This window comes from Lacrimispora indolis DSM 755, assembly GCF_000526995.1.
In the GTDB taxonomy this organism is placed as follows: domain Bacteria; phylum Bacillota; class Clostridia; order Lachnospirales; family Lachnospiraceae; genus Lacrimispora; species Lacrimispora indolis.
This window is the reverse complement of the sequence record NZ_AZUI01000001.1, coordinates 2,593,965-2,651,635: the sequence shown is the minus strand read 5'-3', so window position 1 is coordinate 2,651,635 and position 57,671 is coordinate 2,593,965. Positions and strand designations below refer to the sequence as shown.

Sequence of the window (57,671 nt, the reverse complement as noted above, 5' to 3'; positions counted from 1 at the left end):
TGGAGGCTAACATATGAAAACCAAATTAACTAATTCAATACTTAGGGGACATGTAGGCTACGGTGCTGGCCCTGGCACTACCGAAATCCATGAATATGAGTGCCCTTGCGGAAAAGGCAGAATCTTAGAAGAACACAATAATATTCCTGGTTTCGAAGAACATGTTGTTAATATCCGTTGTAATGAATGTTGTAATAAGTATGAACTTAACACCGAGTTTGGTGTCCGCAGCTGGAAATTAGAGGAGAAAAACCGAACCTTAGGTTGATTTCAGTTTACCTGATTTATGACAAAAAACAACTTTATGTCAGACATAAACTCTCTCTCCATTATTAAATTGGAAGTTTATTATTTTGTCAGCACTTTTATTTGATATGTTTTTTTCCCACATTTCGGACATTTCATATAGCGGTTTCTTCCCATATGTGGGGCAAACACAACCTGCTTTAAAGTGGGCACATATCGCTCATGGCAATGTTGACATTCATAATATCCTGTATCACGCTCCAGTTTTACGGAAAAATAGATGGCTGGTAGGAAGAGGACAACAGCCAACCCAATTAAAATAGCACGAATGACGGGCGATACGTTGCCGAAACCCGCCATGAAAACCAAAACCAAAAACGGTATTGTTCCCATATACCCAATAACCCATTCCAGCTTCAAAAGATCTCTATTTTTGGTCTCCTCCATTTCTTTGAGAGCCAGTAAATTTGATTCTGCATTTTTTCTGTAATCTTCCATAAGATTTAACTTTTCCCCGCTGAGCAGCTCGTTAACACTTATTCCAAGAAGCTCACATAGTTCTGGCATCAATCCGGTATCCGGCATACTTTTTCCAGTCTCCCATTTTGATATCGCTCTGTCTGTAATTCCTAATTTCTCGGCAAGTTGAGCCTGTGTCAGATTTTTCTCCTTTCGGCAAGAAGCAATAAATTTTCCGATTTTAATCTGATCCATAGGGAAATCCTCCTTTCTTGCCCTTAGACTACCAAATCACAATAAGATATTCAACGAACCAGCGGTTGAGTTAGCCAAAACAGCTGCATTCTACCTCTGTTTGAGTTCCGGATATCCCATTGATTAAATGAAATTTAGTTTATTTGGCTTCCTATATGTTTATCTAATCTCCATTGCGGCGCTTTTCCATCATCTCCCCAGTATTCATCTATTGCCATAATTTTCTCCTGTTCCATTTTAAAAAAAGAAACAACATGAAAAGACATTTCATCTGACCAGACATGAACAGCTGTAATAATCATGTTTCCTGCCTGTTCAATTCGCTCAACTTCGCCATTCCAATCCCCCGGATACTCGCAGTTGGCTCTTAAAAACTCTGAAACATTGAAATGTTCGTTTGTGCAGTGCCATCGAACATAAGCGTCTTCATGAAAGAATGTCCTTAATTTTTCAGGATTTTGTTCAGCAATATACTTCCAATACTCAGTGATCAGTCTCTGCACCTCCATTATTTTTCTCCTTAAATTCTTTTTAATACAATACTACAATAAAGCTCACTAACTATCAATATTAAGTTTTCAGCGTATTACTTTTCTACCACAAACTCTTCACTGATCCATCAAATTACCGGCAGGATTCCCGATCGTGCCGGACGCTCCTCCCGCAGATGATATTCTCTCCATACATTGCGGCAGGCCTAAGTCAGTGATTTGTCTGAGGCAGCAGTGGACATTAAACAGGCCAAAGACCTATTGGGTCATATGGATATCAAAACCACCCTTGACCTCCATATCCATTTTGGATTTGATGATGTTAAAGCAGACAATCTGGAAACCTATTATTATGCAGTCAAAATACATTCAAAGGAAAAAGTGATGCCCCTGAAACACGCATAAACACGGCATTTTGTAAGAATAAATTAAATTATTACGATTTAACAGATAATCTTGTAAGATCCCTCATTTTCTGATATGCTTATAGGCGTAAAAACCATCAGAGGAAAGGGAATCAGTATGAATCAGTATAACAATCAAATCAGATCAAACCGCAGGAACACTCGCTCCGGCAGCAGGCATGACGCCGGAAGAAACGGTTTTCTAACGGTCCTTCTGTTTTATGTGCTTCCTTTCATCGTTGTCAATGGCCTGATCTTCTTTTTGGTAACAGCCAAACCAAAGGGAGAGGTTGCCATCAGTGAAAGCAGCGATTATATTTCCACGATCATGGAGCTTAAAATCAAATCCCTGCTTCCAGTAAAAAGCATGGAAGTGGCCATAGACGGTGCTCCCGTTGAAATAAAGAAATCGGGCCTTAAAACCTATACCGCAGTCCTTACGAGCAACGGCGTACTTGAGGTAAAGCTGATATCCTTTAACAAGATGAAAACTGTTTTACATGAGCAGGTGGATGTATTAGATGACACACCCCCGGCTGTTAAGGAGAAGGTCTCTGAGGACGGAATTCTTACCTTCCGTTTGGAGGACAGCCAGTCAGGCGTGGACTTTTCTTCCATTTACGGCTCTGATGAGGAAAACCCGGAAATCCTTCCTCTGTCCATTGACCGGAGTACAGGACGTGTGACCTTTGAGCTTAAAAAAGACAATTTAATCATCACGGCAAAAGACATGATTGGCAATGAGATGCATGTAACCTTTGACCCTCAAGGGGAAAACATTGAAGATGAGGAAATACAAGACGGCGGAACTGAGGCTGATACCGAATCTTAAGTTCAGCCCCATGACTTATCAAACAGTATGAGATGCGTCAAGAGCCTGCCCCTTTTGGGGCAGGCTCTTTTTCTTTTTCATTTCGGTGTAAATGTTTTTTTATCTTCTGAATAGTCTCCTCGCTTATAATATGCTCCATTTGGCAGGACTCCTGATCTATTTTAATTTCCAGCCAATGGCCTTTTTACGGCAGCCAATGAACCCGGCATAAATGCCAGCCTGGTTTATCAGCTTTTCATGTGTGCCCTGCTGTACAATATGACCGTCAGCCAGAACCAGAATCTGATCAGCATTTCTCACAGTTTTCAAACGATGTGCGATCATAATGACAGTCTTATTTTTCGTCAGTTCTGCAATGGCTCCCATCAGCAGGCTTTCATTTTCCGGATCAACACTGGAAGTGGCCTCATCTAAAATGATGATGGGAGCATCCTTTAAAATGGCCCTGGCAATGGAGATCCTCTGCTTTTCACCGCCTGAAAGGGTTGCGCCGCCTTCCCCTATCACGGTATTGTATCCATCCGGCAAGCTCATAATGAAATCATGGCAGCAGGCTCTTTTGGCGGCAAGCACCACTTCCTTATGAGAAGCGTCCGGCCTGCCGAATTTAATGTTATTTTCGATCGTATCGGCAAACAAATAGACCTTTTGGAATACCTGACTGATATTTTCCAACAGGCTGTCCAAAGTGTAATCCTTGACATCAATACCGCCGATGGTGATTTTTCCTTCATCCACATCCCAGAACCGGGCAATCAGATTACAAAGAGTACTCTTTCCTCCGCCGGATGGACCCACAATAGCAGTCGTGGTTTTTTCGGGAATGGACAGGTTTACATGTTCCAGGATCTTGTGGTCCCCATAAGAAAAGGACACGTCTTCAAAGAGTATGTGAAAATTCTCAGGCTTCTGTGGTTTCCCCCATTCATCCATGACGGGAGTCTTGTCTATTTCCTCCGTCTTATCAATGGAAACATCTACCAGACGAAGAAGAGAGGAAGTATTTCCGGCGGATTGAAGCTGTCCGAAAAGCATGAACGAGGCAACTGCCATTAACAGGCAGACCGGTAAACTCATAGAACCGTTTAAGTAAAATATCAATGCCTCCCCCATGACTGCAACACTGGTTCCATAAAGAATGACCTGCTGCAGAACCGTATACGGAACGAACAAATGCTCCAGCTTTAAGTTCTTGTTTTTGCTTTCCTCAATGGCCTGCCTCATTCTGCTGTTGGAGTCCTTTCCCAGGTTAAAAGACTTCACCATCAGCATTCCCTGTACATACTCCAGAACATTGGAAACAAGGGTTTCCTGTGCGGCCTGCCTTTCCGGAAATATTTTTTCTGACTTTCTCTGCAAACTGCTGATACACCAGGTAAACAGTATGATCCCGCAAAGAATTGTCAGTCCGATCCGCCAGTCGATGCAGAGCATAACGACCGTGATGACCGCCCCGTGAATATACCCGCCTAAAATATTTGTCAGGACCATGGAGGCATTGTTTTCAATATCGCCCATTGTGGTGGTAACGACAGAAGTGAGATTGCCAAGATTGTGGTCGTTAAAATAACCCATTGGCATATATTTGATACGGCCGCCAATGTGAATGCGTTTTTCCCCGCACATAAAATAGCTGATTTTCACCTTATAAAAATCTGTAATGTAGCTGCAAAAGATTTTCAGGATCATACCGGCAAATACAATTCCAAATATCTGCCAGATCCCTGCCGTTTCAAACCCGTTAATCATGCCGGAAAAAACCAGTGCAAGAGCTGCAAAAGCCATCATATCAAAGATGGAGTGAAGTACCGAAAACAAGATAGCTGTTTTCATAGTTCCCTGCATTTTACCGGAGAACCCATATATTTTTCTTAATGTGCTTATCATTTTCTATACCCCCTCACGCAGCATCCTTAGTATCCATGTGGGCCTTCCACATCCCCTGATACAAGGGACAGGAATGAAGCAGCTCCTCATGAGTGCCTTCCCCTTCAATTTGTCCGTTCTTCACCACAACGATTTTATCCGCATCGGTGATGGTAGAAAGCCGGTGCGCGATCATCAGAACTGTTTTCCCGGCAATCACCTTTGCCATGGACTCCTGGATCAATGCCTCATTCTCGGCATCAATATAGGCAGTGGCTTCATCCAGAATAACGATAGGGGCATCCTTTAAGACAGCCCTAGCAATGGCAATTCTCTGACGCTCACCACCGGATAAATGCCCTCCGGCACCGCCTGCAACGGTCTGAAATCCGTTTTCCAACTTCAGAATAAAATCATAACAGCCGCAATCCCTTGCCGCCTGGTAAACCTCTTCATCTGTCGAAGAAGGTCTGCCCAGGCGGATATTCTCAAGAACCGTTTCATCAAATAAGTAGTTATCCTGCGAAATATAAGCGATCTGATCCATCAACTGCTCCAGAGGGATTTTCCGGATGTCCATGCCATCAATCGTAACCGATCCTCCGGTCACATCCCAGAAACCGGAAATCAGCTTTGTAAGGGTGGATTTTCCGCCTCCGCTGGGTCCTACAAATGCCGTGACGGTTCTTTCCGGAATGGACAAGTTCACCTCTTTGATCAGCGGAGTTCCTTCTTCATAGGAAAAGCAGACATTTTCCATTGAGATATTGGACGAATGGATCAAAACAGGCTGTGTGGGCCGTTCCAGCTCTTTTTCATCCAGAACAGAGCAGATTTCGCCTACAACGGATTTCATCTGGGCTATGCTGTCGGTAAAATTCATTGCATTGAGAACAGGGGTAATAATACCCAGGGATAAAACAATGCAGGTGACAAAAACCGAAACGCTTAAATCTCCATTGCGGTACAGAATGCAGCCGACGGGAAGAACGCTGATCAATACGCTGGGCCATATGGTAAACAGCATGGATTTATAAAGCTGAACGCTTTTCATCCAGTTCACTGCATAAGAGGCATGATCCTCCACTGCATCCGAATATTTCTCATAGGAAGCTGCGGACTGATGAAAGGCTTTGATGACCTCGATTCCTCCGATATATTCCACCACTGTATTGGCCATTTTCCGGGCACGCATCATAAGTCCCCGGAATTTTTCTTCATAGCCCTTTGCCATCATTTTGTAACAGACCATGCCTGCGGGCAGTGTCACCAGGGAAGCGAGGGCCATTCTCCAGTCTTGGAACAGTAAATAAACAAAAATACATACAGGAATACAAAGGTTTGCCGTCAACTCCGGAATCAGATGAGCAAGGGTGGTTTCCATCCCCTCCACCCTGTCAACCAAAATGTTTTTCAGCTGCCCGGAAGGAGTGTTGATCATATATCCCATGGGAACCCTGGTAAGCTTGTCCGCCAGCTGAAGGCGGATTTGGGCCAGGGTTTCAAAGGTCGCGGTATGGGATACAAAGGTGGAAAGATTGGAAAAGCAGACCTTTGCCAGAAAACCGGCACCGGCAGCCCCGCACCACTCCATATAGGCAGAAACGGAAGTTTCACCCTTCATCAACAGCACCACGATTTTTGAAACAGCAAAAAACGGTGCGAGTCCTGTAAAAACACCCAGGATCGCTAAAATGACTGAAAGAACATATTTATTCTTGCAGGGAGCTGCAAGTTCCATCAGCCTGGACATTGGATTTTGTTTTTTATCCATTGTATATTCGCTCCTTTTCTATAAAAAATAAAGGTCAGTTAACTGTATCTAACCAACCTTTATTATAGCTGTTCCATGTTTTCCTGCCACTCTGATCAGGCTGCCGGTCCCCCCGTTTAGACAAGAAATTTCATTCTACTGAACAGGCTTTACATTGCTCACATCAAAGAACTGGGGAACACTGGAAAAAGTATATCCTGCGATTTTGGCAGTGCGGTACACTACCAGCTCCTTTGAATAGGAAATAGGCAGATCAATCACATTGTCGTTGGAAATGTTCAGAGCCGTCCTGATTGCTTCCTGTACTGCATCCGGTTCCGCGGTTGTGGAGAACTGATTGACTGCCGCGGAATATTCTTCAAAGCTGTCCAATGCCTGCAAAGAAACGGCATGAGGATCCGCGCCAAGGGATTCCTGAAGGTATTTGTGAGGTTCCGTGTAGGAGCCTTCCGTATTCCAGGTGGTAATATCATAGTTTCCGGCAACGCCTTCTGTCCACCATGTCATCTGATCCTGGCCGGTAGTTTCCACATTAATGCCGACTTTAGCCAGCTGAGTCTTTATGGCCAGAGCCATTTCCTGTGCAAGGGATAGATCTGTCCAATAGGTATAGCGAAGTCTCAGGGTTTCCCCGTCCTTTTCCCTGAAGCCGGTACTCTCATTCCTCATCCAGCCCGCTTCATCCAGCAAGGCATTGGCCTTTTCCAAATCAGTTTCTCTTGCAATGTTATATTCAATGTCAGTATAAGGCGCGCCTTTGCTGAATAAAGCTGCTGCCGGAGTTTCATAGCCATAGGTAAGTCCCTGGGTGATCTCCTGCTTGTTCACCCCATAGGCGATCGCTTCCCGGACCCTCTTATCGCTGAGCATGGGGCCGGAGGCGTTCAGCACCAGATTCCGGGTTAAGGTACTGCCTTCATTGATCTCACCGGAAATCCCATCCAGAGTCATTGCCTGATTATAATCATCATAAGTAATCAGATCCGCACCATAGATTAAGTCCACTTCGCCTGTTTGCAGGGCCTGGAGACGGGAAGAGGCCTCCGGGATATATTTGACAACAATCTCATCATAAAACGGAGCTTCTCCCCAATAATTCTCATTCCTTACAAAACGGGTGCAGTCGCCGGAAATCATCTCAGCCCGCACATAAGGGCCTGTCCCCACCACATCCTGAAAGGTCTGGAAGTTGCCTGCTTCAAAGACCTTGGGAGACATCATGCCTGCAACATTCTGGAAGCAGAAATCGTTGATGTAGGAAAAGCAGGGAGCTTCATAATGAACTGCAACGGTATATTCATCAACTACTTCCACGCTTTGAATATTATAGATGCCCTTGATGCCGCTGAAATTGGTATTAGACTTATTGAATTCCAGAATCGCCTTTACACTTTCAGCATGAAAAGCGGTTCCATCCGTAAAGGCAACGCCCCTGCGCAGCTTAAAGGTGAGGACCGTGTTGGTCTCATCCCAGCTCCATTCCTCAGCCAGTCCAGGAACGATCTCTCCGTTCTCATACTCTGCCAGGGTTTCATATACAAGTCCGCAGGCGATGTTATTCTCCTTGTTCATGGTCAGAGTAGTCAGGCTGTCCAGTTCTTTTGCAGTGCAGATCGTAAGTATCTTGCTGCCGGATTCAGAACCTTTGTCAAGAGCATTGGCATGTTGGCCGCAGCCCCCCAGGCAAAGTGCCAGAATAGCGCCGCCAAGAGCTGTTTTTAAAATTTTTTTACAGGTATTTATCATGTTATCCTAATCCTTTCTGCTTTGAAATATGTTTAATCAGATGACCCTGTTCTACAATCCTTCCCTCCCCCATAATCACGATTCTGTCAGAAATCCTCATAGCATCTTTCCGGCTGTGAGTAATGAAAATGCAGGAACAGAGGTGCAGCTTTGCAGAGTTTTCCACTAAGGTAAGCACGGCATCGGCTGAAATCAGGTCAAGACCGCTTGTCACCTCGTCCATGATTAAATAATCAGGCTCAACAGCAATGGCGCGAAGCAGTGACAGGCGGCGCTGTTCTCCCCCTGAAAGCCGGCGCACAGGAGTGTGAAGCAGTTTGTGATCCATATGAACCGCTGCCATCAGATCATAGATCCGCTGCTTCCGCTCTTTCCGGTTATAGTCAGTCAAATTAATCAACCCCTCCTCAACATTGGAAAATGCTGATCTTGCCGGATTCAAGGTGCCGGAGGAATCCTGGAATACTGCCTGTATCTTTTTGCGGTGCCTTTTCCATTCCCCGTAATTCCAATTTAAAATATTTTCTCCGTCTATCAGGATCCTGCCGGCAGATGGCTTTTCCAGGCCCACCAGCAGCCTTGCCAGGGTGCTTTTACCGGAACCGCTTTCTCCTTCTATAGCCAGATTTTCACCTTTTTTAAGCCGCAGGTCAATATTTGACAGGGCATGGAAGTCTCCCTGGGTTTTGCTGTGATAAATCTGGCTGACATTTTGTATTACGATTTCTCCCATTTCCATTCCCCCTGGCTTTCCCTTGAACTCAGACTGGAAAACTCCTTCATCCAGCCTGTCTTTGGCACTGATAATAATTGCTCCATTCTGCCCTGTTCCATTACTTTTCCGCCCCCCATCACATATACCCTGCTGCAAAGCCTGGAAAGGGCCTCCACATCATGGGACACAAGCAGGATCCCCTTATCCTTCATCTGTACTCTCATCACCTCCAGCAGCAGATCCCTGTTTTCTTCATCAAGAGCCCCAGTGGGTTCGTCTGCGAGAATATAGTCCGGTGACATTCCAAGCAGAATGGCGGCGGCCACTCTTTGAAGCATTCCTCCTGAAAGCTCTGACGGATAGGCGTTCAAAACCCGTTCTGTGTCTTTTAAGTTCACCAAGGCCAGCTTTTTCCTTGCAAGATCAGCCGCTGCCCATCTGTTCATGTGCAGCCGTTTCTGAAAGGTCTCCTGTATTTGATATCCGATTTTCAGACGGCTGTCAAATGCGGTCATGGGGGTCTGTGGTATAAAGCCAATTTTTTTCCCCCGCAGATCACGATGCTGTTTACGGGAAAGGAGGGATAAATCCCCATCATCTAAAAGGATCTGCCCGTTGCTGATCTGGCAATTTCCATGAAGCATCCCAAATACGGTCCGCAGCAATGTGGTCTTTCCTGAACCGCTATGGCCTGTCAGCCCGGTAATTGTGGCGGAAGGTATTTCCATGGACACCTGATCCAGAAGAAGGCGGCCTGACTTTTCCTTTACACTTAACTGGTTGATTTTAAGCATCATGTCACCTCCTTTTTTGTCAGCCGTCTGCCTAAAATATTAAAGCAGAGGGTCGACAGAATAACCACGCCCATGGGATACAAAATCATGGCCGGACGAAGGATCAACGCCCCTCTTGCATCCAGGATCATGCTGCCCCAATCCACAGCATTGTCACCCAAGCCTAATCCGATGAAGGAGAATCCCGTAATTGCCAGAATCATATCCGCACAAGACAGACACAGGAAACGTACCATCTCTGAGGCCAGGTTAGGGAAAATATGAACAGCTAAGATTCTGAGCCTGGAAGCTCCGGAGGCAACGGCACACATGACATAGGCTTTTCCCATTTCCATGTCCGTACGGGTGCGGACCAGCTTTATGTAGCGCAGCACGTAGGAGACCGTTAAGGCAAACAGGGTAGTTTTGGCGCCGCTTCCCCAGGCCCCTATAAAAACGATCAGGTATGCAATTGGAGGAATGGCTGTAACCCCATTGATCAGCCCGTCAGTTAAAGCATTTTCCCTTATCACCGCCCGGCTGGTTGCCATACCCATGACAGTCCCAGCCGCAAAGACAATCACAGAGCCGCCTAATACAATGCCCAGCGTCGTCCAGCCTCCATATAGGATCCGGGAGTAAATGCACCGGCCTAATTGATCGGTTCCAAAGGGATACCCGGCGCATGGTGCCTGAAATCTTACAAGAAGATTGGATTCCATGGGATTATTTGGCGCAAGGAGAAAGCCGGTGAAAAAGAATGCGATCACAAGCACAGGTAAAATAAAAGAGATGTACTCAGCAGTTTTTTTTATTCCCATTTAAGCCACCTCCCTTTTCCCATGAATGACCAACTGGATCAGATCCGCTGAAATATTGCAAAGAGCAATTGCCATGGCCAGAAATAATACTTCTGCATGGATCATGGGCGTATCACGGTCCAGCACGTGGTTCACAATCAAATAACCAAAGCCAGGAATCGAAAAAATTTGTTCAATAATCGTCGCATTAGCCAGGGCCAGCCCAATGCTTTGAAGAAAATTAGGAATTAAACCAACTGCTGCACGGGGAAGGAAATGAAAAAACAGAAGCCGGCTTTCCGACAAGCCGCGGCAGCGGGCATAAAACCCATAATCCTCATTGCTTTCATGCTCTAACGCATCCATGAGCATAGGAGTATAAAAAGACGCTCCAAATACGCCAATACAGATTGCAGGAGATAGATAGCTGAGAAAGCTTGTGTTGCCCGCCACAGAAATCAATGATTTTTGGACTGCAAAATAATCCAGGTAAACGGTTGCCAAATAAAAGGACGGAACCGATACTCCTAAAATACAGATCACCCTTAAAGCAGTCTTCGGAGCCTTCCAGGGCAGTAAAAAGGCAATGCAGCTTACGGCTGCAATGAGAATAACCTGAAATATGGATGCTAAAAAAACAATTTCCAGTGTTTTGGGAAAGGCCGTTGCAATATCCGTCCATACATCATGACCGTTTGCCAGAGAAGTTCCCAGGTCAAAATGAAGCAAATTCATTACCCAGCGCCCATATTGAACCAACAAAGGCCTATCAAAACCTAACAGGACCCGTATTGTCTCAATTTGTTCCTGAGTGGGACTTCCTATCATTCGTTTTGCATAAGCAGCCGCCGGATCCACAGGGGACAGCCGCATCAGAAGAAACGAAAGCAGCGTCACAAAAAACAAAGTAAAAATCAGCTCAAATAGTTTTCTTAGTATGTATTTTCTCATATACTGACCACTCCCGAATTTTAGTTAGGTACAGCTAACTTATTATCAAAAAGAAAGAGCGCTGCGAGGCGCTCTCCTATCATCTGCACACACAGACGAGAGTATATAATATTCTGGGTTTTGGTGCTACTCTGAAAAGACCAATCCCCCTCTATTTGGACAACTTCTTTCTGAATTCAGACGGCAGCTCTCCAACTTCCTTTTTAAATACCTCGGAAAACTTACTGGGATTATCATAGCCCATTTTCATGGAAATCTCTGTGATGCTGTCCGTTGTTTCCCGAAGCAAAATGGTGGCTGCCTGAATGCGGTAGGATTTCATATAAGAATAAATGGAGGAGCCGTATACGCCTTTAAAGCACACCTTCATCGAGGTAAGAGGAATATCAAATTTTTTTGATATTTCCTGCAAGGTGTAGTGCTTTTGCAAGTCAGCGGTCATGTATGCCTGTATCTGCTTCACCACCTGCACCTGATTCCTGGAAAAATACCGCCGTTCTTCCGGGTACTCGTCAACCTGGACGTCATTAAGAAACATGAGTAATTCCAATACTTTCACCTTCAAATAATGAGCGATCATTTTGGGAGTGACCCTGTACAGCTCTGAAAAAATATGATCAACATTGCTTTGCCCCCGGAGAACATAGCAGGTATCTTTCCGGCAAAGGCGCTTCTCGATCTGACGCAGGTCGATATGCAGTCCGCCCAGCACATGTTCGACCTGCTCCATTGTAACCACTGCCTGATTCAAATCAATTGTTATGGAAATACCATGATAGTGGGACAAGGGAAAGGACGTAGACACGGTTTCGTTTGTCAGCCGGTTGATCGCAAGATCCCCTGCTCCCACATATTGGCAGTCTCCATTACTGAAAACACACTCAAACCGTCCTTCCCTGCAGTGATTGATTTCAAGCACATCCGGATGTGGGAGCTTGTTTTTATTTTGTCCATCCCCCATGTGAAAATCATTATAAAACAATTCAATACCGGGCAGTATTTCGTATCGTGTAATCACTCCCTCTCCGGTTTCGTTTTGCATCTTATATATGGAACAGCCGTCTTCGCTTGCCGTTTTTTGTACTTCCGGATCAAAGAAATCCGTAATCTTCTTATGATTCATCATGGGATATCACCTTTGTTCTATTTTAATTAGGTATGACTAACCAATGACAGCATATCATTTTTCAGGCTTCCCGTCCATTGCAACCTAAAACTTTTCACTGTCGGGTATAAAAAGAATAAAAATAAAGCCCAATGGAACAGCATTGCCACGCCGATCCCATTGGGCTATTTTTTCAATCATATCCTTCTGGTAGATTCTCCCTCTACCAGTTCCGCCTTAAATACCATTTTCTGATGACTGGCCTTATTTTTGATCACATCAAACAAAATCTTAATGGTTGCCCTTGCCATCTCCTCTACCGGCTGGCGGATGGTTGTGATGGAAGGATTATAATAGCGGGCAATATCAAGCCCGTCATACCCGGCCACACAATAGTCCTCAGGGATCCTGCCTCCATGTTCAAAGATGGCCTTGCAGGCGCCGATGGCAATGCTGTCTGAAATGGCGTACACAGCCGTAAATTCCCGGTTTTCTCTTAAAACCCGGTTCATCATCCGGTACCCGTTGTCCATGGTATAGCATTCCTCGCATTCATCTGAAAAAACCATCAGGGGGGGGGAAGGGGTGATGCCGTTGTCTGCAAGAGCCTTTTTATATCCTTCCAGACGGAGGCGGCCGATGCTCTCGTCGTCAGAGGCAGCGGTCAGGATCAGGATCTTTTTATGACCTAGTTTACATAAGTAATCCGTCATTTTATAGCTTTCCCCGTAGTCATCTACGGATACGCAGGAAAAATCAGGAGATTCCCCTAAGTACTCCGCTATTCCGATGGTACTTAAGACATAAGGAACGGTCAGCTGTTCCAGTTCCTCTTTGCTGTGGGAAAAATATCCCCCAAGGAATACGATCCCCCTTGGCTTTTTTTCCTTGATCAGCTCCAAAGCCACGTCTACCTCATCCTCCTGCTCATCCACACGCTGCAGGATAAATGAGTATTTCTTTTTCTGGATCTCCTCCTCAAAGACGCGGATCATCTTGCTGAAAAAGGGATTGCCGATTCCTTTGATCAACACCGCAATGGCTCTGGAATCGGTACGCTTTAGATTCCGGGCACTATTGTTGGGAATATAGTTGTTTTCCTTAATTACCTGCATGATCATATCTTTTGTCTCCGGATTGATATCCGGATGGTTGTTAATGGCCCGGGACACGGTGCTGACACCCACCCCGCATAATCTGGCTATATCCTTAATGTTTATGGAGCCCATCAGAAATACTCATCCCCTTTCGTCATGCCCTGCCGTAAAGCCTGGCTGTTTTTCTGCATTTTTCTAAAAGCTCTTCTGTAATTTCCCCGGAAACCATACGCCATCTCCAGTTTTTTCCCAGGGTGGAGGGCTCATTGATCCTGGCCTCCACGCCAAGTCCCAGATAATCCTGGACCGGAATCACAGCCAGTCTGGCAACGCTTGCCAATGCAAGGCGGATAAAATCCCAGTGGATCTCTTCCCTGGGCGTCTTTCCGTTATTCATGTAGTCAATGGAAAACTGCCGGTCCTTAAGTGATAAGTCTTCATACCACCCTCTGATGGTATTGTTGTCATGGGTCCCCGTATATACCACGCAGTTTGGCGTGTAATTGTGAGGCAGATAATCACTTTCCTCTCTGGAATCAAAGGCGAATTCCAGCACCTTCATTCCTGGAAATCCCGTATCCTTTACCAGCTTTAAAACCGACGGAGTCAAAAATCCAAGATCTTCTGCTATGATATCCAGTTTTCCGAACTTTTCCCCCATTCGTCTGAAAATATCGATTCCAGGCCCTTTTTCCCAAACCCCATGGATAGCGTTCTCGCTTCCTGCAGGAATGGAATAATACTCATCAAAGCCGCGGAAATGATCCACTCTCACCACATCATAAAGGCGGAAGCTGTATTCCATGCGCTTCATCCACCATTCATACCCGGTTTCCCCATGGTATGCCCAACGGTAAAGGGGATTTCCCCACAGCTGTCCTGTGGTGGAAAATCCGTCCGGCGGACAGCCGGCCACGGCAACAGGCTCACAGTTTTCATTAAACTGAAACAGCTCCGGATGGAACCAGGAATCCGCACTGTCAAATGCAACATAGATTGGAATATCTCCGATGATCCGGATCCCCTGCTCCCTGGCATAGGACTTTAACCGGCTCCATTGCTCCTCAAACTTCATCTGAAGGAAGCCATAAAATCCGATCTCATCTGAAAGCCGGCTTTCATACCGGGAAACTGCCTCAGCCCTTCTAAGGCGGATGTCCTCATCCCAATGGATCCAGCTCTTCCCTTTAAAATGATCCTTAACCGCCATGTAAAAGCAGTACCCGGCCGTTTCCTCTCCAAGAAGCTTTCCCGGCTCCTCCGGCTTATGCCCCTGGTCCTTCCACCGCTCATAAGCCTTTCTCAACAGGGGAAAACGGTTATCGTATATTTTTCCGTAATCAATATCCCTGGGATCATTTCCAAAATCCATTGCCTCACATTCTTCTGTAGTGAGCAGTCCCTCTTTGACCAGCTCATCCAGATCAATAAAATAAGGATTTCCCGCAAATGCGGAGAATGACTGGTAAGGAGAATCCCCATAGCCGGTGGGGCCTAAGGGAAGTATCTGCCAGTACTGCTGCCCTGCTTTTTTTAATAAATCAATAAATTCATATGCCTCTTTTGAAAATGCCCCGATTCCGTACTTTGACGGAAGGCTTGCAACCGGAAGCAACATACCACATTCCCGCATAATCAGTCTCCTTTATCTAGTTTCCAGGGCGTGTTTGAAAATTCATTGCCATTTTTCAAACACACCCTAGCCCTTTACCGCGCCTGCGGCCACGCCCTTTATGATGTATTTCTGACAGCTCAAATAAAAAACAATAATAGGAAAGATGGCCAGAACCAGCATTGCCATCATGGCCCCCATATCAATGGAGCCGTATCCGCCCTTTAAATTCTGAATAACCATTGGTATTGTACCTTTTTCCTGGGGAAGAATCAAGCTTGGAAGTAAATAATCATTCCAAATCCACATGGCATTTAAGATGGCAACGGTCACCGCCGTAGGCCTTAACATAGGAAATACCACATGAAAATAAGTCTGAATGGGAGAACAGCCGTCAATCATCGCCGCCTCTTCGATCTCAAGTGGAATAGCCTTTACAAAACCGCAGAATAAAAACACCGCCTGACCGGCTCCAAAACCTAAGTAAAGAAGCACCAGGCCGTATATGGAGTTTAAGTATAAGTCATTGGCTGTCTTTGACATGGTAAACATGACCATCTGAAAGGGCACGATCATTGCAAATACGAATACATAATACAAGATACCGGTAAATGCAGATTTCACCCTGATCAGATACCAGGCCGTCATGGATGTGAACAGGATGATCACTGCCACGGAAGCTACCGTAATGAACAGGGACCTGCCAAAGGCCGGGAAAAGCCCTGTTTTCCGGATGCCTTCCACATAGTTGGCAAGCCCTACATAAGTGCCTGCTTTTGGAAACTGAAACGGCGCATCACTGATAAACAGCTTGCTCTTAAAGGAGTTCATGAAAACCAGGACAACGGGAAATAAAAACGCCAGGGACAGGACCGACAAAGCAGCCGTAAGGAGCGTTCCCGTGGTTTTTCCTACCTCCATTTGCTGGACTTCCGTATTTTTTCCCTTTCTGCTCATCAGTTCTCCACCTCCTTACGCCGTGTTAATGAAAGCTGGGTCAGGGAAATGACCGCAACCATAAGAAAGAACACCGTAGCCTTTGCCTGGCCTACCCCTTCCCAGCCAACTCTGCCGTAAAAGGTGTTGTAAATATCAAGGGCCAGCATGCTGGTCTGCCTTCCAGGTCCTCCAGCCGTCAATGCCAGGTTCTGGTCAAACAGCTTAAAGGAATTTGTCAGGGTCAGAAACAGGCAGATGGTAAAGGACGGCATGACCATTGGGATCATGATACGCTTTAAAATCTGGGATCTGGTGGCTCCGTCAATTCTTGCAGCTTCAATCAGCTCTCCGGGAACATTTTGAAGTCCTGCAATGTAGATGATCATCATATATCCGATCAGCTGCCAGTTCATTAAGATCACCAGACCCCAAAAGCCGTACTCGGCGCTGAAGGAAAGTGTGACTCCAAACTTGGCAAGGATTCCATTTAACAGAAGCTGCCAGATATAACCAAGGACAATGCCGCCGATTAAGTTTGGCATAAAAAACACAGTCCTAAACAGGTTGGTCCCCTTGATTCCTCTTGTGAGCACATAGGCCAGCAGAAATCCCAGGGTATTAATGGTAACAACGGACACAACCGTGAACTTCACGGTAAATATCAGGGCATTGATAAAATTCCTGTCCAAAAATATTTTTTTATAATTTGAAATCCCCACCCAGGACGCATCCTTTACCGTAGTGAATTCTGTAAAGGACAAATAAATGCCCATGACAAACGGGTACAGAAATGCAATGGTAAACGCGGCCAGTGTCGGAAGAACAAATATTGGAAAGTACCGTTTCATTGACTTTTGCATAGCAGCTCTCCTTCTATAACGCTTTCTCTGTTTTGGCAAAAACCTCCCATAAGCCGGAGCCCAAGGTGTTTTCCAGGGCGTGTTTGAAAAATGGGTGAGACATCTCCCTCGCGCTCACCCATTTCCCCTTAAACCTATTTTGATTCTCTTATTTTGTCATGGCTTTTTCGTTTGCCCAATCAGCCTTCATCTCATCCACAACGGCCTTCCACTCCTTGCCGCCCTGAGCGTACTGAAGGAGGGATGCTCCGAAGTTATCCTTAAAGGTCTGGCTTGGGAAGGACGTAAAGTTCCAGGATACGGAATATAAGTCCTTGTCATTCATATACCGGTCAATTTCCTTTGCCAGAGGATCGGTTGGCTTTTCATCTGCTGCAAAGGTGTCAAAGGGAGCGATAAAGCCCAGCTTGTTTGTTACATAATCTTTTCCTGTGTCAGAAGTAAAGAGCCACTCCAGGAAGTCAAGAGATGCCTTCTGGTCCTCTTCCTTTGCCTGGCTGTTGATGGAGAAGAAATTCTCCGTTCCAATGCAAAGTCCCTGCTTTTCCTCGCCGCTGACGCCGGTATAAATAGGAAGGAATTTCACATCCTCTTCCTTAACAGTGTTTCCGTCAACGCCTGACACCTGTCCCCAGCCCCAGTTTCCGTTCTGAACCATGGCAACTTTGCCAAGAGCGAATTCTGCCATGGAATCCTCAACGGTTTTTGCACCTACCATCTTGGGATCTGTACAGGAGTTGTTGATGTATAAGTCAAAAACGTTCTTATAGTTGTCAGCATACTTAAAGCCAAGGGCATCCTTGTCGGATACGTTGTCATCCTTATATTCATAATAAACCGGAAGATTTGCTAAATGGGTCTGCCATCTCCAGTCCTCCCCGGGAGCAAAGGAAGTGGAAGCAAACACGCCTTCGATTCCAAGGTCAGCCTTTCTTGCCTGCATATCCTCTGCAACTGCCTTAAGCGCAGCGAAATTATTCACCTCATCCATGGATTTTGCCTTTGCACCGTCAAGAGCAAAATATTTCTTCATAATGGCGTCATTATAGATGATGCCATAGCCTTCCACTACATAAGGAATACCGTAAACACCGTCTCCGTCCTTTACAGCCATATCTTTATCAACCAGATGTCCATAGATTGTCGTGTCCTTTAAATCCTTGCAGTATTTTGCCCAGGCCTTATAGCCGATCGGTCCGTTGATCTGGAACAGTGTGGGCGGCTCCTTTTTAGCTACCTCTGATTTTAAGGTCTGCTCATAGGTACCTGCTGCCGCTGTCTGCACCTTCATGGGCACGCCGGTCTCCTCCGTATACTTTCCTGCAAGCTCCACCCATGTATCAGCCACTTCCGGCTTAAAATTCAAATAATAAATCTGTCCCTTGGCTTCTGCCGTATCACCGGCTTTTGCCGTGGTGGTTTCCTCTGCCTGGGTATTCTGCTCCGCCCCTGTGGTTTCCGCGGCCTTGTTAGAAGAACAGCCCGCAAGTGTTCCTGCTGCCATTGCCGCAGCCATGGTAAGTACTGCCAGTTTCTTAAGTTTCATAATATCCTCCTTCCGTGCATACGCACATTCCGGTTGATGGATTTTCCACACAACCCCCAATTTTTTCCTCCATGCCTTTCATACAGGAGCTTGTTTTCCCCGCTTGATTCCGGGTTTTATCTTTCCTGGTCACTGGATTATATCGTTTCGGTAACCATACCGGTAACGTTTCCAATAACCTTATGGCTATAAGATATCACAATGCACAAATAAATGCAATAGATTTGATTAAACTTTCATTTTTCGTCAATACATCAAATTTTCATTTCGTTTTTTGTGCATTATGCATAATATTTTTCGCCTCATCAGGCTTTTCCCATAACTTTTCAACCTTTCAATCCAGTTTTTCCCAATGTCAGATTTTCGTAAATAAAACCTAGGAAATTTGACCTTGAATGTTAAGAGAAAAGAAATACTAATTCCTGCTTTTTCCTGTAGAATATAAAATATGAAAAGGAGGAAATATTTATGAGAAAAATGAATAAACCACTGGCGGCCATTCTCGTTGCCGCAGCCGTACTTTCCATGACCGCATGTGCCCAGACAGGGACAGCTTCCCTTCCCGGGGCCAATGTGACCACTGTCAGCAGCAAGGACACCAATACCATACAGGTGTCCAGTACAGAAGGGATAAAAGTGGTTCCCGATATGGCACAGGTCAATTTTGCAGTGCTCACTCAGGCAGAGGACCCGAAATCCTGCCAGGAGAAAAACAGCGCAGATACAAACAATGTGATATCCTTTTTAAAGAATACCGGCATTGATGAAAAATCTATCCAGACTTCCAGCTACGGCCTAGAGCCAATGTATGACTGGAACAATACCGGCCAGCAGATCACCGGATACCAGATGCGCACAAGCATCACCTTATCCGACCTTCCTTTAGACCAGGTGGGCGGCCTGCTCTCTTCCAGCATTGAGGCAGGCATTAACTCCATTGACAGCGTAAACTATCTTTCCAGCAAATACGATGAAACCTACAGGGAAGCCCTTAAAAAGGCCGTAGAAGCAGCCGAAGTCAAGGCAGAGGCTATTGCAGCAGCCAGCGGCGTTACCCTGGATGGAATCGCTCATATTGAGGAGGTAAATTCCTACCCCAATATCAGGTACTCCTCCACCGTTGCAAAGGAAGATGCAGCTGCAGGAGCCAAATCCGTGGTTGTAGAACCTGGCCAGATCGGCGTAGAAGCCCAGGTGTCGGTGACCTATCGGGTAAAATAAGTAACAAATAAAATAAGTAACGTATAAAAAGTGAGCTTTGAATGGTCTTAATAACCATTTCAAAGCTCACTTTTTATGTTGTTCATATGTTAAATTACAAAGGCCGCTGCAGACTCATCTTCAGCAGCCCTGCCCTTGGAGCTTTTCTTTTATATCAGGAAGGACGCTCCTCCACTTGAACCTCCATCCGGCTGCGGGGAATCTCAATTCCAGCCGCTTCAAATTCCAGCTTTATCTTTTCAAGAATTTCCCACCTGGCCGGCCAGTAATCATCCAGGAAAGCCCAGCCCCTGCCTCCGATGGTAACGGCGTTTTCCGTTAAGTCACTGACAAAAACATCTATGGGCTCCTCTTGAATGATTCCTCTCTGGCTATGAAAAATGCCTTCCATAATATCCTTTGCCTTCTTTAAATCCGAGTGATACCCGATCCCAACCAGAACATCCAGCCGTCTCTTATCCATGGCGGTCACGTTTGTCAGGGGGGAATTGGAAAGAGTCCCGTTAGGAATGACAACCTGCTTATTGTCGGCGGTATTCAAAACCGTGTACACAAGCCCGATGGTGCGGACCGTACCTTCTCCATCCTTTGATACGATGTAATCCCCCACCCGGAAGGGCTTCATTAGAAGGATCAGCACCCCGCCTGCAAAATTGGCCAGGCTTCCCTGGACTGCCAGGCCCACAGCAATACTGGCAGACCCAAGCAAGGCCACGATGGAAGCTGAATTCACCCCGATCTGACCTGCAATAGTAAAAGCCAGCAGACAGTACATGGCTGCATTTAAAACGGACAGAAGGAATTTTCTTAAGCTGACCTCCATATCCACCCTTTTAAAGGAACGGTTCAGCATACGATTAATGATCTTAATAATCCTGGAACCTATGAAAAAAATCACCAGGGCGATCAAAAGCTTTATCCCGAATGCGATCATTCCGGGGGCCCAGCCCTTTAAGGTTTCCAAAACGGCATTGGGCTTTAGCTGGTCTAAGTTTTCCTGTACCTCCTGTTGGAGATCCGCCAGAGACTCTCCCGGCAGTACACCGGAAACCATATGAAATATCATTTAAAAACCTCCTGACCATATTTCATTTTTAATACTAATTTTTACCTCCGGCCTTTGCTTTTTCAGTATATGCAGGCTTCTTGGCCTTTTTCCCAGCCAAAGCCGGCTTCTTTTCTTCAGGTGTACAGGTAAAGACCATAACGCTTAAGGGGGCCACGGTTATTTCTATGGAATCCGGCCTTTCGTCGGCCTCTTTTTTCTTAGAGGTTTTCACTCTGGGATTTACCTTGCCCTGCCCTCCGAAGGCCTTGTCATCACTGTTTAAGATTTCCTTATACTTTCCTTCAAAGGGTACCCCTACCGGGTATCTCTCATGAAGCACGGTATCAAAATTACAGAGGATGAGAAGGGTTTCTTCCTTTTTCTTTGTCTTTCTTAAAAAGCCTGCAATGCTGTCCTTTGAATCCGTACACTCCACCCACTCAAAACCATCCGGGTCATAATCCATCTGATACAGGGCCGGCTGGCTCTTATAAAGATGGTTTAAGGCCTTTACATAGTCTTTTGTCAGCTTATGAAGAGGAGATGCAAGAATCTCCCAGTCAAGGCCTTTATTTTCATTCCATTCATTGACCTGGGCAAAATCCTGCCCCATGAACAGAAGCTTTTTACCAGGATGTCCCATCATAAAGCCATAGGCTGTCCTTAAATTCGCCGCCTTTGCTTCCATAGTATCCCCCGGCATTTTACCCACCATGGAACCTTTTCCATGAACCACCTCGTCGTGGGAGAATACAAGGATGAAGTCCTCACTGTAAGCATAAAGTATGCTGAAGGTCATCTCTCCATAGTGGTGCTTCCTGAAGTAAGGATCCCACTGCATGTAACCGGTAAAGTCGTTCATCCAGCCCATGTTCCATTTATAATCAAAGCCCAGCCCTTCATTTTTAACATCAGCCGTGATCCTGGGCCATGCCGTAGATTCTTCTGCGATCAGGACCGCTCCATCTTTTCTTCCCTTGAATATGGAATTCAAATGCTTTAAAAACTCAACGGCTTCCAGGTTCTCATGGCCGCCGTAAATATTGGGGATCCATTCTCCCGGATTCTTGCCGTAATCTAAGTACAGCATGGAAGCCACCGCATCCATGCGGATTCCGTCGGCATGGTATTTCTCCGCCCAAAAAAGGGCATTGGCAATGAGAAAGTTGCTGACTCCCGGCCTGCCGTAATTGTAGATTAAGGTTCCCCAGTGAGGATGGGCCCCCTGCCTTGGGTCCTTGTGCTCATAAACGCAGGTGCCGTCAAAGCTGGCCAGCCCAAAGCTGTCCCTGGGAAAATGAGCCGGAACCCAGTCTAAAATCACGCCAATATCCTGCCTGTGCATATAATCCATGAAATACATAAAATCATCAGGCGTCCCGTAACGGCTGGTAGGCGCATAATATCCGGTCACCTGATACCCCCAGGAAGCGTCCAGGGGATGCTCCATAACAGGAAGCAGCTCCACATGGGTGTAGCCCATGTCCTTCACGTATTCCGCCAACTTTTCCGCGATCTCACGGTAATTATAGAATTCAGAACCAGCAACCGGGACTCCGTTTTCATCAAGCTTTGCTTCCTTCCGAAGCCAGGAACCTAAGTGAACCTCATAAATAGACATGGGTTTTTGCTTGGAATCAGATACAGCCCTCTTTTTCATCCATTCCCGGTCCTCCCAGGAATACTGGTTAATATCCCAGATAATGGAAGCGGTTTCAGGGCGCAGCTGGCAGTAATTGGCATAGGGATCGCTTTTGAGCTGGGGCTTCCCGTTTTGATGCTTCAGCTCATACTTATAAATCATTCCTGTCTTTAAGCCGGGAATGAACAATTCAAAAATACCGGAATCCCCCAGCCTCCTCATCTGGTGACGCCTGCCATCCCACAGGTTAAAATCCCCTACCACGCTGACACGCATGGCACACGGTGCCCACACAGAAAAGTATACCCCTTCCGCTCCGCCTGCAGTCATGGGGTGCGCCCCCATTTTTTCATAGATGCTATAGTGAATTCCGGATTCAAACTTTTTAATATCTTCTGACTTGTAGAAAGGTCCGTAGGAATAGGGATCCAGACACTCTTCTAATGTCCCATTGTCGTAAGTGACCAGCAAGGTATAAGCTGCTGAAGTTTTCCGCGGTATGAGAGCCGCAAAAAAACCGGCTTCATCCGCAAGCTCCATGGGATATTCCTTTCCGCTTTCCTTAAAACGGACGATCACTGATTCTGCCGTAGGAATAAATGCCTGGATAAGCAGACCCTCTTCTGTTAAATGGGGTCCCAGAATTTCGTGGGGATTGGCCGCTTCTGAATATACAATTTCCTCAATGCCGGCCCAATCCATTAAATCATACAATTTTTCATCCATACATAGCCCTCCTGATCCCTTTTTATAGAAATATTTTATCACTCAGGCATGTAATTTTCAATACTTTACCAGGAATTGAAGGTCATTTGGACCTGGCGTAAGCCAGCATCAAATCAACCATTCTTCCATAGCTGTTGACTCCGTCTGACTGACTGTTCAGCTTTAAATACGTATCATTCATCTTACTGGAAACCTCGGCAGTCTTTCCCTCGTATTTTCCCCAAAATTCATTGTTATACCTTAAATCTTCCCAGGCCTTTTCACTGAGCTGCCCGCAGATTTCCCAATAAGTCTCCTGGTCTGTCTTTGCCAGGGCATTGGTGGCATAGACCCAGCCGGTGAGATATCCGCTGTAGCGGAATCCATCATCATCAGAGCCGATACATGCCAGATATCCTATGAAGTTGGCCTCATCCTCCCTCATGAATCCCCTTAGATGGGAAAGCTCGTGACAGACGGTATGGGGAATGTTGTAATCCGGCATGGACCGGTTATAAGTGGCCTCCACCGTAAAAGGGGAATACTGGCCGCAAAGCTGCTGGACTGAAAAGAAGTAAGACCATACAAGAGGCTTTGGCGGCGGGTAATAACCTGCCAGCTCCGGGTAAACCTCACCCAGCCTTTTCATGGCCTTTACGCTTTCCCTTCCCAGGCTTTTTTTATCTGTTTCTCTTGTGACGCCTTCCCCGCACATCCGGTTAACGTCGGCAGTCAGCTGGAGACAGAGATTTTTCAGCTCCTCCAGAGAGGATTTTCTTACCTCTAACCCTGAATAGCTGGAAAAGGGCTTCCTGTAATAGTTGATTCCGCAGTTAAGGGTGAACAGCAGGAAAAGGCCGGTAACAAGAAACACGGCTCTTATGAGGATCCGCTTTCCCTCCCTGCGGTGGATAAAGACATAATAAACGGCGTACAGGATGAGTAAGTAGGTGGCAGCCTCCACAAGGGCAAAGGGGAACACCCCTGATATCCTTCCCATGCTTCCCACCATGATACGGTAAACCTGCCTGGCATACCAGTCCCCGAATCCCGGAACCTTTCTTGCCAGTATCTGAAGCAGTATTGAAACTGCAAACATTAACGCGGACGCTGCAATAAGCCTCCCATCCCTATTCCGGCTTCTCCCCATGATCCGGTTCCCCCTGGTGTAAGTTTTTTATATGGATTTTATAATATCATGATTTTGTGGACAATCCGTAGAGTATTTGTGAATATTTTCTTACCATTTTGTAAAACCCCTTGCGTTATAAATCAATCTCATTTAAACTTTGTAAAGGAACCATCAGGAAGGAAAAGAAGTGAAATCATATGAAGAGAGACGATAACATGCCAAATGAACGGGAATCGTTCAGCTGGCGAGAAGAAATCATCAGCTGGATCAAGATCATCATCACTGCCGCTGTCATTGCATTTTTGCTTAACAACTTCATCATTGCAAACAGCAGGGTGCCCAGCGGATCCATGGAACAGACCATTATGACAGGGGACCGGGTTATCGGCTCCAGGCTGTCCTATTATTTTGGAGATCCAAAGCGGGGAGATATAGTCATCTTCCATTTCCCCGATGATCCCACCGGAAAGACCTATTACGTCAAGCGTGTCATCGGCCTTCCAGGCGATATCGTCGATATCCGGGACGGAAAGGTCTACTTAAATAATTCCGAAACGCCTCTTGAAGAATCCTATCTCCCGGAGCCAATGGAACCGGAGCCTGACGCCAGCTACGAAGTGCCGGAAAACTGTTACTTCATGCTTGGGGACAATCGGAATTTTTCCGCAGACGCAAGAAGATGGAAGAATAAATACGTAGAAAAAGACAAGATCATCGCAAAAGTCCTGTTCCGGTATTTCCCTTCCATTAAAAAAATTGAATAAGAAAAAACGCAGGCCAAAAATATTTCCTTTGCCTGCGTTTTTCTATGTCCTTTTACCACTGGTAATATTTTACCAAAGCCTGAGTTCCCTCATCCCCAAGGCCGGAAGCAGCCATGGTCTCATACATGGAAAGCACATGATCAAGCACGCCAAGGCTGATGCCGGCGGCTTCTGCTTCTTCGGCGGCAAGCTTCATGTCCTTGATAAAATGCTTGATGAAAAATCCGGGAGCAAAATTCCCGGAAAGGATCCTGGGAGCCATTGCATTTAACTGGGCGCTTCCAGCCGCGCCGGTGGCAATGGAATCCACCATAACCCCTACGTCAAGCCCGTTGGCCTTTGCATAAACCATTGCCTCACATACACCGGAAATGGCTCCTGCAATGGCTATCTGGTTGCACATCTTGGTATGCTGGCCGTTGCCTGCCTTTCCTTCGTACCGGATGACCTTTCCCATTGCCTCAAAGACGGGAAGGCACCGGTCAAAGGTCTCTCTGCCGCCTCCCACCAGTATGGTAAGGGTTCCTTCTCTTGCCCCCGTATCTCCTCCTGTCACAGGGGCATCCAGTGCTGTCAGCCCTGCCTTCCTGGCGTCCTCATAGATCCGCACCGCAAGCTTGGGGCTGGTGGTTGTCATGTCTATCAGGCAGGTTCCCTTGTCTGCGTTTGCGATGATTCCCTTTTCTCCGAAATACACCTCTTCCACATCCTGTGGATATCCAACGATGGTGATGACCGCATCCCGGCCCTTGGAGCAGGCCCTGACATCCTCGCACCATATGGCACCTTCAGAAATGATATCCTCTGCCTTGCTCCTGGTTCTGGTGTAGACAGCCACCTCATAGCCGGCCTTCATCAAATTGCGTACCATGGATTTTCCCATAATCCCAATTCCGATAAATCCGATTTTCTTCATCTGTCTTCCCCCTTCTGCAATTTTTAGTTTCTCTTTTCGATGTCCATGACCATATCCACCCTGCGCTGGTGTCTTCCGCCTTCGTATTTGGCATCCAGCCACTCTTCCGTGATCATCTTTGCCATTTCCGAACCAATGACACGGGCACCAAAGCAGAGAACATTGGAGTCATTGTGCATTCTGGAAAGCTTTGCCGTGTAAGGCTCGCTGCAAACACAGGCACGGACTCCCCGGACCTTATTGCAGGCAAGAGAGATCCCCACTCCTGTTCCGCAGATGGCGATTCCCAAATCAGCCTCTCCGTCCGCAACGGCGCGCCCTACCTTCTCCCCGTACTCCGGATAATCACAGCTTTCCGTGGAATTGGTTCCAAAGTCGATCACCTCATAGCCCTTGCTCTCTACAAATTTCTTGATGTCATTCTTCATTTCTATGGCCGTATGGTCATTTCCCATTGCAATTTTCATCGTTATTCTCCTGTTATTCTGTCGTTGCCGGCTGAACATGCAGATATGTCAACCGGGCTGTTGTCTGAGTAAAATATATCCGGCATTTACCTTATCATAAATGCCGGATTTTATCAAGTTTCCAAACCTCCGTCACCTTTTCCGGCCTCCTGCCTGCCGTAAAAAGCCAGTATCCTGTCCATTCTGGAGGCCATGTTTGCAAGGAGCAAGTCTGCAGTGGTAAGAGCCGCCATGGCTTCCACCACCACCACCGCCCGCGGAACGACGATGGGGTCATGGCGTCCCTTGATCCGGATCTCTGTTTCCTCTCCCCGGCGGGTCACGGTCTTCTGGGGCTGGGCAACAGAAGGCGTTGGTTTAAATGCAGCCCGGAGGACTACTTCGGAACCGTCGCTGATCCCTCCAAGGATCCCTCCCGCGTGATTGGTTGCCTTTTCCACTCTCTTATTAAACCCATTGCAAAAACCATCGTTGTTCTGGGAGCCAAGGGCGCGGGCGGCTGCAAAACCATCTCCTATCTCAAAGCCCTTGACAGCTCCGATGGACATGACAGCCTTTGCAAGAGCCGCATCATATTTTTCAAACACAGGATCCCCGATCCCGGCAGGAACGCCGTCAATGACGCATTCCACCACACCGCCTACTGAATCCAGTTTTCCCATCATCTCTTCCAAGTATGCCTCTGCAAGAGCTGCGGTTTCCCTATCCGGCATGAAAAGGCGGTTTTTATCCCGTTCCTCCATATTAAAATGCTCCGGCTTTGCCTCATAAGGTCCCACAGATCTGGTGTAAGCGTTCACAGTGATTCCCAGGCTCTTTAAAAAGCAGGCGGCAACAGCGCCGGCTGCCACCCTTCCTATGGTCTCCCTTCCGGAAGAACGGCCGCCTCCCCGGTAATCCCTGATCCCATATTTTTCATCAAAGGTAAAATCTGCATGGCCGGGGCGGTAAACCTCCATCAAGTTTCCGTAATCCCTGGAACGCTGGTCCGTGTTCCATATGACCATGGAAATGGGAGTCCCTGTTGTCATTCCTTCAAAAACCCCGGACAGGATCTCTGCCTGATCGGCCTCCTGGCGCTTTGTGGTAAATTTGCTCTGGCCCGGCTTTCTGCGGTCCAAATACTCCTGGATATCCGCCTCCTCCAGTTTAAGTCCCGCCGGACAGCCGTCTACCACAACCCCAATGGCTTTTCCGTGGGATTCCCCCCAGGTTGTTACCTTCCATATTGTCCCCAGTGTTGATCCTGCCATGTATGTTTCTTCCTTTCTTTCCTCTCCCTTGCCCGTGCCTTCCGGGCAGAGCCCGTCCCGCTTTATGGGGCGCAAAGATATACCTGCAAGGTATTTTATTTTCCGACTTTTACGATTACGCAGCTGTTAGGCTCGTTGACCTTGATTTCCTTGCCGTTCATGATCAAAAGTCCCTTCTCATATTCAACCGTGAAAAATGTAATGCTGCCTGTCTCATGGTTGATGGAAGCGATATGCTTATCATCCGGGAACACACAGACATCCTTGGGATAACTGCCGCTTATGGGAAGACAGCATACGACCTCTAAAAGCCCGGTGTCCTTGTCCCGCATGTAAACCGAAACAGAATTGTCTCCGGCATTGCCGCAGAATACGTACTTTTCATCATTGGAGAGGCGCAGGGAACATGCCGCCGTAAGCTGGCTGTGCTTGGATCCTACGGTGGAAATCGTCTGGATCTTCTCAATCTTCGGCTGGCGCTCCCCTGTTTCATAGGTGAACACATCGATCACGTTCTTTAACTCGGAAATAAGGTAGAAAAACTTTCCGTCGGAACTGAAACGGAAGCACTTGGGAGCGGACTCCAGTTCGCAGTGCAGGGCATCCACCAGGATCATTTCCTCGTCATGTTCATTAAAACGGTAGATTTTGATCTGGTCGATTCCAAGATCAGCCACCATGATAAATTTTCCGTCAGGAGTTCTCCTGGAACAGCTCACATGGGGACGGAAGTTTCTCTCCGCCACGCTGCCAAGACCCTTGTGGAACACCGCGGTCACGATCTCTCCTACAGAGCCATCCTTATTTAAACGCAGCACCGTGGATTTTCCATCGTGGTATCCTGATACGAAAATATACTTATCCTCCGCATCGGTGGACAGATGGCAGCCTCTCATCCCCTTTATATTGGCTGAATTAAGCCTTGTGATGGCTCCGTTCTCATGAATGCGGAAGGACACGACTCCTTCATCTGCGATGGAGTAAAGCGTCTTCCCGTCATTGGATGCGATCACATAAGAAGAATTGTCAACCTCCACCTCACATCTTGGAACAAAACGGCCCTTTTCCACATCAACATCGTATACGGTAATCCCCTTAGCCTGTCCGTTGTAGGAATAAGAACCTACATAAGCCATATACTTGCCTTTCATTATACATTTCCTCCTGATATCTTCCTTGGCGTGATTCCCTTCCTGAGGGCAAACCCGTGGGCAGCCTGGGTTCAGAAAATCAGCCGTTCGACGAGCCGTTAAGCGAATCGAACTTCCTGGTATAACCTAAAACTATCATATCATAAATTTCCCCGTTTGTTAAGGAAAAACTTCCTTAAAAACTATTGACATACAATGAAAAAACAGTATAATGTATCTTGCTGCGTGTTTATCATTACTAAACTTTTTAGTTATATTTATCGTCAGTTAGTATAGGTAAACTTTCGGCTTATTATAACAAAAAGGAGGAGCATATGGATATCGGTGCAAAACTAAAAGAGCTTCGGGTCTTAAAGGGGCTTACTCAGGAAGAGCTGGCTGACCGCGCAGAGCTGTCAAAGGGGTTCATCTCCCAGCTGGAAAGGGACTTGACCTCCCCCTCCATTGCTACCCTTTTGGATATTTTGCAATGCCTTGGAACCTCTGTCGGCGAGTTCTTTAATGAAAGCCCGGAGGAACAGATCGTTTTCGGAAAATCCGATTACTTTGAAAAACACGATTCAGAACTTAAGAATGACATCAAATGGATCATTCCCAATGCACAGAAAAACATGATGGAGCCGATTCTTCTCACCCTGGAAGCCGGCGGAGAGACCTATCCTGATAATCCTCATGAAGGTGAGGAATTCGGCTACGTGTTACAGGGTAATATTTCCATTCATATAGGTAACAAAACATATAAAGCCAGAAAAGGGGAATCCTTTTACTTTGTATCAGACAAAAAACATTACTTAAGCAGCAAGGCCGGCGCTACTCTTATCTGGGTCAGCTCCCCGCCAAGCTTTTGACAGGAGGATAAAGGGTCATGGGTCAGCCATTAATTGATTTACGGAATATCACAAAAAGCTTTGACGGTACCATGGTACTGGATGATTTAAACCTCTCCGTTAAGGAGAACGCATTTGTTACCCTGCTAGGACCCAGCGGCTGCGGCAAAACCACAACCCTTCGGATTATCGGCGGCTTTGAAAGCCCTGACCAGGGGAAGGTGATCTTTGAGGGACAGGACATCACCAACCTGCCTCCCAACAAACGGCAATTAAACACGGTATTCCAGAAATACGCCCTGTTTAACCACATGTCCATTTCGGAAAACATCGCCTTTGGCCTGAAAATCAAAAATAAACCAAAAGCCTATATACAGGATAAGATCAAATACGCCTTAAAGCTGGTTAACTTAGACGGCTTTGAAAACCGCACGGTAAGCTCCTTAAGCGGAGGCCAGCAGCAGCGGATCGCCATTGCCAGGGCAATCGTAAACGAACCAAGAGTTCTTCTCCTTGACGAGCCTTTGGGAGCGCTGGACTTAAAGCTTCGCCAGGATATGCAGTATGAGCTGATCCGTTTGAAAAATGAGCTGGGCATCACCTTTATCTACGTGACCCATGACCAGGAAGAAGCCCTGACCATGTCCGACACTATCGTCGTCATGAACCAGGGTTATATCCAGCAGATGGGGTCCCCGGAAAACATCTACAATGAACCGGAAAATGCCTTTGTGGCCGATTTCATCGGGGAAAGCAACATTATGCCCGGAATCATGGTCAGGGATGAGCTGGTGGAGATCTTTAACGCCAAATTTGTCTGCGTTGACAAAGGCTTTGGAACCAACGCTCCGGTTGACGTTGTCATCCGCCCGGAGGATATTGATCTGGTATCTCCCGAGGCAGGCTCCCTGACAGGGATTGTGACCCATCTGATTTTCAAGGGCGTCCACTATGAAATGGAAGTGACTACGCCTAACGGTTTTGAATGGCTGGTACACAGCACGGATATGTTCCCGGTCGGACAGGAAGTGGGCATTCATGTGGACCCGTTCGATATCCAGATCATGAACAAACCGGCTTCTGAGGATGAGGAGGCTGTGGGAATCAATGAGTAAAAAATTATTATCCGGCCCATATATCATGTGGATGATCGGCTTTATCCTGATCCCGCTGGCGCTGATTGTATTTTACGGGCTTACGGACCGGTCCGGGGCCTTTACCCTGGGAAATGTCCTTTCCGTCACAACGGCGGAACATGCAAAGGCCCTTTGGCTCTCACTTGGACTTTCCTTTATCAGCACGGTCCTCTGCCTGATCCTCGCTTATCCTCTGGCCATGATCCTGCGCTCCAGGGGAATGGGCCAGGGAAGCTTTATCGTTTTTATCTTCATCCTTCCCATGTGGATGAATTTTCTTCTCCGGACCCTGGCATGGCAGACCTTACTGGAAAAAAACGGCGTCATTAACGGCATTTTAAACGCCCTTCACCTGCCTAACCAGAATCTGATCAATACACCGGGAGCCATTATCCTCGGCATGGTTTACAACTTTTTGCCGTTTATGGTCCTTCCCATTTACAATGTACTGATGAAAATTGACGACAACGTGATAAACGCTGCCAGGGACTTAGGGGCCAACACCATCCAGGTTCTGTTCCGTATCCTGTTTCCATTAAGCGTTCCCGGCATTGTGAGCGGGATCACCATGGTGTTCGTGCCGGCTCTTACCACCTTTGTCATCTCCAACCTTTTGGGAGGCAGCAAGATCCTCCTGATCGGAAATGTCATTGAACAGGAGTTTACCAAGGGAAGCAACTGGAATTTAGGCTCAGGCCTTTCCCTTGTTCTCATGGTTTTCATTCTGATCAGCATGGCACTGATTGCCAAATACGATAAAAACGGGGAGGGAACGGCATTCTGATGAACAGGAAAAGCTTTATCAAACGCTTTATCCAGGATTTTTACCTGGTTATCATTATGGTATTTTTATATGCCCCCATTGCCACCATGGCAGTGCTCTCCTTTAACAGTTCCAAATCCCGTACCCAATGGGGCAGCTTTACCACCAGATGGTATGGGGAGCTGTTCTCAAGCAGCACCATTATGGCAGCCCTTTACAATACCCTGCTGATCGCATTCCTTTCCTCTTTGATTGCGGTCATCATCGGCACTGCGGCAGCCATTGCCATTAACAGCATGAACCGGATCCCCAGGTCTGTTCTCATGGGCATTACCAACATCCCCATGCTGAATGCGGATATTGTTACCGGAATCTCTCTCATGCTGGCGTTTATCGCCTTTCGGTTTTCCCTGGGATTTCAGACCATTTTGATTTCACATATAACCTTTAATATTCCTTATGTCATTTTAAGCGTCATGCCCAAGCTAAAGCAAACGGATAAAAGTACTTACGAAGCCGCCATGGACTTGGGAGCCACATCGGTCTCCGCATTTTTTAAAGTGGTGTTCCCGGATATCCTTCCCGGCGTGCTTTCCGGTTTTCTCCTTGCTTTCACCATGTCCTTGGATGACTTTATCATCACCCACTTTACCAGGGGAGCCGGCATCAATACCCTTTCAACCTTAATTTACAGCGAAGTGCGCCGGGGGATACGCCCCTCCATGTACGCCCTGTCAACCATCATCTTTATCACGGTGCTTGTGCTGCTTCTCATCACCAACTTTGCACCAAAGCGTAAAAAACAATAGGAGAACACTCACATGAAAAAAAAATTATCTAAAATCATGGCGGTCAGCGCCCTGTCCCTCCTTTCCATCTCCCTTTTAAGCGGCTGCGGAAAATCCGCTCCAAAGGCAGGAGGCAGCGGAGAGGTTTACGTGTACAACTGGGGCGAATACATTGACGAGTCCGTTATCGAGCAGTTTGAACAAGAAACCGGAATCAAGGTCGTTTACGACATGTTTGAAACCAATGAAGAGATGTATCCTGTCATTGAGGCGGGGGGCGTAAAATATGACGCCGTATGCCCTTCCGATTACATGATCCAGAAAATGATTGAAAACAATCTTCTCTCTGAAATCAATTTTGACAATGTTCCTAATGTAAAGGAAATCGATCCCAGATACCAGGAAATGTCAAAGAGCTTTGATCCGGAAAACAAATATTCCGTGCCATATTGCTGGGGAACCGTAGGGATCCTTTATAACACCAGCATGGTAGACCCTAAAGACGCTCCCACCAAATGGTCTGACTTATGGGATGAGAAGTTTAAGGATAATATCCTCATGCAGGACAGCGTCCGTGATGCCTTTATGGTGGCATTAAAATCCCTTGGCTATTCGGCCAACACCACCAACGAGGCTGAGATCAATGAAGCAAAAGAACTGCTTATCAAGCAAAAACCTCTTGTTCAGGCCTATGTCATTGATCAGGTCCGGGATAAGATGATCGGCGGCGAGGCCGCAGTGGGCGTCATTTACTCCGGAGAAATGCTTTACATCCAGAATGAAGTAAAGGACCTTGGCCTTGACTATTCCCTGGAATACGTGATCCCGGAAGAAGGAACCAACCTCTGGCTGGATTCCTGGGTCATTCCTGCCAATGCGCCCAACAAGGAAAATGCGGAAAAATGGATCAACTTCCTCTGCCGTCCTGACATTGCTAAAAAGAATTTTGAATACATCACCTATCCAACTCCCAACAAAGGGGCTTTTGATTTACTTGATCCGGAGCTGCAGAATAACAAGGCAGTTTTCCCTGACGAGGATAATTTAAAGAACAGCGAAGTGTACCAGTATCTGGGAGATGAGGTGGATTCTCTTTATAATGAGGCATGGAAAGAGGTAAAATCCAACTAACAGACAGTTAAAAGGAGAAGATCCGGTGTGTGTTCATATAGGCGCGCAAAACGGATCATGGGATTCCATGAAGCAGACAGCAGATTATGCTGTCTGCTTTTATAATAACATGCTTTTATAATAACATGCTTTTACAAGTGCAAATTTTTCCATTGACCACACTGGTCGGTTATGCTACAATGCAATTAATCGACCAGTGTGGTCAATTTTACACTGAAAGGATGTGGTTTTGTTGTACGAAAATTTTATCGGCTTAAAAGAAGAAAAGCGGGATGCCATCATCAACGCTGCCTTTACGGAGTTTGCAGAAAACGGCTATGATCTGGCATCCACCAACACCATTGTAAAGGCGGCTGCCATTTCAAAAGGAGCACTGTTCCACTATTTTCCCAGTAAAAAGGAACTGTTCCTGTTCCTCTGCAGCTATGCCTTTGAGCTGGTCAGCCGAGAGTTTTACCAGCAGATCGGCCATTGCCAGGGCGATCTCATCATCCGGTACCGCCGGGCCGCCATGCTAAAGGGGCAGGTATACCAGCGCTATCCCCGGCTGTTCGAATTCATCAAACGGCTGACAAAAGAAAAATCACCTGATATTGCCTCTGAGCTTTCAGAGGAGCTTAAGCGTGTGACGGCATACGGCTATGAGATGCTGCTGGGTAATTTAGACCAGTCCCTTTTCCGCCCGGATATCCCCTTTGAGAAGGCCAGGGACCTGATCATATGGGCGTTGGAGAATTACGGTAACCGCTCCATGGAACTGGTCGGTGACAAACGGGTGGAGGAAATCGACATGGATGCCCTTAATGCCGACTTTGATCAATACCTTGAGGTTCTGCGTAAATGCTTTTATAAACAGTGAGGAGGAAAAAATAATGTCTGCAATTGATATTCATGATCTAAGGAAAAGCTTTGGAAAATCCATGGCCTTAGACGGGGTTGATCTCCTGGTCCCAAACGGCTCGGTCTACGGTTTTATCGGGCCAAACGGCGCTGGTAAATCCACCACCATCCGCATTCTGCTGGGGCTTCTTAAAAAGGACGGCGGAGAGGTAAAGCTGCTGGGCGGCGATCCCTGGAAGGACACGGTTGAGCTGCACAAGCGTCTGGCCTATGTTCCCAGCGATGTACAGCTTTGGGACAACATGACCGGCGGCGAAATCATCGACTTTCTCGGAAAGCTGCGGGGAAATTATTCCAGGGAACGACGGGCCCGGCTGATCCAGCGCTTTGACCTGGACCCCACCAAGAAATGCAAGACCTACTCCAAGGGCAACCGGCAGAAGGTAATGCTGATCTCCGCCTTTGTTTCGGATGTGGAACTGCTCATCCTTGACGAACCGACCACCGGTCTTGATCCGCTGATGGAAACCGTGTTCCAGCAGTGCGTAAAAGAGGCCAGAGACCAGGGGAAGACGGTATTTCTCTCCAGCCATATCTTATCTGAGGTGGAGGCAGTTTGCGACCGGATCGGCGTCATCCGCGGGGGAAGGATCATCCAGCAGGGCACCATGTCGGACTTGAAAGCGCTTATTGAGGGCTGCCAGCCGCCCACCCTGGAAACCCTGTTTATGAACTACTACAAAAAGGAGACAAAAGGGAGGGTATGAAGATGAAGAGATATTTACACGGCACGGATGCTCTGATGAGGCTGTATCTGCGGCAAAACCGCATTTTCACGCTGGTCTGGCTGCTGCTGCCGGGACTTTGGGTTGCCATCAACACCATATCATCGCTGGTGCTCTTCCCCACACAGGAGGCTCTTGTCAGGATGGGTGTCACCCTCATCGATCCCCTTACCCAGGCCATACACGGCCCGCTGCTGGTTGTTTCGGTGGCAGGTTTTGTCACCTGGCGCACCAAAGTGTTCATGGTGATATTAAGCGGAATCTTCAGCGCCATCCACATGATACGCCATACCCGGCTGGCCGAAGAGCAGGGAAAGGAGGAACTGCTGAGAGCCAACGTGACCGGCTGCCTGGCGCCCCTGACTGCGGCACTGCTCACAATGATGCTGGTCAACGGAGGCGCTGCCCTGCTGACGGCTCTGGCAATGACGGCGCTTGGTCTTTCTCTGACCGGCTCCCTGGCCCATTGCCTGGGCTTCTTCGCCGCAGCCTGCGTACTTGGCATCCTGACAGGCGTTGCGGCTCAATTCTTTGTGGGAGCTTCGGCGGCACGGGGAGCTGCCTTTGGCAGCCTGGGAATACTGTTTGCCCTGCACACCCTCTGGAATGCGGCGGGAGCAGCTCATCCTGCGGGGTATCTCAACCCCCTTGACTGGCCGCTGCTGATCCGCCCATTTGCCGGGGAGCGCTTTATGGTGCTGCTGATCCCCCTGGCAGCGGGCGCCGCACTGACGGCACTGTCCCTATGGCTGATGTTAAGGCGGGATGTGGGCGCCGGATTATTCCCCCAGCGGAAAGGACGTGCTTTTGCAAAGCCCGGATTCCGTTCCCTCTTTGCACTTGCCTGGCGCACCCAGAGAGGCTTGTTCCTCTCATGGTTTTTGTTCTATGCCGTATTTTCCTTTGCCTTAGGCTGCGTCAGCTACTTAATGACAGACGCCGTCAGCTCAGCGGAAGCGCTTGCCGGGCTCATTGAACGCCTGGGCGGGATGGACCGGGCTTTTATGTCCCTGATGCTGTATATTTTCAGCATGATCATCTCCGTTTATGTGCTGCTGTCGGCAGGGCTTTTGCGTCGGGAAGAGGTGGACAGAGGGGAAACCCTGCTTGCCCTGCCCGTCCGCCGGGAACGGCTGGCATTAAGCCATCTGGTCTATATCTTCGGCGGCTCGGCAGCCATTGCACTGGTGTCCGGCTTCTGCGTGGGCCTGGGAACGGTAGCAGGAACAGGAGATCAGGGCGCTCTTGCCCGGCTGTTCTTAGATATGGCAGAGAAAATCCCTGGAATCTGGGTCTTTGGCGGCATTGCCCTGCTGTTGTTCGGAGCTCTGCCCAAATGGATGAACGGGCTTAACTACGGCCTGCTGATATTGTTCATTCTCATAGAAATTTTGTGGGAACAGCAGAATATCAGCAATATGCTGTATGGGATTTCTCCTTTCTCCTGGATAACGCCCCTTAAGGCCAGCCAGCCGGCTGCAGCACCCATCGTCCTGTGCGCCGTCACGGCGGTTCTGACCTTGGCGGGGATTGCACTGTTTAAGCGCAGGGATGCGGCATTGCACTGAATACGAATTACTGACAGGCGCCGGAAGCCAGATCCGGCGCTTTTTGCTACTGTTTTTACCGCCTGGGAACAGCTCTGGGAAACCGGATATTTCAGCGGCACTTTCAGTTCCAAAAAATATATTTTTACTGTTGACTGGTGAGCCAAAGTGCGATATTTTAAAATTGACCAAACGACCCTTGTGGATAGCTTCATTAAGGTCTGCGGCAGAGATTTGATCAAATCCCAGGAGGCAAAGCCTCCTATGAGATGATGAAGGAGCGTCAAATGAAAACCATTGTTACAGACCGATTGATTATAAGAAAATTTGAACAAAGTGATTGGCAGGATATGTATGAATATTTGTCAGACAAAGAAACCGTTGCATTTGAACCATATGATATTTATTCAGAAGCTCAGGCCAAAGAAGAAGCAGCCAGAAGGTCAGATGATGAATCGTTTTATGCCGTCTGCTTAAAAGGAAGTGAAAAGTTAATAGGGAACCTGTATCTGGGCAAAGAGGATTATAATACATGGGAATTAGGATATGTGTTTAACAGGAAATACCAGGGCCGGGGTTATGCAACCGAGGGAGCAAAGGCTTTGCTTGGCCATGCCTTTACGCATTTAGGGGCAAGACGTATCATAGCCATGTGCAATCCAAAGAATGATCATTCCTGGAAGCTGCTTGAGCGGTTACATATGAGGCGGGAAGGCCTGCTTTTGCAAAATATCTATTTTAAAACCGACAGCAATGGTGATCCTGTATGGCTGGATACTTTCGAATACGCTATATTGAGACCGGAATGGAGTCAATGGTATAGGGAAGTCACCCAGTGACTTCCCTTAAAAAATCCGTGATCAGTCTTATCCCAAACATATCTATAGTCAAAGTCCCCGCCAACTACTTCATGCTTTTCTCATTTCAAGTGGGAGACTTGCTTGATTCAGTTAAAAGTTGGTGATCAGAACTTCAACCGTGACCGCATTCCGCTCTTTAAACTGATAGCTGCAATTAGAATAAGTATTATCAATATAATGGACTTTATACCCCTTGCTCCACTCAATCAAAAGATCATTGGACAGTCCCTTATGATACAGGACATTGGACAAGGCAAACCGGGTCCCCTGTTCATGAAGCCGGTCCAAAAGCCCCAGAAGGGCCTTCTCCTCTCTTTCCTTCCAGTCCTTGAATCCTCTGTTCCCATCGTTGTAATTTCCTGTGGAAATCAAGTAGGGAGGGTCGCAGTAAACTAAGTCATCCTGCCCCAATCCCGTAAAATCCAGTTCCATAAAGTCCAGATTGGAAAACTCAATGTTCTTTTCATGAAGGGCAAGGCAGAACTCCGTTAAATTCTTCTCAATGCTGCCGTTAAAGGAGCTTCTGTTCCTTCCAAAGGGGGAGTTGAACTCATGGCTGTTATTAAAGCGTATCTGATGGTTAAAGGCATAACAGGCCAGTACAAACAGCTCCATTAGATCCTTTGTCTTATTATAATCCGACCGCAAGGCATAATAACCTTCCTGGTTCTGCTGGGTCAGTTCATACTTTAAGATCAGTCCCTGGATCTTCTCCAAAATTTCCCCTATCTCCATGGAACGGAACATCTGGTACATCTGGGTCAGATAGGTGATCTGGTCATTGCAGACGATCTGCTCTGCATTCACATTGATCCCTACGTTAAAGCCTCCTGCAAATACATCCACAAAGGTTCGGATATCCTGGGGAAACGCCTTAAAAATAGGCTCCAGGATCTTGAATTTCCCCCCTGTATAGTTTAAAGGACTCTTTATGTACATGGCGGCACCTGCTTTTCCATATAGAAAAGAAGCTCCCGAAGCCGTTCCGTTTCCTTCACCTTCCGGCTTTTATATCTGCGGTACGGGATCTCATAGATCTGGAAGGTCTCTGGTTTTCCGTGCTTTTTCATAGCTTCCTCGATCTCACTTACCGTCATAAGCCCGTCCGTGCTGTAGCTTAATATGATATGCTTAAACCGGGCATTTTCAAGAAGCTTTTCAAAGGCAGGAACCGCTTTATTCTTCATGCAGAACTCTGATTTCTGTCCCTCATCGGGCCTCTGTCCCGTGACTCCCCGAACCTCCGGATAATCATATCTGGCGGCGGTTTCAAGAACGTGATAATTGGAAAGATACTGACGGGCATTATAGGGAGGGTCAATGTAAAGGATGTCCCCTTCTATCTGTGTTAAAAGGTCCGCTCCGTTTTCATTGAAACAGCGGTTCTGCTTTCCGTTATGGGTCACAGGCAGGCGGTACAGCTCATACCGTTTGTAGCTGCGCCTTTCCCAGGTTTTGTGGAATGCTCCGTAAGTCCCTGAGGTGTTGGAAACAAAAGGGATCCCCTCCACAATACAGGCAACCAGGTAATAATACTCGTCCTCGCTTAAAAGCCCGGCAGCCTTCCAGTCTTCCACAGTGCATCTGGCATAGTCAATGCGCAGGGCATTTTCATCGTTTAAATACATGCGGCCGCCCAGGGGAGCATAGGTGTTCTGGAAAAAACGCCGCTCCCCCGGCAGCTCTTCTAAATCTTTTTTTTCTCTGCCATTAAAAAATTCCACCGGATCCCTGATCCCTGTTTCTTCCTGCAAACGGGTAAACTCCGGCATGGCATCATTCTCAACGGTAGCCCTTTGCAGCACATAGGAAAAGTACAGCAGGTCATTGGAACAGACCTTGTACCACTGTTTAAAATGTCTGGCAACCGCAGCGGTTCCAGAAAATATATCACAAAAGCTTTCCGCTCCCGGCGCCTTTTCATCAATCACTTGCCTGATCTGGTCCAGCAGCAATGTCTTGCTCCCAATAAATCTCATTCTTTTCTTGCTCCCATTTCATTTTAGCCTGCCTACCATTATAATGTAAAATCACAAAAAATACAAGAAAAGTTGAGCTTCCTAAATTCCTTCGGCCTCAGAACCGGCATTTTTCCGTTTCCGCCGTCTTTTTAAGCGGTACATCCGTTCATCCGCTATGTTTAAAGCGGCTTCCGGTGACAGTCCCATCTCCTTTGCAACATAAACCACTCCGTAGCTGATGGACATTGGGTAGACCCTGCCGCCTGCTGCCAGCTTCTTATCAATAAGGCCCATCTTCTCCTCCGCCGCCTGCTCCCCGCAGTCCCGGAACAAGGCCACAAATTCATCGCCTCCGAACCGGCAGGTAAAGTCAGTATCCCCGGCAGATTCTTTCAGGGCTTTTGAAACAAACTTTATATATTCATCTCCGTACAAATGGCCGAACCGGTCGTTGATATTTTTCAGCCCATCCATATCGATCATACAAAGAGAAAAGGGAATGCCTTTCTGGATAAAGGTGTCAATGGTCCGCAGTCCGCTGCGCCGGTTATCCAGTCCGGTCAGCTCGTCTTTATAGGCCATAACCTCTAAAAAGGCTTCATTTTCCTTCTGATACGTGACATCAGTCATGAGATGAACCGCTGCCCGCTTCTCTCCCCATAGAAGGGAATAGGACTTTACCTGAAAGGTCTTATTGCGGGAGCATTTGAATTCATACCGCAGTTCCTGAGAAAGGCCGGTATGGGACTTTAAACGGGCCATTAAGGGGCAGTCTCCTTCCCCGCAGGTATATTGTCCTGTACCTGGATCATAGAAATGTTTTCTGGCCGATTCATTGGTATACAATATGTCCCCTGTCTCTTCTTCTATGACAACGACCCATTCTTTTAAACTGTCCATGATGGATATCAGCAGAGCATTAAACCTTTTGTTCTTTTCCACCTGTTCCTTCAGCCTGTTTTCCCTTTTCTCCAGCTGGACTACCATTTCATTAAACGCCCGGGAAAAGTCTCCCATAAAGTTCACCCGCTGCTTATAATCTCCCTTGATCACCTGATCGGTCTGCCAGGCCAGATGCTTTAAGGCAGCATGAAGCTGCTTTAATTGCCCCGCCTGAAAATTATACCGGGAAGGCATGGGAACGTTTAAGTTTCCTTCCGCCAGATTTTTAAGAAACTCATTGGATTCCATGAGACAATGAGAAAGAAAGGAAACAGTCTGGTCCAGATCTGAAAACACCTGGTCTCTTTCTTCCAGCTCCCCGGTAACCGGTCTATTTAAAATGATATTGCGGATCTGCTCCAGAAGAACAGAAGCATCTTTCTCTGTCATCCACTACACCTTCGCCTGATCATCGATCCTGGCCTCAAATCTGCATACACGTGAACCGCTGGCCCAGCAATCTACTTCTTTTACCACATATTCCTTTCCCGTATATTCCTTTAACACTCCGGCAAGGAATCCTTCGTCATAATTGCAGACATGGCCGCCTGTTATGGGGAGTCCGGAACAATCCAAGTCCTCCCCAACGGTCAGAATTACTTCTCCTGTACCGGGATCGAACTTTTCAATTCTTAAAATGCCTATTTTATGTACCTCCAGGCTTTGCTGCAGAGAGGCAATAAAATCATTGAGCGGAAGGGTTATGTCAAGCATGTGCAAGGTAAATTCTCTTCCCGAAAGCTCTCCAGCATTCCGGAATAAGTCTCTTGTCATTTCATCGCCAAATCTCCGGATCAGCTCACTTTTTAAGGAATACTGAAACAGCCGGTACATCATGACGGGCATCTCTTCCCCCAGGTTTTTCCTCCCTTCAGCGATATTCCCTATTGTGTCCCAGGTAAAATCCGTCTCTTCTCCTGTATGAAAAATATTGAACATATGCCTCCTCCTGTATCTTCATCTGCACAACCAGATCCATTCAATCAGGATCAGTTACGTGTACATTCATAATTTAAGCATATTTTGCCTGAATATTACCAATTTTCAGCCTTTTTTTCATTTAACTACCCGATTATGAGGGATACATTTTAAGCAATATGGGCTATCTGCCAAATGATTAAAGTCAACCATAATATATTATAATAAAGATTCCGACAAATTTCAACATAAAATGGTTACAGAAATTTTCTGTTACCGTTGAAAAAAAGTCACCGAAATAATATAAGGAGAAGCCATCTTGAAAATTCATACCGTTCCATGGTAAAATAAGAGAATATCCTAATGAAAGCAGGAAAGAGGGTGATGATACGAAGATACAGGAATCTGCCGAAAATTATCTGGAAACAATTCTCATGCTTAAGAACCGCAACGGCTATGTGCGCTCCATAGATATTGCGGAAGAATTGGATTTTTCCAAACCAAGCGTCAGCGTGGCAATGAAAAATCTCAGGGAAAACGGATACATCGGCATCGACGAAAACGGTCACATCTCTTTGCAGGAAAAAGGGCTGGAAATCGCAGAAAGGATGTACGAACGCCACACCTTGCTTTCAGAGTGGCTGATGGCCCTTGGGGTGACCCCTGAAACTGCATTGGAGGATGCCTGCCGGATCGAGCATGTAATAAGCGCAGAAAGCTTTGCAGCCATTAAAGCTCATGTAAACGACAGCAAAGAATCATAAAAACGAAAACAGGGAGGCAGGCTGACCAATGAGGACAGCCTGCCTCCTAACACATCATGGGCCCCCGGCGGGCAGCCCTTCTTTCAATTACTCAGGGATTTGAGCCGTTTCCAAATCCCCGTCTTCCTTCATCCGCACCCACACGGCCATCTCTCCCGGCGTTCGGTTCGCCCAGGAATAATAAGGAATCCATTTTAATTTCTTTTTTTCAAAGGCAGGAGCTTCATAGGGCCGGTATAAGGTTTCTTCCCCCCAGCCGGCTGTTCTTATTTTTTCTCCTTCACCGGTCAGGGTGACCACTCCCTTAAGCAGGCCGTTTTCAAATTCTTCTGTAAATGCCGTATCCTCTTTTAAACAGATCTGGTGCAGGCCGCTGCCATTGTCCGCCTCTTCCAGACAGTAGATGAGGGGGCCTCTGGAAAGGGCTGTTTTTCCAATGTCCTCTCTCACCTTTGGATTGGCCTGGTTCATCACCGCCTCCATTTTAAACTTACAAACGATCTGATCCCCTTTTTTCCATTTCCTGAACATATATACATAACCTTTTACCGGATCGTTTAAGACTTGTTCCCCGTTTATGGAAATCTCATATTCCCTGCACCAGTCAGGAATCCGCACAGCATAGGAAAACTCTGCTTCTTCCTGGGTAAAATCAATTTTTACTGTTCCATCCCAGGGATAATCAGTCTCCACATGAAACTCCACCGTCTGCCTCTTAAGGACAGTGGAAATATCTCCTCCGATGTATAAATTCATAAAGAGGCAGTCCTCTGCTTCCGTGTATGCATAGCCTCCGATGGAAGACAGCAGCCTGGCTAAATTAGGCGGACAGCAGGCGCAGCCAAACCATTTCTGGCGCTCTGCTTTCACATGCCTTTTGTTCTGGTCCTTTTCTGAGGCTTCAGGCACCACTTCCAGAGGATTGACATAGAAAAACCTGGTTCCGTCCAGGGACATGCCGCTGATGGCGCCGTTGTATAATGCCCGTTCCATAACATTGATGTATTTGCTGTCCTTTGACAATTCAAACATCTTTCTGGCAAAGAAGATCAGGCCGATGGCCGCGCAGGTCTCGGCATAAACCGTATCATTGGGAAGGTCATAGTCAAAAGTAAAGGCTTCTCCGTAATGGGAAGAGCCAATGGACCCTGTTATGTACATCTGCCTTTGGGTAATATTGTCCCAAAGACTTTCACAGGCTTTTTTCAGGCTTTCATCTTCTGTCTCTTTCGCCACAGCCGCCATGCCGCTGTAGAGATAGACCGCCCGGACCGCATGGCCTTCCGCCTTCTCCTGCTGCCTTACCTCCTTGCCTGCCTGATAATACTGGTATCCGAAACAGCTGTCCTTCCAATAGAACTGATTCTGGTTTCTTATGGTCTCCTCTTCAAAAAAGAGAGGAGCTCTTCCCCGTTCATCTATAAAATATTTTGCCAGTGCCAGGTGCTTTTCCTCTTTTGTTACCTCATACAGCCGTACCAGAGCCATCTCAATCACCTCATGGCCAGGATAGCCGTGTAATTTGCCTGGCCCTGATCCGAAGATCCGGTCAACACGGTCAACATAACGGACAGCGGCATCCAAGAGCTTCCGTTTTCCGGTGGCCTGGAAGTATACGACGGCAGCTTCTATCATATGTCCCAGACAATATAATTCATGATGATCCTTTAAATTTGTAAAACGTTTCTCAAGCCCGGTAATGATGTAATAGGTATTTAAATAGCCATCAGGCTGCTGGGCGGCACAGATATCGTCAATGGCCTCATCCGCCGTGCTCTCCAGCTCCTTGTCAGGATGCCACATAAGGCAGTATCCCACGGCTTCCAGCCACTTATAGGCATCACTGTCCTGAAATACCATTCCCATGAATTTCCCGGGAATCTTGCCGGAGGCCACTTTAAAGTTCTGCATGCAGCCGCTTGGCTCCGCCCCTTTGATCCGGTCATTTAAAGCCTCCCACTGGTACGGGATCACATGGTTTTGCACCAGGTCCAGATATTCACTGAAAAATCTGTCCTTAATCTTAATCTGTTTCATTGATAATAGTCTCATTCTGACATACTCCATTTCTTATAATCCGTTTCAATTTTCGCCTTTGTATTCTTTCTTAGTCCTTCAAGCCTGACAGCATAACGCCTTTTACAAAGGCATCCTGGGTAAAGAGGAACACGATCAGCACAGGCAGGACCGCTATGGTGGAAGATGCCATGAGAACCGGCCAGTCGGTGGAATACATTCCTTTCATGCTTGCCAGTCCCAGAGGCAGTGTATATTTCTTCGCATTATTAATGTAGATCAGGGGTGTAAAATAATCATTCCAGGTATTCATAAAGCAGAAAATCACCAGGGTGGCTATGGTGGACTTTGCCATTGGGAGCAGTATCTGTATGAATATCTGGAAGGGATTGCAGCCATCGATCTTAGCCGCTTCATCCAGTTCCCTGGGCACTGTAATAAAAAACTGCCTCATTAAAAAGGTTCCAAAAGCCGATACCATGGGCGGGATCATCAGGGACCATAAAGTATTCACCAGCCCATAGGTGGACATCTGAAGGAAATTGGTTATGACCGTGACGTGAAAGGGGATCATCATGGTCCCCAGATACAGCATGAAAATTTTATCCCTGCCCTTAAAGTTCAGTCTTGCAAACACATATCCGGCAAGGGCTGAGGTAAAGACCTGGAAAAACACCACCCAGACCGATACCTTGATGCTGTTCATAAAGTAGCCAAAGTAATTAAAGCGTGATGAGATATTGGTATAGTTCTGCCACACCAGGCGCTTGCCCAAAAGCTTGGGAGGAAAAACAAATACTTCCCCCAAATCCTTAAAAGAGGATGACAGCATCCAAAGAAAGGGAACCAGCATCAAAAAGGAGCCTGCCAGCAAGACGGCGTGTGAAATGATTTTCGTTATTTTATTTTTTGTTTTATCAGACATGCTTCCCTCCTTAATATATTTCCCTCATGCTCTTTTCCATTTTTAAGTTAATAGCCGTTATGATCATGACAATGGCAAAAAGCAGATAAGCAATGGCACAGGCATATCCCAGCTTAAAATACTGGAATGCATTCTGATACAGATAATGGACCAGTACGGAGGAGGACCTTCCCGGCCCGCCGGAGGTCATGAGCATGACCTGGTCAAATACCTGGAACGAATTGATGATGGCCATAATGAATACGAAAAATGTGGTGGGTTTCAGCATGGGGATGGTGATATATCGGAACCGCTGCAGCTTGCTGGCTCCGTCAAGCTCCGCCGCTTCATAATAGGTGGCGGATATCCCCTGCAGCCCGGATAAAAACAGGATCATATCATAGCCAAGCCGCTTCCATATTCCCACCGCTGCAATGGATGCCAGGGAGGTTGAAGCACTGGTGAGCCATTTCCCCTTTGGCAGCCCCAAAAGAGACAGGCCGAAATTGAGAAGGCCGAATTCCGGGTTGTAGATCCACTGCCACACAATGGATATGACAACCATGGAAGTGATGGAAGGCAGAAAAAATGCCGCCCGGTAAAAACGTTTTAATTTGATCTCCTGGTCCAGGGCCACCGCCAGAAGCAGGGAAAGGCACATCCCAACCGGCACGGTCAGGGCCGTATACAGAATGGTGTTGCCCGTAACCTGCCACACGATGGGATCGTGTATCATTTCAGTGTAATTCCCCAACCCTATAAATTTAGGCTTTGTCAGCATGTCATATTTGGTAAAGCTCAATACAAAGGTTGCAACAACCGGTACCAGCATGAACATAAAAAATCCCAATATATTGGGCAGGAGCATGATCCATGCCCACTTCCCATCATTCATGAGCTTGCCGGGGGGTTTTTTGTGAACAGCAGCTGCTTTCATTGATCCGCCTCCTTCATGGTTTCAACGGTAACGCCAAAGCAGCTAAGTGCCCTGGCGTTATGGAACCGATTATTCCAATGCTTCTTTAATCGCTTCATTTGATCTCTTTTCGATGTTTTTCAATGTGGTGTCAATATCCTGGGCGTCGGTAAAATACAGCTTTGTTTCTTCCGTTATGATATCGCTGCATTTGGAGGAGTACTGAAGGGCCGCAGGATCCACCACCGCCTCCTTAAAATAATCCAGCATGTTCTTATAATCATCCCCGTGAACATCTTTGTTGTACCATTTCTCCAGCATGTCAGGCTCATACATGGACTTGCGGTTTGGCATCCAAAGCCCTGAATTAACCAAGGAGCCCTGATAATCAAGGCCGGAAAGGAACTTGACAAATTCCCATGCCTGATCCGGATACTTTGTATTGGCGGAAATGCTGTGAAGATGGGCCTGGCCTGTGGTCAATACCTTCCCATAGGATGGAAGAGGCGCCATTCCAATGTTCATACCAGAAGCTGCCAGCTCCTGCAATGCCCAGGAGCCGTCGATCAGCATGGCGACTTTTCCGGTTTCCAGCATCTGTGCGGCGGTCATTCCCACGTTTTCCAGGGTCGTGGCATCGGGAGCTGATCCATCCACCCGGATGGCCTTAATGGTCTCCAGCACCTTTTTCACCTCAGGGGAATTCATGGCGCTGGTCTTAAAGTCAGAGGAATAGATGGCGCCGTTGTTGGAAATGATCTGGGCGGCAAGGGTATTTGCCACGGTTTCCAGTCCATAGCAGCCATAGATCTCATCCGTTTTCAGCTTCCTGGAAACCTCCCGGAATTCCTCGATGGTCCAGCTTTTTGAAGGATCTGAGCTGGGATACTCCAGGCCTGCTTTATCAAATACATCTTTGTTATAATAAAGGATAGGCGATACAGTACAGGAGGATATCCCATAGACTTTCCCGTCAATGCTCATGATGGTTTTGGAAGAATCGATAAAATCATCCAAAGGAAAATCCTTGCTGAATTTGTCGGTTAATTCAAGAAGCGCACCCTTTGATACGAACTGCCTGTATGCATTGGACATCATGAACATGACATCAGGCATGGAATTGGAGGCCGCGGAAGCCAGGAGCTTTGCGTTATACTCATTCCCCGCAAGCCCGGGAGTATAGTTGACCTTAATATTGGGATGCTCTTTTTCAAAAATGGCAATCCCCTGTTCAACAGCAGCTGTCTCCAGAGGGCTTGCTTCCCAGCCCATGAAATTCAAGGTGATGACTTCTTCCTTTCCCTCTGTTTTTCCTCCCGCTGCTGTGGATTTATCTGTGGAAGTTCCGGAATCCCCGCCGGAAACCTGACCGCTGCCGCCACAGCCGGCAATTGATGCCGTTGTCATAAAGATGGCGGAACAAACTGCAAATACTTTTCTTAATTTCATAGTAACCTCCTCCTGATTATCCCATTTCCCAGATTTTAAAACCGGACTGCTATCGATATTTTTGTAATATCTTGTAAAAAAATGGGACTTTAACACGACATTATTGACTTATTATAGTCATAATGCTATATTTAACTAAGTTGTGGCGTTTAAATTCAACAATATGTACATACGTTATGGCTATATCATAATATACATGATTTCATCTTACAACTCCCCATTCTATATAAAAGGTGGTCAAATCCCAGATGATCTATTTAGTAAGCAATGTGAAATTTTCTATCCACTATTTATCCAGCGGAAATCTGACAAATAACTTCAACTTTGTCCATCCGGACAGAAAGCTGGATTCCCATGTACTCATCATTGTACGGAAAGGCACCCTGCACATCACCCAGGGAAATGCAAACCATGACATCGGACCAGACCAGTTCATCATCCTCTTTGCCGGACAGCGCCATTTCGGCTACAAGCCCAGTGAAGAGCCATTGTCCTATTACTGGACCCATTTTACTATCCCGGATCCTGATTACAAATACTACAGCCCTTCCAGCTTAAAGAGGAACTTGGAAATCTGGAACGCCGGTCCTGTCCAGACTCCTTTTACCATGACCAATTACATCCTCCCGGAATACGGGACCCTGCCAAACGACAACCGGTCTTCTCTCTTTTTTGTCCAGCTTCTTGATACTGCAAAAAGGGAAAATTATGCGGCCACCTACCGCTGCCATTACATTTTAAGCGCTCTTTTGCTGGAGCTGGGCACGGAGGCGCTGTTCATCCCTGATTTGACCAGGCATAATATTCCCACCTCAATGGTCAATATCATTGAATGGATCAGGCTGAATTACAACCAGCCCTTAACCGTGCAGAGCTTATCCCAGATGTTCGGCTACAACCCCACTTACCTTTCCGGCTTATTTAAAAAATACACCGGTTACCCCTTAAGCAATTACATCAACCGGACAAGGATCGCCGTTTCAAAAAACCTCCTTACCAACGACATCAGCTTAAAGGTCCGGACCATAGGAAAATTATGCGGGTTTCAGGATGAAAAACTGTTTATGAAGGTATTTAAAAAAACAGAAGGGATCACCCCATCCCAATACAGGGATGCCTTTTCCCGGAAACACATGAACAAATAAGGGAGCTGATCCTGTTTATGGATGGATGAAAAAGCAGCCCGGCTGAAATAGCCGGGCTGCTTCATGAATTCTTTCTCAATATTACATCCATTCTTTATAACGGCGTTTATACACCTCTTTAAGAAACTGCACGCCTGCAAGATAACCGATCAGGATCAGAGCCAGCCAGGGCACGAACCGTGCCGGTAAGTAGTGCATATCAAAGCCAACGGAAAGATCAGTAAATCCAATGACCAGTGCAATGACCGCAACGATAAATGTGGACAAAAACAAGGGCATTGAGGACATGCTTTGTACAAAGGGCAGCTTTTCGGTACGGATCAGATGAATGACCAGTACCTGGGATAAGGTTCCGAAGACGAACCAGCCGCATTGAAACAACGGGGACAGCTCCACTTTGTTGGCGCCGATGGCCCACCACATCACTGCAAAGCATAAAATATCAAAAACAGAACTTAAGGGACCGAAAAAAGCCATAAAGGTTTTGATGGACTTTGTTTCCCACTTATGAGGCTTTTTTAAGTATTCCTTATCCACATCATCAAAGGGAATGCCTATCTGGGAAAAATCACACAGCAGGTTCTGGGTCAATATCTGTACCGGCAGCATGGGCAGAAACGGAAGGAATACACTGGAAACAATGACGGAAATCATATTTCCGAAATTTCCGCTCGCCGCCATCTTAATGTATTTAATGATATTTCCAAAGGTGCGGCGTCCTTCTATGACTCCTTCCTCTAAAACCATTAAATCCTTTTCCAGAAGAATGATGTCAGCAGTTTCCTTGGCAATGTCCACGGCGCTGTCAATGGAGATCCCCACATCAGCCTGGTGCAGGGGCGGAGCATCGTTGATGCCGTCTCCCATGTAGCCAACCGTATGGCCTGCGCTCTGAAAGGCTTTTACCACCCGCTCCTTCTGGGCCGGGGATAATTTGGCAAACAGATTGCAGACCGAAACCGCCTGTAACAGCTCCTTGTCATCCATCTGTTCCACATCCCGTCCCGTCAGCAAGCCGGAGGCATCTACTCCTACCTTGCTGCAGACCTTTGCCGCCACACCCTCGCTGTCTCCGGTGAGGACGACCGTTCTCACCCCATGTTCCCGAAGGGCGGAAATGGCAGCTCCTGCGCTCTCTTTCGGCGGATCCAGAAAGCCTACAAAACCGATTAACACCATATCCCGCTCATCATCTACGCTGAACACTCCCACTCCGGGAACTTCGTTCTTCTGGGCAACCGCAATCATGCGCAGGCCGTCGGCATTATACTTTTCATAGGTTGCCATGGCAATGCGCCGGCTCTCTTCATCCATGGGCAGAACCTTTCCGTTCATTTCCACAAAGGAGGAGATTTCCAGGATCTCTTCCACTGCCCCCTTTGTAATAAGCTGGAGCTTTCCGTTTTTATCAGTCAAAACAACGCTCATCCTGCGCCGTGTGAAATCAAAGGGGATCTCGTCAATCCGGCTGTAGGAGCTTAACACAGATTCCAGCCCGTTCTGTCCGGCACGGTTGATGATGGCCAGATCAATGAGGTTTTTAAGGCCGGTCTGAAAATAACTGTTTAAGTAAGCATGGCGCAGGATCCTGGCATCCTCATCCCCATTTAAGTCCATGTATCTTTCAAGAACCACCTTGTCTTCGGTCAAAGTCCCTGTCTTATCGGTGCAGAGCACATCCATTTCCCCAAAGGTCTGTATTGCTCCAAGAGTGCGGACGATCACCTTGTGTTTTGACATGGAAACAGCTCCCTTTGCAAGGGTGGAGGTCATGATCATTGGAAGCATTTCCGGAGTAAGGCCTACGGCAATGCTGATGGCAAATAGAAGCGCTCCCGCCCAGTCTCCTTTTGCAAAGCCGTTGATAAAAAATACCACAGGCACCATAACAAGCATCATTCTCACGAGAAGTCCGCTGACAGAATCCACTCCCCGCTCAAAGCTGGTTTTGGCCCTGTCTCCTGACAGGGATTGGGCCATGGAGCCGAAATAGGTGTTGTTTCCGGTTGCCAGGACCACTGCCGTAGCGCTTCCGCTTACCACGTTGGAACCCATAAAGCCGATATTTTGTAAATCCGTTAAAGCATCATCAGGCTGATTGTCCCCATGGGAGAATTTCTCCACAGGGGCGGACTCACCGGTTAAAGCCGCCTGAGCCAAAAAGGTATCTTTTGTGGTCAGGAAGCACACATCTGCCGGAAGCATATGTCCTGCGGAAAGCTTGACAATATCCCCCGGAACCACTTCATCCATGGGAAGCTCAGTCAGTTCCCCATCTCTCCATACATCCGCCTTGTTGGAAATCATCTCGGAAAGCTTTTCCGCAGCAGCGTTTGAACGCTGGCTCTGGACAAAGGCCACCATGCTTGATACCAGCACCAGAAAAATGATGATGGAAACGGTGAGATAATCAGGTCTTGAAGAAGAGATGACATCTGTGAAATAATTAACAGCAGCAATGATCAGTAAAATAATATTAAACGGATTGATGACCGCCTCTCTCAGCCTGTGAAGAGTGGTATTTTTATTTCCTGCCGTGATCACATTTGCCCCGAATTCTTCCTGTCTTTCCAGGGCATCCTTACCGGTAAGGCCGTCCTTTGATGCGGACAAGGAGGATAAAAGCTTTTCTTCTTCAAGAAACGCATAGGCTCTCAGCCTTTTTTCGGTATCAAGTCTGTTTTTTTGAATCTGCGTACCAATTGTTTTGTTTTTCATGAATTTCATTGGAATCATTCCTTTCTTTTTTAGGATTCCCCAATGAAGATATAAATAGCAATAAAAAAAGCCGTCCCAATAGACGGCGTTAAGAGCACAGGCTAAGAAAGCCCATCTGTATAATCAAACAATGGACAATCGCCCGCTTAAAGCGCCGGTATATTGGTTTATATTTTCATACTGGGGTTTGAAGCCGCATATGGGACTTCGAGGGCTGCCTTCCATTGTTTCACTTCCTTTACATTAATTTAAAATCACACACCCAGTGTATCCGATCGAGATGAAAATGTCAACCTTACTTAAAAATATCTGTGATTGTTCAGTTGTTTTAACTGGATTTTGCAGCATTTTCTGGTAATATTTGGATTATTTGCCGTATGGGAAACGTCATATAATGAATACATGATAAGCAAAGGAGTATTGTAAAATGCCGCGAAGAGGAGAAAATATATACAAACGAAAAGACGGGCGATGGGAAGGAAGAAGCTTAAAACAGGATGGAAAATACCGGTATTTCTATTCCAGAACCTATAGGGGCGTAAAGGAAAAAATGAAAAATTACCAGGAAATCCAGGAATCCGGCAAAAAGAAACCTTCCGGCAGTGAAAAGGACGCCTGCTGCCTGTTTGAAACCTGGCTGGAGGATGCCGCCCTTCGGGTAAAGCCCTCCACTTTTGAAAGCTATTACCGGTGTATAAATAAATACGTAATTCCATTTTTCAGGCAGGATAAGGATCAGAAAATTACGGAGGAATCTGTTCTTTGCTTTGTAAAAAACATGAGGGAGAATACAGAGCTGGCTGATTCCTCTAAGAAAAAGAATCTTACCATCTTTAAAATCGCATTAAAAGAGATTTTAAAAGGCTCACCGGAAAGCTTTTCCATCATCGAGCAGGTCAAGGTACCAAGACCGGAAGACAAAGAGGTCAAGGTCTTTTCCTTAAAGGAGCAGAGGCTCATAGAGCATGCGGTGCTGAATTCCGGGGACAGGCGTGCGGCAGGGATCATCCTGTGCTTTTATACGGGAATCAGGCTTGGAGAATTATGTTCCTTAAAATGGGGGGACATTGATATGGAAACCGGCACCCTGTTCATTGCCCGGACCGTATCCAGAATAAAGGATTTTGAAGATGAGGAAGGCAAAACAACCCTGTTGGTTGGTGCTCCAAAAAGCCGGAAGTCTTTAAGGAAAATCCCTCTTCCGGAATTCCTGTTAAAAATGTCGGAGGAACGGGGATTTTTCCGTGCAAATCCGGACCACTATATCCTTTCCGGCGGGACCTCCCCCTTTGATCCCCGCTGTTTTCAAAAGCTCTATAAGAAAATATTAAAGGAAGCCCATGTCCAGGACAGGAAATTCCATGCCATCCGCCATACCTTTGCCACCCGTGCCCTGGAAATGGGAGTGGATATAAAGACCATCAGTGAATTGTTGGGCCATTCCAGCGTGTCCATCACCCTTAATGTGTATTCTCACTCTCTTATGGAGCAAAAAAAAGCTGCCATTGAAAAATTCAATCATATGTATCACTTTAACATGGAAGCCTCTGCCATTCCCAGTCCTGTTACAGGGTTAAAGAAGGTTACATATTTCCTGTAAGTTAATCCGGCAGGATAATATAAATGTGGATTCCTTTTATAATTGGTTATTCCAGAAAAGCAGTATTGCATCTTATACTGCTTTTCATTTTCCCCTTTTTATAGTCATTGGATTATATCAGATTGAAGCGCCCATAAGCAAAAGAGAAAAGGTTTTATTTTTTTAGTTTGTTTACTTGACAATCTATTTTTATGTATGCTATGCTAACAATTGAGTTAGGGAAAACTAACCAGCTCGGTATTTTAAGAAAGGAGGCCTTTGGAGTGATATACAACATGGAAAACAGTCCAAGCCGGTATTATAAAATCATACATAATTATCAGGAGGCACAACTGCTTTTTGCGGCCATTCGCCTGAATGTTTTTTCCCATTTGGACACGCCGCAAACAGCGGAAACAATTGCAGCAGCGTTAGACTGCGATAAAAAGCAGATCCAGCTGCTGCTGCTGTCTCTGACTTCCTGCGGCTGGATTAGCAGGCAAGGAGATTTTTACATTAACACACCGGAAACAAAAGATTTTTTATCCCGAAGCAGCGAAGTGTTCTTGGGGGATGCTTTGCTTTTCCGTGAGAACATGACTTCCCTGGCGCAGTTGGAGCAAAAGGTGAAATCCGCAAATGCTCTGCCCAAACCGGCTTATGATTTTTCTGAGATGGCGAGGGTGTCTGTGCCTGAAATGTATGCCGGGCGCCTGCAATCGTTTTTAGGCCAGATGATGAAGCTATATCCAGATCCCCAACGCCCTCTGCACATTTTAGATTTAGGCGGCGGAACTGGCATCTTAGCCATTGAATTTACAAAACACTTTCCAAACAGCAGGGCAACAATTTTTGAAACTCCTGATGTGGCAGAGGTCACAAGGGATATTGTGCTCCGTCATCATGGGGAGCAGAGGGTAGATGTTATCTCCGGGGATTTTAATACGGATTCTTTGGGCGGCCCTTACGATGTGATCATCGCTTCCGGCATCCTGAACTTTGTAAGGGGTGATTTATCTGATTTCATTTGTAAATTGTCTGCAGCCTTAAAGGATGGAGGCTACTTATTGATCGTCGGTCAGTATGCGGACCATGAATACAATGCTCCGCCCAATATGCTCAGTTGGCTGTCGGGTCTGATGGACGGCGTGCCCCTCCCTCCCAGCAGCCAGGAGATTGCAAAGGCAGCCCAAAACGCAGGGCTTACAGCCACCGGCTGCATAGGTGATGACCGATATGAAGGGCAGTTCTACCGAAAGGGGAGTTTGGTGTCTGATACCTGTTCAGACGATGTCATTCGTTCCTTTATTGAGCTGACCGAGCAAATTGCCAATAGCAGAACCAATATTCTGGACTTCGGCAGTGAGGATATGACCTTCTACCGCGGAGAAATCCATATCATCAAAATGATTGGCGATTTTCCGGGTATCCACAGCGCTGAGCTTGCACGTAAATTTGGAATCACCCGGCCTGTTGTTCATAAGACTCTGCAAAAGCTGAACGAACGGGGTTTGATTGCCAAAGAGGATGACACAGAGGACAGAAAGCGCAGTTTGCTCCACCTGACAGAAAAGGGGCAGTTAGCCTACCGTAAGCATGAGAAGTACCATGAGGAAAACGACAAGGCGCTTTTTGATTTCCTTGCGGATATGCCTGGAGATAAATTGGAGGCAATTAATGGATTTCTGAATCATGCCATTGGTCTGATTCAAAACCATGCGTGACCGCATGGGGCACAGCGGAGACCGGAAAGAGGGGTGGGGATGTGGAGCAGACCGAATGGGTATGCTGTCCCGTATGCGGACAAAAAACAAGGATTCAGATTCGCAGTGATACGGTACTCATAAACTTCCCGCTATTCTGCCCGAAATGCAAACAGGAACGTTTAATTAATGTGAAAAACCGAAAAATTTTTATTGTTCAAAGGCCAGACGCTAAGACGCAGTGCTGATAAAACATCTCATTGTTTTATCGACTCTGCGTCTTTTTGTCTGTATCAGGAGGAGTTCAGACTTTGAATCAAGAATTGACATGGCGGATGATTGCAGGGGTTGGCAGGTACAACGGCCTTTTCCGCGCTCAACCCGCTGCTCTTTGAAATACAAAATCATGCATATAAGGAGAAGCTCTACATGAAAAACAAGTTTATTGCCGCTATTCTGGCGGCCAACCTTTGCCTGTCGTTAGCAGCTTGCGGACAGCCCCCTTCGCAAGGCGGCGAATCCAAGATACCTGAAGCATCTGCCACAACCCAGATGTCTGCAAGCACAGTCCCGGCGGAATCCAACGCACCCCGAAGGATCACCGACTTAGGCGGGAATGAGGTCACAATCCCTGCCCCCGCAGAAATTAAGAAAATTGTCATACTAAGCCCGCCGGTCATGTCCTTTGTGGTGAGCGCTATTCCGGACACCCAGATGATTGTGGGCATTAACTCCCGCTCCTTTTTGACTTCCAACCCTAAAGTCGTCGAAAAGGTATTCCCAAACTGGAAGTCTGTAGAATCGTCCTTTGTGGATGTAAATTTTGCCGTAAATACGGAGTCCCTTCTTGCGCTTGAGCCGGATGTCATCTTCTATTACGGAGATTTCCAAAAAAAAGGCATTGAGGGTCTTAATATTCCGGCAGTGGATTTTCTGATAAAGGGTGTCAACAGCCCTGAAAAAATGTCTGTTGCCTGGGATAAGCAAATCAGAGAAATTTTAGGTACAGATACTTCAGTGGGGATTCAGAAGGAATGGGACACCACCAACGCAAAGCTGGAAAACCTGCTGAAAAACGTGGGCGTTCAGAAAAAAAGAGGGCTTTGCATCAAGCTCAATCAGGCCGGCAGTATTATGGTCATGGGCTCGGATTCCTTTGACGGCTGGGCGCAGAGCTTTTTTGCCCTGAGCGGAATCGAAAATATTGCCGCATCTGTTGAGGGCACCGGCGAGGTCAGCATGGAACAGATTTATGAGTGGAACCCGGACTTTATCATGTGCTTTCAGGATGTTCCTGCAAGCTATATTCTGGAGAATTCCATTGAGGGGCAGGACTGGTCGCTTCTTACTGCGTGGAAGAATAAGCAAGTGTTTGATGTGCCGAGAACGACCTACGCCTGGGTGACTCCTTGTGCGGATTCTCCTCTCTTTCCTCTTTGGCTGGTTTCCAAAGCCTATCCTGAGCTTATGAGCAGAAGCGAGATCAGGGCAGAAATTAAGGAATACTACCGTCGTAATTACGGCGTTGGATTAACGGAGCAGGATCTTGACTCAATCCTGGACTATCGGGAAGCGACAGGGATATGAGAAAGGAGCATAACACAAATTACAGTAAAACCATGATCATCGGCGCTTTGCTGTTGACGGGCTCAGTCATCAGTGCAATATTGCTGGGAAAGTACAGCATCCGTCTGCCTGACCTTATGGCTATCCTATCCGCAAAGCTGCACGGAGGCATGGACAGCACGCTGGAGACCGCCGCCTTTGTGGTTTTTAACGTGCGGATTCCGAGAATCATTTTAGCTGCAATGGTCGGGGCCGGATTATCCATATCCGGCTCCGCCCTGCAAGGCACCTTTCAAAACCCACTGGTAAGCCCTGATTTACTGGGGGTCAGTTCCGGCGCAGGCTTTGGTGCGGCGCTTGGAATCCTGCTCACCGGCGGGCTGGGCTTGTTTACACCGGCACTCTCCCTTGCCCTGGGACTGACCAGCGTGCTCTTGGTGTTTTTTCTGTCCGGGTCAAGGAACGGCACTGGAACACTGTCCGTGGTTCTTGGCGGCATCATCGTGTCCTCCATTTTCTCGGCATTGATTTCCCTGATCAAGTATGTGGCTGATTCTTCTGAAACCCTCCCTGCCATCACCTTCTGGCAGATGGGCAGCTTTGCAAATGCAACCTACCGTGACATCGGAATCGCTTTTGTCCCCATTATGGGAGGGATCACAGGCTTATATCTGCTGCGCTGGAAAATCAACCTTCTCTCTCTTGGCGACGAGGACTGTTTTACCCTTGGAATCAATCCGAACACAACCCGCTGGCTGGTGATTTTATTCGCAACGGTGACAACGGCCGGCAGTGTGACCGTTTCCGGTGTAATTGGCTGGGTCGGGCTTGTTATTCCGCACATTTGCAGAAATCTGGTAGGGGTGAATCACGGGCATCTCCTGCCCGCTTCCTGCTTAACAGGAGCAATCTTTATGATTCTGGTGGATACCGCCGCAAGAAACTTAACCTCTGCGGAAATTCCCATCGGAATTCTGACCGCCCTCATCGGAGCGCCTTTTTTTGCAATCATCTATAACCGCAGCAGAAAGGAGGGGTGAACCAGTGGACAAATTACTGGAAGTACAGGGAGGGTGCTTCGCCTATACCCAGAATCAGCCGCTCCTGCAAAATATCACCTTCTCCTTAGAAGGCGGGCAGGTGATGGCCGTCATGGGCCGGAACGGCATTGGCAAAACAACGCTGCTAAAGTGCATTGTTGGCATCTTGAGCTGGAACAGCGGCTATTCCGCAATAAGCGGTAAGAGGAGCCGGAAAAACAAACCAATGAAGGAAATCGGCTATGTGCCGCAGGCCCACAAGGTTTCCTTCAACTACTCTGTAAGAGACATGGTGGTTTTTGGAAAGACAGGGCACAGTTCCTTCTTTGCCGCGCCGGGCAAAAACGACTATGCCTTAGCGGATCAGATGCTGGAAAGGGTAGGGATCCATGATCTGCGAAACCATCCCTGCAGCGAGCTGAGCGGCGGGCAGCTTCAACTGGTGTTCATCGCCCGCGCCCTTATCAACTCTCCTCAGCTTTTAGTGCTGGATGAGCCGGAATCACATTTGGATTTCCGCAATCAGATCCGTCTGCTCAAACTTATTCAGGCAGTGGCATCCGAAAAGAACATTGCCTGCATCATTAATACCCACTACCCAAA

52 protein-coding genes (1 of these 52 only partly in view) are annotated in these 57,671 nt (G+C 47.0%); 21 read left to right on the top strand and 31 right to left on the bottom strand.

Features of this window, described 5'->3' with window-relative positions; genetic code table 11:
• Positions 1-13 precede the first annotated feature (13 nt).
• On the top strand, positions 14-268 hold the full coding sequence (locus tag K401_RS0112745) for a hypothetical protein (RefSeq protein ID WP_024293312.1): 255 nt from the start codon (positions 14-16) through the stop codon (positions 266-268).
• An 80-nt stretch (positions 269-348) separates the two neighbouring features.
• Here the strand turns inward: K401_RS0112745 and K401_RS0112740 are convergent, their stop codons facing one another.
• Together K401_RS0112740 and K401_RS0112735 are read right to left on the bottom strand one after the other, a co-directional pair.
• Entirely contained in the window at positions 349-960 is a 612-nt protein-coding gene (locus K401_RS0112740; RefSeq protein ID WP_024293311.1) for a helix-turn-helix domain-containing protein, read from the bottom strand.
• 134 nt (positions 961-1,094) lie between these two features.
• Positions 1,095-1,469, bottom strand: coding sequence for a nuclear transport factor 2 family protein (locus tag K401_RS0112735; protein WP_024293310.1), 375 nt, complete (start codon positions 1,467-1,469; stop codon positions 1,095-1,097).
• Positions 1,470-1,973: 504 nt separating this feature from the next.
• Between K401_RS0112735 and K401_RS0112725 the strand changes: the two genes are divergently transcribed.
• Entirely contained in the window at positions 1,974-2,687 is a 714-nt protein-coding gene (locus K401_RS0112725; protein WP_024293308.1) for a hypothetical protein, read from the top strand.
• A gap of 156 nt (positions 2,688-2,843) precedes the next feature.
• Here the strand turns inward: K401_RS0112725 and K401_RS0112715 are convergent, their stop codons facing one another.
• From K401_RS0112715 to K401_RS0112650, 13 genes are all read right to left on the bottom strand, one after another.
• Positions 2,844-4,574 carry an ABC transporter ATP-binding protein gene (locus tag K401_RS0112715; protein WP_024293307.1) on the bottom strand — a complete coding sequence of 577 codons (1,731 nt, stop codon included), beginning with the start codon at positions 4,572-4,574 and terminating at the stop codon, positions 2,844-2,846.
• Between the two features lie 13 nt (positions 4,575-4,587).
• Positions 4,588-6,327 carry an ABC transporter ATP-binding protein gene (locus K401_RS0112710; protein ID WP_024293306.1) on the bottom strand — a complete coding sequence of 580 codons (1,740 nt, stop codon included), beginning with the start codon at positions 6,325-6,327 and terminating at the stop codon, positions 4,588-4,590.
• A gap of 135 nt (positions 6,328-6,462) precedes the next feature.
• Positions 6,463-8,073, bottom strand: coding sequence for a nickel ABC transporter substrate-binding protein (locus tag K401_RS0112705; RefSeq protein WP_024293305.1), 1,611 nt, complete (start codon positions 8,071-8,073; stop codon positions 6,463-6,465).
• Position 8,074: 1 nt separating this feature from the next.
• The gene (locus tag K401_RS0112700) at positions 8,075-8,806 is read right to left on the bottom strand and encodes an ATP-binding cassette domain-containing protein (RefSeq protein WP_242837820.1); all 732 of its coding nucleotides are present in this window, start codon (positions 8,804-8,806) and stop codon (positions 8,075-8,077) included.
• Positions 8,791-9,585 carry an ATP-binding cassette domain-containing protein gene (locus K401_RS0112695; RefSeq protein ID WP_242842306.1) on the bottom strand — a complete coding sequence of 265 codons (795 nt, stop codon included), beginning with the start codon at positions 9,583-9,585 and terminating at the stop codon, positions 8,791-8,793. The genes K401_RS0112700 and K401_RS0112695 overlap by 16 nt, the downstream gene beginning before the upstream one ends.
• Positions 9,582-10,382, bottom strand: coding sequence for an ABC transporter permease (locus tag K401_RS0112690; protein WP_024293302.1), 801 nt, complete (start codon positions 10,380-10,382; stop codon positions 9,582-9,584). The genes K401_RS0112695 and K401_RS0112690 overlap by 4 nt, the downstream gene beginning before the upstream one ends.
• Positions 10,383-11,312, bottom strand: a complete 930-nt coding sequence (locus K401_RS0112685) for an ABC transporter permease (RefSeq protein WP_024293301.1) — start codon at positions 11,310-11,312, stop codon at positions 10,383-10,385. It lies immediately after the preceding gene.
• A 151-nt stretch (positions 11,313-11,463) separates the two neighbouring features.
• A complete protein-coding gene (locus K401_RS0112680) occupies positions 11,464-12,438 on the bottom strand; it encodes a helix-turn-helix domain-containing protein (RefSeq protein WP_024293300.1) in 975 nt (324 codons plus the stop codon).
• Positions 12,439-12,614: 176 nt separating this feature from the next.
• Complete coding sequence (locus K401_RS0112670) at positions 12,615-13,646, bottom strand: LacI family DNA-binding transcriptional regulator (protein WP_024293299.1); 1,032 nt, start codon at positions 13,644-13,646, stop codon at positions 12,615-12,617.
• A gap of 22 nt (positions 13,647-13,668) precedes the next feature.
• The gene (malQ, locus tag K401_RS0112665; protein ID WP_024293298.1) at positions 13,669-15,147 is read right to left on the bottom strand and encodes a 4-alpha-glucanotransferase; all 1,479 of its coding nucleotides are present in this window, start codon (positions 15,145-15,147) and stop codon (positions 13,669-13,671) included.
• Between the two features lie 66 nt (positions 15,148-15,213).
• Entirely contained in the window at positions 15,214-16,083 is an 870-nt protein-coding gene (locus K401_RS0112660; protein WP_024293297.1) for a carbohydrate ABC transporter permease, read from the bottom strand.
• On the bottom strand, positions 16,083-16,925 hold the full coding sequence (locus K401_RS0112655) for a carbohydrate ABC transporter permease (RefSeq protein ID WP_024293296.1): 843 nt from the start codon (positions 16,923-16,925) through the stop codon (positions 16,083-16,085). Before K401_RS0112655 ends, K401_RS0112660 begins: the two co-directional genes overlap by 1 nt.
• Positions 16,926-17,073: 148 nt before the next feature.
• A complete protein-coding gene (locus K401_RS0112650; protein ID WP_024293295.1) occupies positions 17,074-18,471 on the bottom strand; it encodes an ABC transporter substrate-binding protein in 1,398 nt (465 codons plus the stop codon).
• 468 nt (positions 18,472-18,939) lie between these two features.
• Here K401_RS0112650 and K401_RS0112640 point away from each other — a divergent pair, with 468 nt between their 5' ends.
• Positions 18,940-19,692, top strand: a complete 753-nt coding sequence (locus K401_RS0112640; RefSeq protein ID WP_024293294.1) for an SIMPL domain-containing protein — start codon at positions 18,940-18,942, stop codon at positions 19,690-19,692.
• Positions 19,693-19,846: 154 nt separating this feature from the next.
• Here K401_RS0112640 and K401_RS0112635 read toward each other — a convergent pair whose 3' ends face one another.
• The 3 genes from K401_RS0112635 to K401_RS0112625 all read right to left on the bottom strand — a co-directional run bounded on the left by K401_RS0112635 (position 19,847) and on the right by K401_RS0112625 (position 24,240).
• Positions 19,847-20,758: a mechanosensitive ion channel family protein gene (locus K401_RS0112635; RefSeq protein WP_024293293.1), complete on the bottom strand. Its 912-nt coding sequence runs from the start codon at positions 20,756-20,758 to the stop codon at positions 19,847-19,849.
• A 34-nt stretch (positions 20,759-20,792) separates the two neighbouring features.
• The gene (gene glgB, locus K401_RS0112630; RefSeq protein ID WP_024293292.1) at positions 20,793-23,108 is read right to left on the bottom strand and encodes a 1,4-alpha-glucan branching protein GlgB; all 2,316 of its coding nucleotides are present in this window, start codon (positions 23,106-23,108) and stop codon (positions 20,793-20,795) included.
• Positions 23,109-23,190: 82 nt separating this feature from the next.
• Positions 23,191-24,240, bottom strand: coding sequence for a DUF3810 domain-containing protein (locus K401_RS0112625; protein ID WP_024293291.1), 1,050 nt, complete (start codon positions 24,238-24,240; stop codon positions 23,191-23,193).
• A gap of 176 nt (positions 24,241-24,416) precedes the next feature.
• Between K401_RS0112625 and lepB the strand changes: the two genes are divergently transcribed.
• Positions 24,417-24,983 (top strand): signal peptidase I, encoded by a 567-nt coding sequence (gene lepB, locus K401_RS0112620; protein WP_024293290.1) that lies wholly within the window; start codon positions 24,417-24,419, stop codon positions 24,981-24,983.
• A 52-nt stretch (positions 24,984-25,035) separates the two neighbouring features.
• Here the strand turns inward: lepB and K401_RS0112615 are convergent, their stop codons facing one another.
• The 4 genes from K401_RS0112615 to K401_RS0112600 all read right to left on the bottom strand — a co-directional run bounded on the left by K401_RS0112615 (position 25,036) and on the right by K401_RS0112600 (position 28,770).
• A complete protein-coding gene (locus tag K401_RS0112615; protein ID WP_024293289.1) occupies positions 25,036-25,899 on the bottom strand; it encodes an NAD(P)-dependent oxidoreductase in 864 nt (287 codons plus the stop codon).
• A gap of 23 nt (positions 25,900-25,922) precedes the next feature.
• Positions 25,923-26,366 (bottom strand): ribose 5-phosphate isomerase B, encoded by a 444-nt coding sequence (rpiB, locus tag K401_RS0112610; protein WP_024293288.1) that lies wholly within the window; start codon positions 26,364-26,366, stop codon positions 25,923-25,925.
• Positions 26,367-26,479: 113 nt separating this feature from the next.
• Positions 26,480-27,619, bottom strand: a complete 1,140-nt coding sequence (aroC, locus tag K401_RS0112605; protein ID WP_024293287.1) for a chorismate synthase — start codon at positions 27,617-27,619, stop codon at positions 26,480-26,482.
• Positions 27,620-27,714: 95 nt separating this feature from the next.
• Positions 27,715-28,770 carry a lactonase family protein gene (locus tag K401_RS0112600; RefSeq protein WP_024293286.1) on the bottom strand — a complete coding sequence of 352 codons (1,056 nt, stop codon included), beginning with the start codon at positions 28,768-28,770 and terminating at the stop codon, positions 27,715-27,717.
• 314 nt (positions 28,771-29,084) lie between these two features.
• On the opposite strand from K401_RS0112600, the gene K401_RS0112595 reads away from it, so the two are divergent.
• The 9 genes from K401_RS0112595 (at position 29,085) to K401_RS0112550 (ending at position 37,426) form a co-directional block, all read left to right on the top strand.
• Positions 29,085-29,618 (top strand): helix-turn-helix domain-containing protein, encoded by a 534-nt coding sequence (locus K401_RS0112595; protein ID WP_024293285.1) that lies wholly within the window; start codon positions 29,085-29,087, stop codon positions 29,616-29,618.
• Between the two features lie 17 nt (positions 29,619-29,635).
• A complete protein-coding gene (gene potA, locus K401_RS0112590; RefSeq protein ID WP_024293284.1) occupies positions 29,636-30,712 on the top strand; it encodes a spermidine/putrescine ABC transporter ATP-binding protein in 1,077 nt (358 codons plus the stop codon).
• Positions 30,705-31,517: an ABC transporter permease gene (locus K401_RS0112585; RefSeq protein ID WP_084492869.1), complete on the top strand. Its 813-nt coding sequence runs from the start codon at positions 30,705-30,707 to the stop codon at positions 31,515-31,517. Before potA ends, K401_RS0112585 begins: the two co-directional genes overlap by 8 nt.
• A complete protein-coding gene (locus K401_RS33570) occupies positions 31,517-32,305 on the top strand; it encodes an ABC transporter permease (protein WP_027352466.1) in 789 nt (262 codons plus the stop codon). Before K401_RS0112585 ends, K401_RS33570 begins: the two co-directional genes overlap by 1 nt.
• Before the next feature lie 12 nt (positions 32,306-32,317).
• Positions 32,318-33,415 carry an ABC transporter substrate-binding protein gene (locus K401_RS33565; RefSeq protein WP_024293281.1) on the top strand — a complete coding sequence of 366 codons (1,098 nt, stop codon included), beginning with the start codon at positions 32,318-32,320 and terminating at the stop codon, positions 33,413-33,415.
• A 232-nt stretch (positions 33,416-33,647) separates the two neighbouring features.
• Positions 33,648-34,274: a TetR/AcrR family transcriptional regulator gene (locus K401_RS0112565; protein WP_024293280.1), complete on the top strand. Its 627-nt coding sequence runs from the start codon at positions 33,648-33,650 to the stop codon at positions 34,272-34,274.
• A gap of 13 nt (positions 34,275-34,287) precedes the next feature.
• Complete coding sequence (locus K401_RS0112560) at positions 34,288-35,022, top strand: ABC transporter ATP-binding protein (RefSeq protein WP_024293279.1); 735 nt, start codon at positions 34,288-34,290, stop codon at positions 35,020-35,022.
• Between the two features lie 2 nt (positions 35,023-35,024).
• A complete protein-coding gene (locus tag K401_RS0112555) occupies positions 35,025-36,608 on the top strand; it encodes an ABC transporter permease (RefSeq protein WP_024293278.1) in 1,584 nt (527 codons plus the stop codon).
• A 266-nt stretch (positions 36,609-36,874) separates the two neighbouring features.
• Complete coding sequence (locus tag K401_RS0112550) at positions 36,875-37,426, top strand: GNAT family N-acetyltransferase (protein WP_024293277.1); 552 nt, start codon at positions 36,875-36,877, stop codon at positions 37,424-37,426.
• Positions 37,427-37,537: 111 nt separating this feature from the next.
• On the opposite strand, the gene K401_RS0112545 is transcribed toward K401_RS0112550, so the two are convergent.
• The 4 genes from K401_RS0112545 to K401_RS0112530 all read right to left on the bottom strand — a co-directional run bounded on the left by K401_RS0112545 (position 37,538) and on the right by K401_RS0112530 (position 41,289).
• A complete protein-coding gene (locus K401_RS0112545; RefSeq protein WP_024293276.1) occupies positions 37,538-38,386 on the bottom strand; it encodes a DNA adenine methylase in 849 nt (282 codons plus the stop codon).
• Positions 38,377-39,426 carry a DNA adenine methylase gene (locus K401_RS0112540; protein WP_024293275.1) on the bottom strand — a complete coding sequence of 350 codons (1,050 nt, stop codon included), beginning with the start codon at positions 39,424-39,426 and terminating at the stop codon, positions 38,377-38,379. The genes K401_RS0112545 and K401_RS0112540 overlap by 10 nt, the downstream gene beginning before the upstream one ends.
• 81 nt (positions 39,427-39,507) lie before the next feature.
• A complete protein-coding gene (locus K401_RS0112535) occupies positions 39,508-40,740 on the bottom strand; it encodes a sensor domain-containing diguanylate cyclase (RefSeq protein ID WP_024293274.1) in 1,233 nt (410 codons plus the stop codon).
• 3 nt (positions 40,741-40,743) lie between these two features.
• A complete protein-coding gene (locus K401_RS0112530) occupies positions 40,744-41,289 on the bottom strand; it encodes a V4R domain-containing protein (protein ID WP_027352467.1) in 546 nt (181 codons plus the stop codon).
• 326 nt (positions 41,290-41,615) lie between these two features.
• On the opposite strand from K401_RS0112530, the gene K401_RS0112525 reads away from it, so the two are divergent.
• A complete protein-coding gene (locus K401_RS0112525) occupies positions 41,616-42,032 on the top strand; it encodes a metal-dependent transcriptional regulator (protein ID WP_084492867.1) in 417 nt (138 codons plus the stop codon).
• An 87-nt stretch (positions 42,033-42,119) separates the two neighbouring features.
• Here the strand turns inward: K401_RS0112525 and K401_RS0112520 are convergent, their stop codons facing one another.
• The 4 genes from K401_RS0112520 to K401_RS0112505 all read right to left on the bottom strand — a co-directional run bounded on the left by K401_RS0112520 (position 42,120) and on the right by K401_RS0112505 (position 47,317).
• Positions 42,120-44,069: a glycoside hydrolase family 127 protein gene (locus K401_RS0112520; RefSeq protein WP_242842305.1), complete on the bottom strand. Its 1,950-nt coding sequence runs from the start codon at positions 44,067-44,069 to the stop codon at positions 42,120-42,122.
• A 70-nt stretch (positions 44,070-44,139) separates the two neighbouring features.
• Positions 44,140-44,973, bottom strand: a complete 834-nt coding sequence (locus K401_RS0112515) for a carbohydrate ABC transporter permease (protein WP_024293270.1) — start codon at positions 44,971-44,973, stop codon at positions 44,140-44,142.
• 10 nt (positions 44,974-44,983) lie between these two features.
• Positions 44,984-45,889: a carbohydrate ABC transporter permease gene (locus tag K401_RS0112510; RefSeq protein WP_024293269.1), complete on the bottom strand. Its 906-nt coding sequence runs from the start codon at positions 45,887-45,889 to the stop codon at positions 44,984-44,986.
• 69 nt (positions 45,890-45,958) lie between these two features.
• On the bottom strand, positions 45,959-47,317 hold the full coding sequence (locus K401_RS0112505) for an ABC transporter substrate-binding protein (protein WP_024293268.1): 1,359 nt from the start codon (positions 47,315-47,317) through the stop codon (positions 45,959-45,961).
• A gap of 248 nt (positions 47,318-47,565) precedes the next feature.
• Here K401_RS0112505 and K401_RS0112500 point away from each other — a divergent pair, with 248 nt between their 5' ends.
• Positions 47,566-48,462: a helix-turn-helix transcriptional regulator gene (locus K401_RS0112500; RefSeq protein ID WP_024293267.1), complete on the top strand. Its 897-nt coding sequence runs from the start codon at positions 47,566-47,568 to the stop codon at positions 48,460-48,462.
• Between the two features lie 81 nt (positions 48,463-48,543).
• Here the strand turns inward: K401_RS0112500 and mgtA are convergent, their stop codons facing one another.
• Positions 48,544-51,216: a magnesium-translocating P-type ATPase gene (gene mgtA, locus K401_RS0112495; protein ID WP_438830322.1), complete on the bottom strand. Its 2,673-nt coding sequence runs from the start codon at positions 51,214-51,216 to the stop codon at positions 48,544-48,546.
• 391 nt (positions 51,217-51,607) lie between these two features.
• Here mgtA and K401_RS0112490 point away from each other — a divergent pair, with 391 nt between their 5' ends.
• The 6 genes from K401_RS0112490 to K401_RS0112460 all read left to right on the top strand — a co-directional run.
• On the top strand, positions 51,608-52,780 hold the full coding sequence (locus tag K401_RS0112490; protein ID WP_024293265.1) for a tyrosine-type recombinase/integrase: 1,173 nt from the start codon (positions 51,608-51,610) through the stop codon (positions 52,778-52,780).
• 263 nt (positions 52,781-53,043) lie between these two features.
• Positions 53,044-54,483 carry a methyltransferase gene (locus K401_RS32405; RefSeq protein WP_166435270.1) on the top strand — a complete coding sequence of 480 codons (1,440 nt, stop codon included), beginning with the start codon at positions 53,044-53,046 and terminating at the stop codon, positions 54,481-54,483.
• 41 nt (positions 54,484-54,524) lie between these two features.
• The gene (locus tag K401_RS32400; protein WP_084492864.1) at positions 54,525-54,710 is read left to right on the top strand and encodes a cysteine-rich KTR domain-containing protein; all 186 of its coding nucleotides are present in this window, start codon (positions 54,525-54,527) and stop codon (positions 54,708-54,710) included.
• A gap of 181 nt (positions 54,711-54,891) precedes the next feature.
• Positions 54,892-56,049 carry an ABC transporter substrate-binding protein gene (locus tag K401_RS0112470; RefSeq protein ID WP_024293264.1) on the top strand — a complete coding sequence of 386 codons (1,158 nt, stop codon included), beginning with the start codon at positions 54,892-54,894 and terminating at the stop codon, positions 56,047-56,049.
• Positions 56,046-57,068, top strand: coding sequence for a FecCD family ABC transporter permease (locus K401_RS0112465; RefSeq protein WP_024293263.1), 1,023 nt, complete (start codon positions 56,046-56,048; stop codon positions 57,066-57,068). The genes K401_RS0112470 and K401_RS0112465 overlap by 4 nt, the downstream gene beginning before the upstream one ends.
• A gap of 4 nt (positions 57,069-57,072) precedes the next feature.
• Positions 57,073-57,671 carry the 5' portion of an ABC transporter ATP-binding protein gene (locus K401_RS0112460; RefSeq protein WP_027352470.1) on the top strand. It continues 184 nt past the right edge of the window, so the window shows 599 of its 783 coding nt (coding positions 1-599); the start codon lies at positions 57,073-57,075; the stop codon falls past the right edge of the window.

Excerpts from the sequence above, each read along its gene's own strand:
- K401_RS0112745 (WP_024293312.1), top strand. The coding sequence starts at position 14 with ATGAAAACCAAATTAACTAATTCAATACTTAGGGGACATGTAGGCTAC.
- K401_RS0112740 (WP_024293311.1), bottom strand. The coding sequence starts at position 960 with ATGGATCAGATTAAAATCGGAAAATTTATTGCTTCTTGCCGAAAGGAG.
- K401_RS0112735 (WP_024293310.1), bottom strand. The coding sequence starts at position 1,469 with ATGGAGGTGCAGAGACTGATCACTGAGTATTGGAAGTATATTGCTGAA.
- K401_RS0112725 (WP_024293308.1), top strand. The coding sequence starts at position 1,974 with ATGAATCAGTATAACAATCAAATCAGATCAAACCGCAGGAACACTCGC.
- K401_RS0112715 (WP_024293307.1), bottom strand. The coding sequence starts at position 4,574 with ATGATAAGCACATTAAGAAAAATATATGGGTTCTCCGGTAAAATGCAG.
- K401_RS0112710 (WP_024293306.1), bottom strand. The coding sequence starts at position 6,327 with ATGGATAAAAAACAAAATCCAATGTCCAGGCTGATGGAACTTGCAGCT.
- K401_RS0112705 (WP_024293305.1), bottom strand. The coding sequence starts at position 8,073 with ATGATAAATACCTGTAAAAAAATTTTAAAAACAGCTCTTGGCGGCGCT.
- K401_RS0112700 (WP_242837820.1), bottom strand. The coding sequence starts at position 8,806 with ATGGGAGAAATCGTAATACAAAATGTCAGCCAGATTTATCACAGCAAA.
- K401_RS0112695 (WP_242842306.1), bottom strand. The coding sequence starts at position 9,585 with ATGATGCTTAAAATCAACCAGTTAAGTGTAAAGGAAAAGTCAGGCCGC.
- K401_RS0112690 (WP_024293302.1), bottom strand. The coding sequence starts at position 10,382 with ATGGGAATAAAAAAAACTGCTGAGTACATCTCTTTTATTTTACCTGTG.
- K401_RS0112685 (WP_024293301.1), bottom strand. The coding sequence starts at position 11,312 with ATGAGAAAATACATACTAAGAAAACTATTTGAGCTGATTTTTACTTTG.
- K401_RS0112680 (WP_024293300.1), bottom strand. The coding sequence starts at position 12,438 with ATGATGAATCATAAGAAGATTACGGATTTCTTTGATCCGGAAGTACAA.
- K401_RS0112670 (WP_024293299.1), bottom strand. The coding sequence starts at position 13,646 with ATGGGCTCCATAAACATTAAGGATATAGCCAGATTATGCGGGGTGGGT.
- malQ (WP_024293298.1), bottom strand. The coding sequence starts at position 15,147 with ATGCGGGAATGTGGTATGTTGCTTCCGGTTGCAAGCCTTCCGTCAAAG.
- K401_RS0112660 (WP_024293297.1), bottom strand. The coding sequence starts at position 16,083 with ATGAGCAGAAAGGGAAAAAATACGGAAGTCCAGCAAATGGAGGTAGGA.
- K401_RS0112655 (WP_024293296.1), bottom strand. The coding sequence starts at position 16,925 with ATGCAAAAGTCAATGAAACGGTACTTTCCAATATTTGTTCTTCCGACA.
- K401_RS0112650 (WP_024293295.1), bottom strand. The coding sequence starts at position 18,471 with ATGAAACTTAAGAAACTGGCAGTACTTACCATGGCTGCGGCAATGGCA.
- K401_RS0112640 (WP_024293294.1), top strand. The coding sequence starts at position 18,940 with ATGAGAAAAATGAATAAACCACTGGCGGCCATTCTCGTTGCCGCAGCC.
- K401_RS0112635 (WP_024293293.1), bottom strand. The coding sequence starts at position 20,758 with ATGATATTTCATATGGTTTCCGGTGTACTGCCGGGAGAGTCTCTGGCG.
- glgB (WP_024293292.1), bottom strand. The coding sequence starts at position 23,108 with ATGGATGAAAAATTGTATGATTTAATGGATTGGGCCGGCATTGAGGAA.
- lepB (WP_024293290.1), top strand. The coding sequence starts at position 24,417 with ATGAAGAGAGACGATAACATGCCAAATGAACGGGAATCGTTCAGCTGG.
- K401_RS0112615 (WP_024293289.1), bottom strand. The coding sequence starts at position 25,899 with ATGAAGAAAATCGGATTTATCGGAATTGGGATTATGGGAAAATCCATG.
- rpiB (WP_024293288.1), bottom strand. The coding sequence starts at position 26,366 with ATGAAAATTGCAATGGGAAATGACCATACGGCCATAGAAATGAAGAAT.
- aroC (WP_024293287.1), bottom strand. The coding sequence starts at position 27,619 with ATGGCAGGATCAACACTGGGGACAATATGGAAGGTAACAACCTGGGGG.
- K401_RS0112600 (WP_024293286.1), bottom strand. The coding sequence starts at position 28,770 with ATGAAAGGCAAGTATATGGCTTATGTAGGTTCTTATTCCTACAACGGA.
- K401_RS0112595 (WP_024293285.1), top strand. The coding sequence starts at position 29,085 with ATGGATATCGGTGCAAAACTAAAAGAGCTTCGGGTCTTAAAGGGGCTT.
- potA (WP_024293284.1), top strand. The coding sequence starts at position 29,636 with ATGGGTCAGCCATTAATTGATTTACGGAATATCACAAAAAGCTTTGAC.
- K401_RS0112585 (WP_084492869.1), top strand. The coding sequence starts at position 30,705 with ATGAGTAAAAAATTATTATCCGGCCCATATATCATGTGGATGATCGGC.
- K401_RS33570 (WP_027352466.1), top strand. The coding sequence starts at position 31,517 with ATGAACAGGAAAAGCTTTATCAAACGCTTTATCCAGGATTTTTACCTG.
- K401_RS33565 (WP_024293281.1), top strand. The coding sequence starts at position 32,318 with ATGAAAAAAAAATTATCTAAAATCATGGCGGTCAGCGCCCTGTCCCTC.
- K401_RS0112560 (WP_024293279.1), top strand. The coding sequence starts at position 34,288 with ATGTCTGCAATTGATATTCATGATCTAAGGAAAAGCTTTGGAAAATCC.
- K401_RS0112555 (WP_024293278.1), top strand. The coding sequence starts at position 35,025 with ATGAAGAGATATTTACACGGCACGGATGCTCTGATGAGGCTGTATCTG.
- K401_RS0112550 (WP_024293277.1), top strand. The coding sequence starts at position 36,875 with ATGAAAACCATTGTTACAGACCGATTGATTATAAGAAAATTTGAACAA.
- K401_RS0112545 (WP_024293276.1), bottom strand. The coding sequence starts at position 38,386 with ATGTACATAAAGAGTCCTTTAAACTATACAGGGGGGAAATTCAAGATC.
- K401_RS0112540 (WP_024293275.1), bottom strand. The coding sequence starts at position 39,426 with ATGAGATTTATTGGGAGCAAGACATTGCTGCTGGACCAGATCAGGCAA.
- K401_RS0112535 (WP_024293274.1), bottom strand. The coding sequence starts at position 40,740 with ATGACAGAGAAAGATGCTTCTGTTCTTCTGGAGCAGATCCGCAATATC.
- K401_RS0112530 (WP_027352467.1), bottom strand. The coding sequence starts at position 41,289 with ATGTTCAATATTTTTCATACAGGAGAAGAGACGGATTTTACCTGGGAC.
- K401_RS0112520 (WP_242842305.1), bottom strand. The coding sequence starts at position 44,069 with ATGAAACAGATTAAGATTAAGGACAGATTTTTCAGTGAATATCTGGAC.
- K401_RS0112515 (WP_024293270.1), bottom strand. The coding sequence starts at position 44,973 with ATGTCTGATAAAACAAAAAATAAAATAACGAAAATCATTTCACACGCC.
- K401_RS0112510 (WP_024293269.1), bottom strand. The coding sequence starts at position 45,889 with ATGAAAGCAGCTGCTGTTCACAAAAAACCCCCCGGCAAGCTCATGAAT.
- K401_RS0112505 (WP_024293268.1), bottom strand. The coding sequence starts at position 47,317 with ATGAAATTAAGAAAAGTATTTGCAGTTTGTTCCGCCATCTTTATGACA.
- K401_RS0112500 (WP_024293267.1), top strand. The coding sequence starts at position 47,566 with ATGATCTATTTAGTAAGCAATGTGAAATTTTCTATCCACTATTTATCC.
- K401_RS0112490 (WP_024293265.1), top strand. The coding sequence starts at position 51,608 with ATGCCGCGAAGAGGAGAAAATATATACAAACGAAAAGACGGGCGATGG.
- K401_RS0112470 (WP_024293264.1), top strand. The coding sequence starts at position 54,892 with ATGAAAAACAAGTTTATTGCCGCTATTCTGGCGGCCAACCTTTGCCTG.
- K401_RS0112465 (WP_024293263.1), top strand. The coding sequence starts at position 56,046 with ATGAGAAAGGAGCATAACACAAATTACAGTAAAACCATGATCATCGGC.